We start from the raw sequence: 57,671 nt of genomic DNA, 5'->3' as shown, positions 1-57,671 counted from the left end.
CCAAGCTGGATGAGCAGCTGGCTGCAGGCAAGATCACTCAGACGGAATACGACAAGCTTAAAACAAACTTGAGCGACAAAGTGACTAAGGAAGTGAACAACTCGCCTGCCGTATGGGGCAAGGGAGATGGAAAGGGCGAGAATGGCGGAGACTGGGGAGCCAAGAAGGCTCCGGAAGCATCTTCCCAGAAGACAAAGAAATAGGCGGTGTTCCAGGTGAACCACACCGGGTGAACCATCCAGAACCTATAGATAAGGAAAGTAACATCTCCGACTATGCTGTTTGATGATTAGACGCCGTTAGGCGTCTTTTTGCATATACATATAAAATGAACTTTAGAATTAACCGGTTTCAGCGGAGAGGATGAGTGATTCTTCTGAAGAAGCGGAGCGTCCGCCTTTGTCTCCGAAATGCCCCTACCCGCCCGAAAAGGTAACCTTCATAAGTTTATTCTATATAGATAATCTGACCGCTTCTGTAAGTAACGGTTGTATTTATATGAATACGACTGTATAATAATACACATCTTCTAATCGGATATGCATAAACAATATAAACTGGAAATCAGCAGAAAGCGGGGATATAGGTGAGTGGAGAACTAGTAAGAACAGCCATTGTCGGTTCCACCGGATATGGAGGGGTGGAGCTGATTCGTTTTTTATTGGACCATCCCAAGGTGAAAATTACGTCGGTTATCTCGGCTTCCAGCGCAGGGGTGCCAATCACGGACGGGTTCCCGCATTTGACGGATATTCTAGTGCAGGACCTGGACGGTGTGGATGTACAGGAGATCGCCTCCAAGGCGGATGTCGTGTTCACAGCGACACCATCGGGGGTCAGCGCCAAGCTGGTTCCGCAGTTTGTCGAGGCCGGACTCAAGGTCATTGACTTATCCGGAGATTTCAGGCTGAAGGACGGCCAGTCGTATGAACAATGGTATAAGCACGACGCACCGGCAAGCGAGCTGCTCGATCTTGCAGCATACGGTCTGAGCGAGATTTACGGAGACAAGGTGAAAGGACAGCAGCTGATATCCAATCCCGGCTGTTATCCTACAGCTACGCTGCTCGGACTGATTCCTGCCGTGAAGGCAGGCTGGATTGATCCATCCACCATCATTATTGACGCGAAGTCGGGGGTATCGGGAGCAGGCAGAGGCTTGAGCCTGATGACACACTACTCGGAAATTAACGAGAATCTTAAAGCTTACAAAGTCAACAAGCACCAGCATATTCCGGAGATTGAGCAGGTACTTACCGATGTGGCAGGAGAAAAGGTTACGGTTACCTTCACTACCCATCAGGTACCCATGACACGTGGTATTATGAGCACGATGTACGCATCGCTGAACGGATCTCATACCAACGAAGAGCTGGTTGAACTATACAAGCAGTATTATGAAGGAAGGAAATTTATCCGTATTCGTCCAGAAGGCCAGTATCCGGCTACCAAGGAAGTATGCGGATCGAACTATTGTGATATTGGGTTTGTGGTGGACAACCGGACGAACCGGGTGACGATCATTTCCGTCATCGACAATGTGGTGAAGGGGGCTGCCGGGCAGGCGGTCCAGAATTTGAACTTAATGATGGGCTGGGATGAGACGCTTGGGCTGAACTTCACCCCAATATACCCATAGAACGGAGGACATCATGGGAGTTGCAAGCTTGTTTAAGGTGGTAGAGGGCGGTTCGGTCACCGCACCTAAGGGGTTCAAGGCCGGAGGGTTGCATTGTGGCTTGAAAAAAACAACCCGCAATGACCTCGCCGCCATCGTCTGCGAGGTCCCAGCAGTATCAGCCGCGGTGTATACGACAAATGTGTTCCAGGCGGCGCCCATCCGGGTGACCCAGGACAGCCTGGCCCAGAGCTGCATGCTGCGCGCAGCCATTGTGAACAGCGGCAATGCAAATGCCTGCACAGGCAAACAGGGGGAAGCAGATGCCTACACGATGCGGGCAGAGGCGGCCAAGGCGCTTGGCGTGGATGAACAGGATGTGGCTGTCGCCTCGACCGGCGTGATTGGTGAACTGCTCAAGATGGACTGTGTCAGCCGCGGCATTGCGCAGCTTCCGGCTGTATTATCCGCTGAGGAGAATGGGGCGGAGCAGTTCTCGCAAGCGATTCTTACAACGGATCTAGTTAAGAAAGAAGTCTGTGTATCTCTAATCATTGATGACCGTGAAGTGACCATTGCAGGTGCTGCGAAGGGGTCGGGCATGATTCATCCGAACATGGCTACCATGCTTGGATTCGTTACGACAGATGCCAAGATTCACCCGGATGCGCTTCAATCGTTAATCAGGGAGACCACCAATGTGACCTTTAACATGATTACCGTGGACGGGGACACCAGCACGAACGATATGCTGCTGGCTATGGCAAGCGGGCTGGCCGGCAATCAGGAGCTGACAGAGAAACACCCGGATTGGGACAGCTTTGCGGTGGCGTTCCGGCATGTATGCCAGGCTCTGGCCCAGGCGATTGCCCGTGATGGGGAAGGGGCCACCCGGCTGGTTGAGGTTGAAGTGACAGGAGCAGTGAGCGATCTGTCCGCCCGGGTGATTGCGAAGACGATCGTTGGCTCAAGCCTCGTGAAGTCCGCCGTATTCGGGGCGGATGCGAACTGGGGACGGATCATTGCCGCGCTGGGACGTGCGGGTGAACCGGTGAATCCCGAGACGGTGGACATTAAGCTTGGAGACATTGCGGTACTAACTGGCTCGAAGCCTGTGGCCTTTGATGAGGATGAGGCGCTGACTTATCTCAAGGGCGATACGGTCCGAATTATAGTAGACCTTAAGAACGGCGAAGGCACAGCAACCGCATGGGGCTGCGACCTGACCTACGATTATGTCCGCATTAATGCGGCTTATCGGACATAAGGCTTCGGCGACTGGTGGCAACTTAAAAATTACCAATAGGCAAGAGTGTGAAATGATTCTGGAGAAGCGAAGCGTGTGCCTTTGTGACCGGACTTCTACCTTATAAATTTAATTCAAGAAGTCTGAGAGCAACAGCAATCGGAAGAACATTTCATACGGCTGTCTTACTTGTAAATCAATAAGAACGAACCTGAGAAGGGAGACCGGAGTCATGAAATCGGTATTACAAGGGGAACCGCAAGGGATTTCCGGCGTTTCACAGACCCAATCTTTTGTGATGAAATGCGGGGGCAGCACACTTAATGAGCTGCCGGATTCTTTTTTTGATGATCTGATTGAACTGCAGACAAGAGGTATACAACCGGTCATTGTTCACGGGGGCGGCCCTGCGATTTCGGATAATCTGGCGAAGCTTGGAATTGAGACCAAGTTTGTCGGCGGGCTTAGATATACTTCGGAAGAAGTGCTTGATGTCGTTGAAATGGTGTTGTCGGGAACCATTAACAAGCAGATTGTCCGCCGTATTCAGACGTCAGGCGGTCAGGCCATCGGTTTATCCGGGGTGGATGGCTTTCTGATTCAGGCGAAACCGGTCGCCGCCAGCAGTGAGGTTGGCTTGGTCGGTGATGTCACGGACGTCAAGGCTTCAATCATCGAAGGAGTGGCGAAGCTGGGCTATATGCCAGTTATTGCTCCGGTCGGCGTCGGTGCAGACGGACAGCGTTATAATATTAATGCGGATACAGCGGCAGGGGCCGTTGCTTCCAAGCTGGGTGTACAGCAGATGATCGTGGTCACGGATGTTCCGGGAATTATGAGTAGTGCAGGCGGCGAGAAGAAGGTTCTTCCTACAGTCACGGTGCAGCAGATTGAGGACATGATTCTGACCGGTGAAATTTACGGAGGAATGATCCCTAAGGTACGCGCGGCAGTAGCCTGCATTCATGGACAGGTGAAGGAAGTCGTGATTGTCAATGGCAGTGAGCCGAAGGTGCTTAGCCGGGTACTGGCCGGTGAGCAGATCGGAACCAAAATTGTACGGATGCAAAGGAGTGAACGGTAATCATGGCGAATTCAAATGTTCAGGCGCAAGGCCAATTGCAAAAAGAGGGCAAGGAGCAGGGGGGCAGTGTTTCCAGTCGCACAGCAAGTGCGCTGTTCCCTACATATGGACGTTTTCCTATTTCCCTTGTAAAAGGCGAAGGAAGCTGGGCATGGGATGACCAAGGCAACCGCTATCTGGATTTCTATAGCGGGATTGCGGTGAATAACCTCGGTCACGCTCCTGAGAAAGTGAAGAACAGAATCAAGGAGCAGCTGGATCAGATCTGGCATGTGTCCAATCTGTTTGAAATTCCGCAGCAGGAGCAGGCGGCGCAGCTGCTTGCCAGCCTTGGATGCGGGGATGCCGTATTCTTCGGAAACAGCGGTGCTGAGGCAAATGAGGCCGCGATCAAGCTGGCCCGCCGCTACCATCAGAAGATCAAGGGTGAACAGCGCTATGAGATCATCACGTTCAAGCAGTCCTTCCACGGCCGGACTCTTGCTACATTGACGGCAACGGGCCAGGACAAAGTGAAGGAAGGCTTCCTCCCGCTGCCGGAAGGCTTCGTGACGGTGGAAATGCATGATATCGAGGCGCTCAAGGCCGCCATCGGACCTAAGACAGCCGCAATTATGCTGGAGATGGTTCGCGCCGAGGGCGGCATTCATCTCGTCGATCCTGCTTTTCTGCAGGAAATCGAGACCCTTCGCAAGGAGCATGGAATTCTGCTTATCGTGGATGAGGTTCAGACAGGCATGGGCCGTACGGGGAAATGGTTCGCGCATCAGCATTACGGCATTGAGCCGGATATTTTTACCCTGGCCAAAGGGATTGGCAGCGGAATTCCGGCGGGAGCGATGCTGGCCAAGGAGTACCTCCGCGAGGCGTTCTCCGCAGGCAGCCACGCCTCCACCTTCGGCGGCAACCCAATCGCTTCCACGGCGATTATTGCAACGATCGAAGCGATGCAGGAGGATCATCTGCCGGAGCGGGCGGCCGAGATGGGAGATTACCTGATCAACCGTCTGCAGGAGAAGCTGGGCGGGCATCCTTTTGTGCGTGAGGTTCGCGGCAAAGGCTTGATCGTTGGCATTGAGTGTGACGGGCCAGTTGCCGATCTGGTGACAGAAGGACAGAAGAATCGTCTGCTGTTCATTACAGCCGGACCGAATGTAATCCGTCTTTTGCCAAATCTGTATGTGACCCAAGATGAGATAGATCAGGCCGTGGATATTTTAAGCCAGATTATAGCACGCCACGAGCAGACTAAGGAGGAATAAGCGAAGATGAGTCTTACGGGGGCAAATACCGCAGCAGGCCTGAAAGGCCGCGACTGTGTTGAACTAACCGATTTCTCCACCGAGGAGATTCAATATTTGCTTGACCTCGCTATCGAGATCAAGCGCAAGCAGAAGAACGGGGAAGAATTTCAGCCGCTAAAGGGCAAGACCATGGGGCTGATCTTTGAGAAATCTTCAACCCGGACCCGCGTCTCCTTCGAGGTGGGTACATATCAGCTGGGTGGACACGCGCTGTTCCTGAGCAAGAATGATATCCAGCTGGGACGCGGGGAGACCATCAGCGATACCGCCAAGGTTATGTCGCGTTACCTGGACGGCATTATGATCCGCACGTTTGGCCATAACAATGTGGTGGAACTGGCTGAGCATGCTTCGATTCCCGTCATTAACGGTCTCAGCGATATGGCCCATCCGTGCCAGGTGCTGGCGGACTTCCAGACGGTTCTGGAGCACAAAGGCACCCTGAAGGGTCTGAAGCTGGCTTATATCGGAGACGGCAACAATATGGCGCATTCCTTGATGATCGGCGGTGCCAAGCTTGGCGTTCATGTCTCGGTTGCGAGTCCGGAAGGTTATGAGCCGGATGCCGGAGTGCTGGCTGAGAGCCGGAAGATTGCTGAAACTACCGGAGCGAAGATCGAAGTGGTCAGAAGTCCGGAGGAAGCAGTCAAGAATGCTGATGTCATTTATACCGATGTATGGGCAAGCATGGGATTTGAAGAAGAGCAGATGGCCCGTGAGAAAGCGTTTGAGAACTACCAGGTGAACACTGAACTTGTGAAACATGCCAAGCCGGACTATTTGTTCCTGCACTGTCTGCCTGCCCACCGTGGGGAGGAAGTCAGCGCGGAAGTTATCGACGGTCCGAATTCGATTATATTTGATCAGGCGGAGAACCGGCTGCATGCGCAGAAGGCGCTGATGGCGGCCTTAATCGGTTAAGATATTAATTATATAAAATGAACTTTAAAAATTAACCGATCTCAGCGGAGAGGCCGAGGGATTCTGAAGAAGTGGAGCGTCCGCCTTTGTTTCCGAAATGCCCCATTGGATAGTTAATTTAAGGATTTCGGGACAACCGTGGTCGTAAGAACGCTCGGCATCGCAGCGCCCCAAAAGGGTAACCTTCATAAGTTCAAGAAAGTGCAGAGCATGACCGGCGGCGGGACATCTTGTCCCGCTTAAGCAGGGCAATTAAGGGGAGGACAAGGAATCATGGCAAAAGATAAAATTGTGCTGGCCTATTCAGGCGGCTTGGATACGTCCGTTATTTTGAAATGGTTGAAGGAGACTTATGACGCGGAGATCATCGCGTTCACGGCGGATATTGGGCAGAAGGAGGAACTCGACGGACTCGAAGCCAAAGCGCTGGCCACCGGGGCCTCCAAGGTCTACATCGATGACCTGCAGGATGAATTCGCCAAGGATTTCATCTATCCGATGTTTCAGGCCGGCGCCCAATATGAAGGGCAGTATCTGCTCGGCACCAGCATCGCCCGCCCGCTGATTGCCAAGCGGATGGTGGAGATTGCGCGTGCGGAAGGAGCTATTGCGATTGCCCACGGTGCTACAGGCAAGGGGAATGACCAGGTGCGTTTTGAGCTGGCTGCGGCAGCTTTGGCGCCGGAGATCGGCGTAATCGCGCCTTGGCGCTTGACCGAGTTCCGCGAGCGCTTCCCGGGGCGGGCTGAAATGATCGCTTATGCTGAAGAGCACGGTATCCCGGTAACCGCATCGGCGGCCAAGCCCTATTCCACAGACCGCAATCTGCTGCATATCAGCTATGAGAGCGGTGTGCTGGAAGATCCTTGGTTCGACGCAAGCGCGGAAGACAGCAAGGACATGTATCTGCTGAGTGTGTCCCCGGAGGATGCGCCGGATGAGGCGGAATACGTGGAGCTTGAGTTCGCTGCCGGGAACGTGGTGGCAGTGAACGGGGAGACGCTGAGTCCGCTCGGCGTAATGGAGAAGCTCAACGAACTCGGCGGCAAGCACGGCATTGGCCGTGTGGATATGGTGGAGAACCGCTTTGTGGGCATGAAGAGCCGCGGGGTGTATGAGACACCGGGCGGTACCATCTTGTTCACGGCCCATCGCAAGATGGAATCCCTGACCATGGACCGTGAGGTTATGAGCCTGCGCGACAGCCTCATTACACGTTACAGCACGCTAGTGTATAATGGTTTCTGGTTCGCACCGGAGCGTCTGGCACTGCAGGCGCTGGTTACGGAGAGCCAGAAGAACGTGTCTGGCACTGTGCGCCTGAAGCTGTACAAAGGCAACATCATTGCCGCTGGAGTGAAGAGTCCGGTGAGCCTGTACAATCCGGATATCGCCACTATGGAGGCGGACCCAACCCAGGCTTACGATCAGGGTGATGCGGCAGGCTTCATCCGCCTGAACGCGCTGCGTCTGAAAGTGGGCTCCGGTGTGGAGCAGAGCAAGTAAGCAGCGTATGGCAACAGAGATGTGGCCTTAGCCACCTTCGTAATTACCGCTGGCAGGTAGGACGGATATTGTAACGAGGCAGGCGATTGCCCGCCAGCGCAGTTGCAGACAGGGCCGTATAGGCTTACGATAAGATGAACGAAGGCCGGCGGAAGTTCCGGTAATGATATAACGTAGGATTGCAGGGCCGTTCTCTTAATACCGGGAGCGGCCTGCGGTCTGCATTCAGAAGAAGGAGTGGATCAGGTGAGCAAGCTGTGGGGAGGACGTTTTACGAAGCAGACAAACCGGTTGGTTGAGGAATATACCGCCTCCATCGGTTTTGACAAGGCATTGGCGGAAGAGGATATTCAAGGAAGTCTGGCGCATGTGAGCATGCTTGGCAAGTGCGGCATCCTGCCGGCCGAAGATGTGGAGCGCATCAAAGATGGGCTTCATCTGGTGCTCAACAAGATTCGCCGTGGAGAGATTGAGTTCTCAGTCGGGGATGAGGATATCCATATGAATATCGAGAAGAACCTGATTGAGGAGATTGGCCCGGTTGGCGGGAAGCTGCACACCGGCCGCAGCCGCAATGATCAGGTGGCTACCGATATGCATTTGTATCTGCGCAAGCGGGTCGTAGAGATCACCGGGCTGCTGTATACGGTCCAGGAAGCGCTCATCGGGCAGGCCGAGGCGAACCTGGATACCATTGTGCCAGGATACACCCACCTGCAGCGGGCACAGCCTATCCTGTTCGCCCATCACCTGATGGCGTATGTCTCGATGTTCCAGCGTGATATTGAACGGTTCCAGGACAGCTACAAGCGGGTAAATGTGCTGCCGCTGGGCGCGGGAGCATTAGCGGGTACCACATTCCCCATTGACCGGCATTATGTGGCCGAGCAGCTGCATTTCGACGGGGTATATGAGAACAGTCTGGATGCCGTGAGTGACCGGGATTTTATCCTGGAATTCCTGTCGAACTCATCGATTCTCATGGTTCACCTCTCCCGTCTGTGCGAAGAGCTGGTCCTCTGGAGCAGCACAGAATTCCGCTTCGTTGAGCTGGATGATGCGTATTGTACGGGCAGCAGCATCATGCCTCAGAAGAAGAATCCGGACGTGGCCGAGCTTGTCCGCGGGAAGACCGGCCGTGTGTACGGCAATCTGATGGGGCTGCTTACGGTGCTGAAGTCCCTGCCTCTGGCCTACAACAAGGATATGCAGGAGGATAAGGAAGGCATGTTCGATACCGTAGCGACGCTGGAAGGCGCACTTCAGCTGTTCGCCGGCATGATCGCAACGATGAAGGTCAACAAGCAGCGGATGCGTGAAGCCGTTAATCAGGATTTCTCCAACGCAACAGACATTGCTGACTTTCTTGTGGGCAAAGGCCTGCCTTTCCGCCAAGCGCATGAGGTGATTGGCAAGACAGTGCTCTATTGCATCCAGAACAACAAGTACTTGCTGGACCTGACGCTGGACGAGTTCAAGACCTTCTCCCCGCTGTTCGATGACCGGATTTATGCGGTTCTTCAGCCGGAAGCGGTAGTTGATGCCCGCAATGTGTATGGAGGGACGGCTACCAAGCAGGTGGCTGAGGCCATCTCAAGGGCTCAGGAGAAGCTGAAGACAACAGAGCAGTGGGTAAGCGAGTATGTGGAGAAGAGCAGATAAGCAGGCATTCTGATAATTTAAAAATATAGCTCAAACCGAAAGTTCCCTTGGCAATAAACCGCCGAGGGGACTTTTTAATTTGGCTATGTTAAACTACATTGTTGATATTTGCGAACAAATGTTCTATAATAGGATATTATCATAGTTCGGAGATGATTTGCCCATGGCTATAAACGTATTGAAGAAGCTTGCTGATTCTTTGGCCGATAGCAGTAAACAAGAACGAGGCAATTGGCGGTTGTTTATCTAACTCAAATGTGTTTTGCACCGATTCGTGGAGAGCATTCAGTTCCTATGCGAATTCAAAAAGCTTGGCTCATTACCGTTTCAAGTCCGATGGGAAACAGCGTGTAAAAGGCTTGTACTCTATTCAAAACGTCAACAGTTATCACAGCGGAGGGGCCGAGTGATTCTGAAGAAGCGGAGCGTCCGCCTTTGTCTCCGAAATGCCCTATTGAATAGTTATTTCAAGGATTTCGGAGACAATAGTGGCCGTAAGAACACTCGGAATCGCAGCACCCTAGAAGGGTGACCTTCATTAGTTCATTTTATATAACAAGGGGTGAATACGTTGATAAAGTTATTTAATTATAATTGGATGGTAAGAGATGAATGGTTTGAACTATGCAAGCAAGTCCCGAATGAAGAATTGGTTCGTAATCGAATTGGTGGAGCAGGCTGCATTCTTTATACATTTTTTCATGTTTCAGATGTAGAATATAGCTGGATTCGTGGAATACAAGGTAAACCAGATATCCAAGTCCAATATGAGAACTATAAGACACTGGAACAAGTAAAAGAACTTTCCGATTCTTGGATGCAAGAGACAAAGGAGTTCCTTGATACTTGGTCAAATGATTTCGAAAACGAAATTGTGACTGTTCCATGGACTGAAGAGCGTTATACCAAAGGTGAAATATTACGCCATGTAATTGCTCACGAAATTCATCACATGGGTCAGCTATCCATATGGGCAAGAGAGATTGGGATTCAACCAATATCAGCAAATGTAATTGGTAGAGGGTTGTTTACAAGGTGAGTCAACGGTAAACAGTTAGTTCAATTAACCGCTTTTTTAGTGAGCGGTTTTATTTTTGGGCAAAAGAAAACAGGGCGTGCTATTCCGGAATATGGGGTTCCGGGGCAGCGCCTTTTTTAACGTAAGCTTTATTTAGTATTGCATAACGTAACAATGTTATGTTACACTTAGTTTCGCAAGGAGGAGGAATTCCACATGAATGATGATCTGATCTCTAAGAAGGAACTGTTGGATATTACGGGAATCTCCTATGGACAGCTGTATCGGTGGAAACGTAAGAACTTGATCCCCGAGGACTGGTTTATCCGAAAGTCTTCTTATACGGGGCAGGAGACGTTTTTTCCGCGGGAGAAGGTTCTGGCCCGTATTGATAAAATCGTGAATATGAAGGAAGGCCTGTCTTTAGATGAGCTGGCAGATGTGTTTTCGCCAAGCTTAAAGGAAATTTCCCTTACAGGAGATATTTTGCTGAAACGTAACATTGTTACTAACATTGCGTTGGAAATCTATTTGAAAACCGTGCCTCATACAGGTCCGTTCGAGTTTGAGCAGATTCTGGCTTTGTACGTACTGGAGAAACTTCTGCAAAGCGGGAATATTTCACTGGATGAAGGCCGGCTCCTAATTGAGACGCTGGCGGAGCACTATCCGGCTTTTGCTGGAAAGGACTGTGAATTGATGCTTACCCGAAAGATGGGAGTGGCCGCATTTATTCTGCTGTCCATGAACAGTGAGATTTATTTTGACCGCGGAGTTAAAGAAGTTGTTCGCATGTCATTGGCGCAGGCAACCGAAGAATTGAAATTGAAGATCGGGGAAGGCGGGGAATGAGGATGAATCAGCCAAACAGGAATTTGAGACTAAATGGGGTCGGCAAAGCCACAGGCGGAAGCTACGATAATGTATTCATTGATGGAATGGGCACGATTAACGGAGATGTTACCTGTGGGGATATGAGCTGCAACGGAACTATAAAGGTCCACGGCCAGATTAAGGCACAGAGCTTAACGATCAATGGAACAGGCTCGCTAAACGGAGCGCTGGAGTGCGATACGCTTCGGGCTGACGGTATGCTGAGCGTTGCTGGAGAGATCCGGCTTGACAGTCTGACTATGAACGGAATCGCCAAGACGGAAGCAAGTCTTAACGGGGAGACGGTGGAAATCAATGGCTCGCTGAAGACCAAAGGAGATCTTCAATGTGAGAGTCTGGATGTGCGTGGCAATCTCCAGGTCGGAGGGCTGCTGAATGCAGGCACAATTTTTATCGAGCTGTTTGGGGGTTGTCGTGCACGCGAGATTGGGGGAGAGCGGATTATTGTTCGCCGTCGGCCTGAAGGGAAAAGTCTGCTTCAGCTCTTCTCGATTGTCCCTGCCACCAAACTGACGGTGGATGTGGTTGAGGGGGACGATATTGAGCTGGAGAATACGAAGGCGAAGATTGTGCGGGGAAGTAGAGTGCGTATCGGGCCAGGGTGTGAGATCGATAGGGTCGAATATACCGAAACCTATGATGCCGATCTCAAGTCGGATATTTCTTACGCGGTGAAGATGTAAGCCCGAGTCTCAAACGGAACATACCAATAGGAAGGGGATGCGAGTATGCAAGAGAACGGAACGCCTCAGCGCCACGACATCAAGATTATGGGGAACGGTGGATCGGCTGGCGGCCTCGTAGGACGGTTGAGTATAACAGGGGATGGGGAGATCCACGGTGATGTGGATGCAATCAGCTTTAAATGCACAGGCAATGCAACCGTGAACGGCAGCCTAAAGGCAGAGACACTTAAGCTGACGGGTGATCTGATTCTACGTGGCTCGCTGGAGGGCAAAGTGTTCTCCACAATGGGCAAGCTGCAGATTCAGGAGCATGTAACCGCACGCAAAATCAAGTTTAGCGGAGACACCCATGTTGGCGGTCAAATAACAAGTGAACAGATCGAATTGTCCGGTTATAATACGGTTGAAGGTGGATGCCAGGCAGAGGAATTCAAGGCGAGGGGTGCAGTCCGGATAGGCGGCATGCTCAACTCGGAGAATGTGGAGATCAAGCTGCTGGGGGAGAGCCGGATTAAGGAAATCGGCGGCGGACTCATTCGGGTCATGCCCTCGCGGGGGCTGTGGGCATTGGTCGACATGTTTAATCCTGAAGGACCTCCGAGACTGGTTGCGACCTCTATTGAGGGGGATACGATCAATCTGGAGAATACCGAGGCAGAATATGTCCGCGGGAACAAAGTAACAATCGGTCCGGGCTGCAGGATTGGCCTGGTTGAATATATAGAAGCTTTTCACCAGGACAGAAGTTCATCGGTGGAACAGCTCAGCCAGGTCAGTCATTTGAACTGAACTGGAGATATAAATATACGAACATAAAAGGAGAAGAAGAAACCTGTGCAAAAGAAAAAGAATAATTTAGGGATTGTCCTGGCGGGTCTGCTGCTCGGCATCCTTATGGCTTCGATGGATAATACGATCGTGGCCACGGCGATGGGCGACATCGTCGGCAAGCTGGGCGGACTGGATAAGTTCGTCTGGGTTACTTCAGCTTATATGGTAGCGGAGATGGCGGGTATGCCGATCTTCGGAAAGCTGTCGGATATGTATGGAAGGAAGAGATTCTTCATCTTTGGTATCCTCGTATTCATGCTGGGCTCCATTCTGTGTGGTACTGCCACCTCCATTGTTGAGCTGAGCATTTACCGGGCGATTCAGGGTATCGGGGGCGGGGCCCTGGTTCCGATCGCTTTTACGATCATGTTTGATGCGGTGCCTGTGGAATCCAGAGGCAAGCTCGGCGGCCTGTTCGGTGCTGTGTTCGGCATGTCGAGTATTTTTGGACCGCTGCTCGGGGCATATCTGACCGAGTATGCAAGATGGGAATGGATTTTCTATATCAATCTTCCGCTTGGACTGATTGCCTTCGTATTCATCGCGTTCTTCTACCATGAATCCCGTGAGCATTCCAAACAGCAGATTGACTGGGCAGGTGCAATTACGCTTATTGGGGGAGTTGTCTGCCTGATGTTTGCCCTTGAGCTGGGCGGTAAGAAGTATGCCTGGGATTCCTGGCAGATTCTCGGCCTGTTTGCCGGATTCGCAGTTCTTGCAATAGTGTTCCTGATTGCGGAGAGCAAGGCGAAGGAGCCGATTATTTCATTCAAAATGTTTAAAAGCCGGATTTACTGGTCCAGCAATGTTATCGGGATTCTGAGCAGTGCGGCCTTCATTACGGCTTCTGTGTATATTCCTATCTTCATTCAGGGAGTGCTTGGCGGCAAGCCAACCAACTCCGGTCTGGTTCTGCTGCCGATGATGCTGGGCTCCGTTGTTACCGCGACCATGGGCGGTTTCCTGATGAACAAGCTGAAGTACCGTACGATTATGATTCCTACACTGGCCTTGCTGATCGTGGGCATGGGCCTGCTTACCACCCTTAATGAGAATAGCACCTTGTGGACGCTGCGGTTCTTTATGATTCTGGTAGGCCTAGGGATTGGCGCCTCATTCTCCGTGCTTAGCAACGCGGCGATCCATTCAGTTAAACCGCAGGATCGCGGTTCCGCCAGCTCTACGTTGAATTTCCTGCGCTCCCTTGGAATGACACTGGGAATTACCGTCTTCGGGATTATCCAGAGCCATCTGTTCACGAATAAAATGGCGGCTTCCCTGGGCGGCGCCCAGCTGCCGAAGGAGCTGGATCTGAAGGACCCGCATGCGCTGCTGTCTCCTGAGCTGAGGCAGCACATTCCGCAGCAAATCCTGGAGACCATTTCCTCAGCGATGTCCTCCTCGATTGTACAGACCTTTATCTGGGCGATCCTTCCTGCGGCATTGGCGCTGGTTGCAGCCTTCTTCATGGGCCGTGACAAGCTGGACCCGCATGCGCATATGGAAGGCGAGTATCAAGCTGGACACTAGCATTTAAAAAATATTTAAAGCCAGGCCCGGATGGAAGCTCATCCGGGCCTGGCTTTTTTCGGGCTTGGAATTTTACTGGTCTCAATTTCTAGTAGTCATGCCTTGCCTGCCTCGCATTCCTTAGTCACTGAGATCGTAGTTAACCTGGATACATGGAGCATGCTCGAACCTATCTGGACGATTCGGAATCATTGGATGAAGACATACGCGTTAGCAATCCCAGCTCGTAGCCTTTGGCCACAGCCCCGATTCTCGATTTCACACCGAGCTTTTGTGTGATGGAGGTCAGATGGTACTCGACCGTCCTCTGGCTTATGGCAAGCACCTGGGCAATCTCCTTGTTTGTCCTCTCCTGGGCGACCTGCTTAAGCACTTCCCGCTCCATCGGGGTTAGCTGCTCCTGCTTCGCGGCGTTTAGCGCATGTTCAGGGATCAGCACATGTCCCAGCATACTCTGCTTAACCGCATTAATAATCTGCGAGTACGTCGATTGCTTGGATAAGTAGGCGTGTACACCCAAATCAAAAGCCTTATGTACGAACTCGTCGTACATATAACCTGACAGCATTATGATTTTGATGGACTGCCCGAACTGCTTCTTGAGACGGCCAGCCACCTCAAACCCGTCCATCTGGGGCAGGGAAATGTCTAAGATGATCACATCGGCTCGCAGCTTCCCGATCTCATCCAACAGAGACTGAGGATGTGCGTAAGTTCGGAGCACGTGAATTCCGGGCTCCTGCTCCAGCCGGTTCTTCAGGCCTTCCATCACCAGGGGGTGATCATCCAGCAGAACAACGCGAATACTGGCGCTCTGCTCCTGAATTGTCGAAGGGTCTGTCCGGTTGTCCCGGCTATCACCACGCTGGCCAATATTGATGCCCTCGTCCCTCATAAAGTTGCCCTCCTTCTACTGTTACATATCTGTAGACTGTTACATGCCTGTAGCGGCTGCTGTCCCGGAAGCCTGCGGAGAAGCCCAGGCTTCTCCCTCGTTCGCAAGCGGGATTCGCAATTGGATCGTTGTCCCCAGAGCCACAGCCGAGTCGATCTCCATGCTACCTCCAAGCCGGCGGACTTGACTGTCTACGGAGATGAGGCCGAATCCGCTGCGTTCTTCCCGGGATTCGGCAGAGTAGATGGAGTCTGCCTGGAAGCCTATGCCATCATCCTTCACGGTAATGTGAATAGCCCTTTCGGCTGTCCAAAGGTGAAGATGCAGAGAGGAGGCCTCCGCATGTTTGACCACATTATTCGTAAGCTCACGGATAATACGGAAGATATTTGATTTGATCAGCGGCGGAAGCGGCCCTGCTGGTTCAAGCTCATATTGCAGCGTAATATCCAAGCCGCTGAAGTCCTTGCGGGTACGAATCAGCCACTGAACGGCTTCCTTAAGCCCTGCCTTGTCCACGACATGCGGGTACAGGTCGTCACAGAGCATGCGGATCTGCTGCTGGGTATCGTAAACACACTTCAACCAGGATGAGACCTGGCTGCTGCTGCCGCCACCCTGGTCATACAGCTCCTCCAGATCGCGGGACAGGAAGATCAGGTTCTGGAGCACGGTATCGTGCAGGAAGTAGGAGGTGCGAATCCGCTCAGACTCTTGGGCTTCCAGCAGCGCGTGATTGAACTGGTCGATATTCTGCACCCTCCGCTCATTTGTTTTGCTCTCCAGGAGGGTACGCTGCTGCTCCTGCTGCAGCTCGGCCAGCAGTCTGGCATTGATGAACAGCTGCGCTGCTTCTGTATGAATCCGTTCAATGATCTGCTTCTCATCAGAAGAATACAGCGTCTTATTGATCTTGTGGCCCAGAATGATATAACCGAAGGGCTGATCTTCCCCGGTCCCCTGAATAGGGAGCACATGTGCGGCATCAAGCCGCTGCGTCAGCTGGGCTTCATCAAGATGATCCGCAGCCAGATGAACCAGCTGCATCCCTTGGATGTCCGCATACTGACCAGTGCCGTGAGCTACCCGTTCCTCCCCTTGCTGCCACAGGATGCATACGCCGCTCACTTCCAGCATCCGGTGGGTTAACTCCACCAGCATTCGTACAATGTCCCGGATGTTCTTCTTCTCAGCCAGCTGGAGGGAGAGCTGCAGCTTCTGCCGCTCCAGGACCCTTCCGCGCTCCTCGGCATGTCTTCGCGTCCGGGTCAGAGCTAGCTGATGCAGCGCCGTTAGCCCGGCAAACAAAACAAACAGGCCCGCGATGGACGACGGCCTGTTCCATTTTGCTGCGAGCAGGAACAACACGAATGCAGCGGTGAGATACAAGCTGTGGATCACAAGTTTTGGCATATACAGGAGCATGTCAATCATACGGCGTTTAACCAGGATATACATAATCGTAGCAGATAGCGGCACGAGTCCAACCATGGCGTATTCCGGTGCGATGATATAGTCCTTCCAGAGCAGATCAGGCAACGCGTATAGAAACAGATAGGGCAGCAGGCTGAAAATAATACCGGTCACCAGAATGAGCAGCTGGTTCTTCTCCATCTGCTCCAGTGTCCTGCCATAGAGCCAGGCTAAAACTAGAATGAAGAGCAGCGCGCCGATGAAGACCAGGTTCACCATTTCGCGTATCCAGCCGGGGATGCTGTCCAGCCACACTGTATACAGCGTGTAAGCGGAGAAGACAAAGAGCAGAATCCGTAAGGCCGCAAATGCTCTCGCCAGCCAAGGGCGGGTGACATGGAATACAAGCAGGATGAAGAAGGAGAGCAGCGCATACGGAAGCCAAATGGCACTGATGGATAGAATCGCATTGGATACAGCCAGTTCTGTCGAGTACAGGGTTAGGATAATCAGGGCCATTAGCAGATTTAATCCATAAAAGCGCCGGATCAGGTGGGATTCGGGCCGTTTTCGGTAGGAGAACCAGCCGATACCCAGAAGCAGGCCTTCCATAACGATGGAGAAACCATAAGCGAATAGGTCTTTCCCGGTAATCTGCACCTGTACCTGGCTCCTGCTGCCGTCGGGATGCTGGGTCTCAAGCGTTTTCGCATGCTTAAGTGACCGTTCTCCCGAATGGAAGAAATTCTGTGCCGGCTTTCCGTCAACGGACAGAATCCGGTCGCCTTGGCGGATTTTGAGGGCATACGCTTTGCCTGCTGGATCGACCTGTTCCACCTTCCACTCCGCACCCTCCGCACGTACAGTCATCCCGATATAGGGCTGCCCGAACGACAGAATATGCACGTAGAGAGCGATGCAGAGAAATACAGGAAGGGACAGGGTGATCAACCAGTGCCGATAAGATAGGATTGCGGACATACAAGCTCCTCCTGGAGTGTACCGGGGATATGGGAATAGACCCTGGAGCACGGACCTCACGGCCCGGCTCAGCTTACACACCGACCAGTGCCCGCGTGATTTCTCCCCAGAACACATTGACAAAAATATGGAACACGATGGCCCCGTAAATGCTTTTTCGCAGTCTTACTATAATCTCGCACGGGATAACCACCGCCAGCAGCAGGAACGACCAGTTAACCGGCGCTTGCCACATATGGTAGAGCTGGAAACAGACGCTTACAATCAGCCAGTCGTATTTCAACTTGCCCAGCTTGCGCAGGAGGTAGCCCCGAAAGTAGATTTCCTCACCGACAAAATTGCCAAAGATACCGATCAGCAGCAGGAACCAGGGAAAGTCATAATAACCCTGATTATAAATGTGCCAGCCCTCCATGCGCAGCATAGGAATCCCGTTCAGAAAATCATGCAGCGGTGGATAGATGTATTTCATATAAGGCAGGGAGACCGCCGTAAACAGCAGCGTGATGATAGGAACAATGAGGATGAGCCCTCTGAGATCAAGCCGGGTGAAGCCGAGATAGTGCAAGGATTGTTTGAACGTCAGCTTATCTTTCCATCTTAGCATGAAGAAAGGGAAGAAGGTATGCCAGCCGCTTGCCATCAAGGCCAGAATGACAAACTGGGTGTAATGGTCCGACCATCCGGTCAGACGGGAGATCGGCTCACGCATATGAAACACCAGGAAATAGGCAATGAATCCGGGAACTACTGCCAGCATCAGGTAAAAAGCAATTTGCTTTACATCAGCAGCCTCATGTTTCTTCAAAAATGCGGTGTACTTCGGGTCACGCAAGTTAAAGAAACGTTCCAATCTCCGGTATATTCCGGCTCCGCTTTGGGCTCTGCTTAATTCTTGCTGCATTTCAATCACTCCTTTCTGGATATGTGGTTAGTCCGAGCGTAACATAACCGGATGGAAGTGAAATCCGTAGTCTGATGCGGTTTCCCGTAGCTGCCGCGCATACTTTTTGCGCGATCACGCAGGTGGAGGGCGGCAGGCAGATTCTTGCCGGAAATAATAATACGCGTGCCGTTCAGGGCACGCGTGGGAGTCGCTTCATCCATTAGTTACTGGCTGAGCTTTCAGTAAGCCTGAATTGAGCATTACCAAATTCGGAGGCTTTGGTTAGCAGTTCACTGGGGGAGAATAGCGCAGATGCTCCCTTAACGGCAATCTTCATCTTCAACCAAAGCACCTCCGGCTACAGCTGCATATGTGTAGCCTGTTCGAGCAGAGCTGCGGCTTCCTGGCGGGTCATGATACGCTTGGCTCCGTAATCGGCGGCACCGTCAGCGGACAGCTTGACCTCCGGTCCGTACAGCCGGTAAGCGACCACCGCTTCAACCGCCTGCTTCGCCCAGGCCGCCGGCTCCTCATTCACCTTGGCAGGTTTCGGCGGGATTCCCATGGCGGTCAGCATCCGCCAGACTATAGACGCCGCCTCCTGCCGGGTGATAGGCTGATCCGGCTTGAACAGGCCGCCTCCCGCGCCTTGGACAAAGCCCATGTCCAGGGCGCTCTGGATTAGCTCGGCTCCAGGCTTGCCAGCCAGGTCCGTGAATACAACGGGCTTGCGGGAGGCTGGCACGCCGAGCCACTGATTAGCCGCGGTAATGAACTCATACCGCGTCATCGGCTCCTGCGGGCCAAAGGTTCCATCCGGCTTGCCCGCGGTAAGGCCGAGCTGCTTCATTCCATGAATGTAGGCCGCATAGGGATGGTCCTTGGCGATGTCACGGAATGGCTCCGCATCAGGAAGCTTAGCCGCGTAAGCCGCGGAGTTCAGCTTGGAGAACATATAACCGATGGTCCCGTCCTCATTCTCCTGGAAGGCCACCTCCTGACCCATCTTATCCAGGAACAGAAGCGGCCCTAGAGGTGTCAGCTCTTGCGTTCCTGTCAAATCCTTCAGAATGAGCTGTCCCTTGTCATTCAATTGGATCCGTGTCAGCACATAATTTACACCTGCGCTCCGGTAGACGCCTTCCAGCCGGCGCAGCTGCTGAGGGGTCAGGGACACTTTACCGGTTTCACCGTCGGGCTTCCCGGTTCCGGCGTTCGCTGGTTTCGGATAATAGTGATTCATGAATTCCCGGAACAGCATCTCCCGAAGCGGGCCGCTCTTGTTCGTCACAATGAATCCGCCAACACGCTGCTTAGGCATCAGCCACAGCCAGGAGCTGAATCCGGGGGCGACTCCCCCTTTGCCAACAACGTCTTGACCATTGTAGGCATCCCGATAAGAATATTCAAAGCCATAGGTCATGTTGGGCACCTTAGGATGAATGGCAAGCTGCGGGGTGTGCATGGCAGCTATAGACTCCTTCGTTAGAATCGGTGCCTGCCCTGGCCTGCCTGCCTCCAAATGGGCGATCATAAAGCGGGCCATATCGCTTCCTGTGGTTAGCAGACCGCCCTGTGGCAAGTCGGTTGGCACCAGGTTGTATGGAGCCATAGCTGCATTCAGGTCATCATAGCCAACAGCAAGCTTGTCTTGAATCTCAGGGGAAATGTGGGAATATGTGCGGTTCATGTCCAGCGGTCTGAGAATATGCTCCTGAATATACTTGGAGTATGGCACTCCTGAGACCTCTTGTACGATATATCCCTGCAGCATGGAGGCAAAGTTATCGTACCGGTATACCTTGCCGGGAGGAGATACAACTGTAGGCATGTGCTCCTTGATGTAGTCCCGGAGACTGACGACCTTGGACAAGTCGGTAGTCATGGACTCTGTAATAGGGATGTCCACTACGTCAAATCCGGTGGTGTGGGTAAGCAGGTGTTTTACTTTCAGCGGCAGTCCGGTGTTGTTTCGAATTTTCAGCCCGCCCAGATACTTCTCCACCTCGTCCTCCAGATTGATCTTTCCCTGTTGGGCCAGCTGCATCAAAGCGGTGGCGGTCACGACCTTGGTAACGGACGCGATTCTGAACACGGTGGTCTCCGGGGAGACCGGGGTTTTCTTCTCCCGGTCGGCATAACCGTAGCCTTTCTGGAACAGAATGCGGCCGTCTTTAACGACAACGAACACGGCCCCCGGCACCTGCAGTTTCTTCACATCTTCCCGTGCGAAGAACTTGTCTGCGAACGCCTCCAGCTCCTTCGGATCGGTTGGTCCGGCAGGCTGCCCTGATACCTGTGAGACAGCCCCCGTATTCTGGCCAGCGGGAGCAGCCGGTGTTCCGGCTGCTGGTGCCGCCATCCCAGGTGCGGCCACCGATGCACTTAACGTCAGAGCGGTGATGGCAGGCAGCCATAATCGGGCAGCCTTTTTACTTGAAAATCTTGATCTTTTCAATACAGTTCACTCCTCGAAATATATGAGTATAGTCTGGTTTATTTAGACCTCAGGCCGATATCATTCATCAAAATCGTACCTTTCTTCGACTGGTCGAACTTGAAGCGGATTTCCTTTAGCCCAGCCGGATCAAAGTCACGGTTCGCCTGCTTGAAGTCGTCCAGCGCCAATCCGTAGTTCTGGAATACCGGCTCTTTCACCGGTGACATCAAATCGAAGGGGGCCTTCAGAAACCGGCCTTCAACCATCGGTACGACCGGAGACCACTCACTCAGCAGCAGGCTGGCTTCATGACCTGAACGGTCGGTCACCTGAACGGTCAAATTGACGGGATGATCTTCCAGATTTGCAATCGAGAACACGAGGGAAGAGCCTTCCTGCGGCTTTACGCCCTCGTTCGGAAGACGAAGTGAGTAGACGGGAAGCTTGCCTCCTGAAGCAGCCTGATCCCAGCCGATCCGGACAGCCCTGTATTCACTTGAGGCGAACTTCAGCTGCACGGTCTCTTCCTTCCATTCTTTCAGGTGTTCTCCGAGCAGTTCGCCGCCTGCAAGGGTGGCGGTTGATGGATCGGTGTCTTCGTTATAACCGGCCAACAGGCGGGTGCGCGCGTCCATATAATTGCTGATATATAGATTGTCCGGCAGCCAGCTCTTGGCATAACCAAGATCCTGGAACACCTGGCGGTAGGTGGTGTTCTCTTTCAGAGTCGCCTCCAGGAAAGCCGAGATGAAGCCCTTCGCAGTTCTCTGCTGCATGTCTTCAGAGATGAGCTGTTTCGTGTTAAACAGTCTGTTGGCGAGGCCGGCCCCATCCGTGCGGCCCCAGACGCTGTTGAACTGACCGTGGTTGGCTCCGTAAATATAAACAGACGACTTCATCCAGGCAGTTCCGGGATCAAAGGTGATCCGCTTGTATTGGTTTGTCGTATCATAGGAGCTGACATCCATATCGTGTACACCTTGAAGGGTGAGGTAGTTGATATTGTGCAGATTCACGGTTGTCCCCGAAGGCTTGAACTGGCCGTCGGTTCCTCCGATTGCGATAAGGGACCGGATGCCAAAGTTATAGTTGAACTTGATTAAGGCGTTCTCGGAGTATGCCTTCTGTCCATTGAACAGAGCCGCAAGGGTGATCGCTTCCCCGCCCCGTGAATGTCCGATCAGAGCGACATTGTTCAGGTCGGCCCGGCCGTAGAACGGGTTGCTCCGGTCTTCGTTCCACTGCTTCCAGACCTTCAGATGCTCCAGCATCAGCCAGGCTCTGGCAGGATTCTCCTTCACGGGCACCTGGAATATGAACATATCGTCATAGGGAGAGGTGTTGAGAAAGTTCTCATCAATCGAGATGAAAATATACCCGCGGCTGGCCAGCAGCTTGCCCAGGTATTCATAACCCGGGTCAGAGTAATCGGTCATCGTATGGTTGCCGTGCACCGCCATAACCACAGGGAAGGGGCCCTGCCCTTCGGGGTACCAGACGAGTCCGTTCAGCGGCATTTTCTCAGGACCGAAACCAAGCGTCCCGGTCCGGATCGAAGACCAGCCGCTCACGAAGGCGGAGCCGTCCACGGGCTGGGTTGTCAGTGAACCGCTCTGCCGGAACACCTCGCGATAGTTGTCAGGGCTGCCGTACGTCAAGGTTTTAACCGCATAAGCTCCGGGCTTGGACGGGTCGGGAAGCTGGGTACTGTACCGGGGAGCCTTCTTCATCTCGTTCAGCCGGTAAGCTGGAGACAATGGGTCTGATCCGCTGCCTAAGTACCAGAAGGTTCCGGAGATCAGTGTCACGGTGAGGAGTCCAGCCCAGAGCACCCGGAAGATGATCCCCCGGCGGGCCATGCCCAGGTACTCCTTTTTCCGCCACTTCCATAACATCGAGCCAAGCAGGGACACTATGGTGATGGTTGCGGCAATCATGATCAGAGACACGGTCGGAACGATGAAGCAAAATAACATCATTCCGGCTGAAGCAACAACCGCCCATATGTAGAGAGTCGGAAGTTTCTTCAGCAGATGCAGCCCCAGGGCTACGACCCCGGCCGCGAGCACAAAAAATACAATCGCCACAACTGAACCAATTACATACCTCAGAGGGCCCTGCCCGCCGATCATGTAATAGGACTGAAACAAGATGAGCAGGAGTGCACATGCAAAGACTGCGGTGATCGCACCCTTCCAGCCGCTGCTGAGCGGTTTGGGCCGGGGGAGAGGGAGCAGCTTGCTCCGCACCCGGTTAACTCTGTTATTGGGGTCAAGCTTCATTTCAATTCCTCCAATGCGGGCATGTGTTATCGATAAGATACTGCCCCAGTATAGGAGGCGAATCTTTCTCCACTCTGGCTGGCACCTTACAATAAACTTACATGGAAGGAGTCTGGATGAACGGGAGCGAACTTCTTGTGTAACCAGGAGGGATATACAGATGCGCAAAACTATACTAATCGCTGACGATGAACCGGAGATTGTGGATCTCCTGCGGCTCTATTTGCAGCGTGAACAAGTAGATATTATTGAGGCCAATGATGGAAGGGAGGCGTGGGAACGCCTTTCACAGACGCCTGTGGACTTAGTGATTCTGGATATCATGATGCCGCAGCTGGACGGCTATCAACTGCTTAAGCTGATCAGGAAGCGGTATAAGCTGCCGGTTATTATCCTCTCAGCCAAGAATCAGGATATGGACAAGATCACCGGACTTGGCCTGGGGGCGGATGATTTTATCGGCAAGCCGTTTAATCCGTTAGAGGTTGTTGCCCGTGTTCAGGCCCAGCTTCGGCGCTCCTATGAGTTCAACGAGCCGTCTCCCGTCCCGGTCCGTCCCCGGACAAAGGTTGGCCGTCTGGAGCTGGATCATGAATCCTGCCAGCTGTATAACGAGGGGCGGCAAATGGCTTTAAGCGCTCTGGAATACAAGCTATTGGCCTTGCTTATGGAGCATCCCGGGCGAATCTTCACAAAACGGCAAATTTTTGAGAACGTGTGGTCAAGCCCCTATTTTGAAGATGATAATACCATCATGGTGCAGATTAGCAGACTGCGTGACAAGATGGGGGATGATCCCAAAGCCCCACGCTATCTGAGGACGATCCGCGGGCTCGGATACCGGTTCTCCAAAGAGGAAGAGCTGAATGGCCAAGCCTAAGAAAATCCAGAAGACCCTCATTCAGAATTTCGTGTTCTTCTCGCTGACGGTAACTCTGCTTGCTGTGATGGTTATGTTTTATTTCAATCACCGGATCACCACCCAATTGATCACCGGCATGAGCAGCCACTTGACGGCGGGGGATATCGTCCGAACGGATTACAAGAAGATGGATACCGAAGCAATAGAGTCGCTGGAAGGCTGGGTGGAGATTCTCGATGATAAGCTGAATGTCGTCTACACGCATGGAGCTAAACGAGACGGCACCTTCCGGTACACAGACAAGGATATTTATGGCATGTTTTATGATCATGGGGAGAGGGAATATTCTGTATCCCTGGCGCCATTTAAGACCCGGGAAGGGCGGACTTATCACTGCCTGGTGAAAATACCGAAGAAACATGTGGAATCCTCATTGACCATTACGGACCAAGCGAAGGATCAGACGGCCGCCTTCTGGCGGCTGCTGCTGGAGGCGGCTCTGCTGTTCGTGTTCTTGTTCGCCATCATCGTCTATATATACAGCCGCTGGACAGCAAGGAGTATCACCAATCCGCTTCGTTATATTGCAGAGGGGATTTGGAGTGTGGCCAGGGGGAAATACGGGAAAAGGCTCAATTTCGAGGCGAACTTGGAGCTTATTCAGATTCAGGAACGTTTTAATGCCATGGCGGATAAGCTGGAGCGTACTGAGCGGGAGAAGAAGCAGCTGGAGATGAGCAAGCAGCGGATGCTCGTGGATATTTCCCATGACCTGAAAACCCCGATCACAATGATCCGAGGATATGCGCAGGCCATGCAGCTGGGGCTGATAGAGGAGGAACGAAAGGAAAGGACCATCCGTCTGATCCATGATAAATCACAGCTTGTAGCGGAGCTGATTGACGATGTGTTCGAGCTGTCCAAGCTGGAAAGCCCCGATTATCCTGTAGAGATGGCCAACGCAGATTTGGCTGAATTTGTGCGTAAGCTGGCTGTCGACTATTATGATGCGTTCATAGATAAGGACTTCGTGGTGGAGATCGATATTCCGTCAGCACCGGTTGCTGCGGAGTTCAACGCCCGGCTTCTCTATCGCGCAGTTTCCAATCTGTTTGAGAATGCGGTCAAATACAATCCGCCCGGGACCAAGGTGGTCCTGGTGTTGAAGGAGGAGCCAGATACGGTGCAGATTGAAGTGAGCGACAACGGGACTGGCATCCCCTCCAGCCAGCGGGAACATGTATTTGAGGCGTTTGTGCGGGGCGATCCGTCCAGGAAAAGCGATGGCGGGACAGGGCTGGGCCTTACCATAGCCCGGCAGATTATACAGAAGCACGGCGGAACGATTACACTGGAGCCGGTCAAGGGCTGGACCATGTTCCGAATCGTGCTTCCGAAGCGGCAGGCGGATGGGACCTAACCTACAGGCCCATCCGCTTTATTTTTATGGAAAACTGGGTCCCTGAACCCCGTCCTCTACCGGTGAATTCTTGGGGATCTTGTTCTCTGTGGACGGTCGCTTCTGTGCAGGCATGTTAATAGCGATAATCGAATTTTGCGGGGGATAGGTGTCCCTCGATATTTTCCGCCGTTCCACAGCAGTACCGTTCACATATTTAACCCGGTAGGTTTCCACGATGTAGCCTTCCTTGCCTTCCTGTACAACCTCTTGAATACCCAAGGCAAGCGTGTTGTTGCGCACATATTTTGGCTGGGCCGGCAGCACCTTTATTGTCCGAGATTCAAGTTCATACCGGGTCCCGGTGGGAATGTCCCCGAACAGCTTGACCGTCAGGTTCCTCTGGATAAGTCCGGCTTTAATCAGAATGTGGTGGCTGGTTGTGTTCTTGAACCGGAAGTTAATATAACCTTTGGCAAAAGTCGCATCCTGTCCCTTGGGCAGGTAGCTGACCGGAAGCGAGTGATTGCGGCGCTCCACAATATCCAGTCCGGCCCGGACTGCCGCATTGTACAGCGTGCTGGACACTTGGCAGATTCCCCCGCCGATGCCGGGGACAAACTTGCCCTGTATAATGACGGGAGCGGGCTTAAATCCGTATTTGGCTTCAGCGGTGTCGATGACTTTCCCATAGTCGAAAATATCACCCGGTGCCAGCAGCATGCCGTCAATCACCTGAGCCGCCGCATTGATATTGTGGGCTCTGCCGCTTGAGCTTGTGGCGAGCCCGGTTGTGAATTCAGTGATTTTCCGCTGGATTCCCTGGCTGCGGAGTGTGTCCAACGTCACAGCCGGCTTGGCCGATTTCAGAGGAATCTGAATCAAGACGGGACTCTGCCGCTGGGGAGACTCCGATGCGGAGAGCGGGATGCGGCTCTTGAAGGCCTGGGCGAACGCTTGCCAGTCAATCCGTGTGACGGGGACTTCAGGTACATAACGAATACTGTCATCGTGCCCGATGATACGCTGTGCGTTAACACCCTCTCCGAACTGCTTGGCCTCCCATGCTGGATTGAACGTCTTGTGCAGTGCGGTCTTATCCCAATGTACAGTCAGCTGCCACTGCTTGGACAGCTGAAGCCGGGCCCGGGCCCGGCTCCAGATAGAGCCCTCCCGCAGTTCCCTCACCGCCACTTCCCAGTTGTCCGCTGTATAATGAACTCCTGCCCGCCTCCATGAGGATTGGACCTTAATACCGGGATGCCCCGGGACCTCGGGAATATGAAAGTAAATCTCCTCATTCTCCGCCCGGTCGAACTCCTGCTCCAGCCGGGCTTGCCCCTCTTCATAAGTAAGTCCCCCAATATCCACGCCGCCGACGGTTACACCGGCAGGAATCTTATTTCTGGCCGCATACAGGTGGAGAATTCCATACGTTACCGCAGTGAACAGCAGCAGGGAAGCTGCGATGATGAGAAGAATATGCAGTTTTTTCATTTGCATCCCCCTTTAATTTGATATGGAAACGGAAGGATATAGACGGCGATGCTCCATGCTTCATAGGCAGGTAGGTTCTATATAAAACGAACTTTAAAAACTAACCTTTCTCAGCTTCGATCCCGAGTGATTCTGAAGAAGCGGAGCGTCCGCCTTGTCTCCGGAATGCCCCATTGGATATCTAGTTCAGGCATTTCGGAGACAACAGCGGCCTTAAAGAACACTCGGCATCGCAGTGCCCCATAAGGGTAACTTTCATAAGTTCTTTTTTATAGATCTGACTCCCTGTAATGCCAGCTTGCTGGGCACCATTACATTCCTGTGAACATGGGTATGAAACATGTATATGTCAAAAGAATGGGAAACTTTCGGGTACTCAAAGGGTAACAAATTTGTTACAATGATAAACGGACTGATGAAATTGCTCATCTTTTAAAGGATTTGGCTGGAAGGTGTCGAAGTCCTATTAGTCTTGTATGTAGTGGATAATGACAGGTAGTTACTAATTCCGAATTGATAGATAGAAGTAGATAGAGATATAAATTTTAGGAAGTGATGCTGTGATAGAAATGCAGGATGTCTGGAAGACTTATCCGAATGGAGCACACGCCCTGCAAGGGGTTTCGGTAAAGATTGACCGGAATGAATTCGTATACTTAGTTGGTCCCTCTGGTGCAGGGAAGTCCACATTTATGAAGCTGATCTACAGGGAAGAAGTGCCCACCAAGGGGCAGATTTCGGTAAACGGGTTTAACATAGGAAAGCTTAAGCCGCGCAAAATTCCTTACGTCCGCCGTAATATCGGCGTTATTTTCCAGGATTTCAGGCTGCTTCCCAAGCTGACGGCCTATGAGAACGTAGCTTTTGCGCTTGAGGTCATTGAGGCCCCGAAGAAAATTATCAAGAAGCGCACCCTTGAGGTGCTTGATCTAGTGGGTCTGAAGAGCAAGGCGAACCGTGAACCGTCCCAGCTGTCCGGTGGGGAACAGCAGCGTGTTGCGATTGCCCGTGCCATCGTGAACAATCCTTCTGTTATCATTGCGGACGAGCCTACCGGGAACCTTGACCCGGAGACGTCCTGGGGGATTATGCAGCTGCTGGATGAGATTAATTTCAGAGGCACCACAATTGTGATGGCCACCCATAACAAAGATATCGTGAACACCATGCGCAAGCGCGTTATTGCCATCGAGCAGGGCAACATTGTCCGTGACCAGATGAGAGGAGAATACGGATATGACTTTTAGAACCTTCTTGCGGCATTTACGGGAAGGTACGAAGAACGTATTCCGTAACGGTTGGATGTCTGTCGCATCAATTACTTCCATTATCGTTTCTTTGTTCATTCTAGGTGTGTTTATTCTGTTGGTGCTGAATGTGAATTCGTTCGCTGATGAGGCTGACAGCCAGGTTCAGATCAGCGCTTTTCTGAATACGAAGGTTGACCAGAAGTCCATCCAGGACATTCAGACCGAGATCGGCAATATGCCGGAGGTCAGCCGGGTTACGTTCGTGCCCAAATCGCAGGGCCTCAAAGATTTCAAGCAGAAGCTCGGCGATAGCGGCAAAGACCTCCTTGAAGGATATACCGAGGCGACCAATCCGATTCCCGATACTCTGAAAGTTGAGGTTGTTGAGCCTTCGACGGTTCCTTTTGTAGCGACCAAGATCAGCGCTCTCAACGAGAAATACAAGAACTCGCCTATCTACAAGGTCAATTATGGCAAGGGCACGATTGAGAAGCTGTTCAAAGTCACCCGGGCGATTCGTAATATCGGATTTGTATTTGTAATCGGGCTTGGTGTTATGGCCATGTTCCTGATCTCCAACACGATTCGGGTTACGATTCTAGCCCGGCGCAGGGAGATCGGCATTATGAAGCTTGTAGGCGCGACCAATTACTTCATCAGATGGCCCTTCTTTGTGGAGGGCGGACTGATCGGGCTGATCGGCTCGGTTGTTACAGTGGTTGTCTTGTACGTAGGCTACCATCAGCTGGTCCAATCCGTCAGCCAGGATATTACGATTCCGATTCATTTGGTTTCGCTTCAGTCGATCGGGCTCCCGCTGGCAGGACTGCTTATCGGGCTTGGCCTGCTAATCGGCATTTGGGGAAGCACCGTGTCCATCCGCAAATTCCTGAAAGTGTAATTCATAGATATCTTAAGAAGGACGGGGAATATAGAATTGAAAAAATCGTTATCTGTCGTCGTCGCTGTTGCTCTGGCCGCATGTCTCTTTCAGCCAACTGAAGGGTACGCCAAGAAAAGAACGATCGATCAGATCGATCATGAATTAAAGGTGCTGCAGCAGCAGGCTCAGACAGCCAAGCATGAGCAGCAAAAGGCGGAAGAAGCCAAACAGGAAGCCCAGCATTACAAGGACAAAGCTACGAATTTCCTCCAAGTGGTGATGGATCAGATCGATCAGGTCAGCAGCGAGCTGGCCAACATCTCCGGTGAGATCGACAAGACTGAAGAAAGCTTGCGTGTTACGGCAGAGAAGATTGATCAGACCCAGAAGCGGATTGACGAGCGGGAGAAGCTGCTCGATTCCCGGGTCCGGTTAATGTATACAGATGGTGCGGTATCTTATCTGGATGTGCTGCTTGCCTCCACCAGCTTCTCGGATTTCCTGGACCGGGCCGATTCGATTCAAGCCATCGCCGAACAGGATCAGACAATTCTGGATGACCATAAGAAGGACAAGGCTATGCTTGTCCAGGAACAGGCGAACCTGAAGACAGCTTATGCCAAAGTCAAGGATCTGTACACGCAGGCGGCTGCCCGCAAAGGAATTCTTGACGCCAAGGAGAAGGAGAAGCAAAGACTGATCGCGAACTATCAATCGGATATCGAAGAATCTGATGATATCAGCGGCAAGCAGGATCAGCTGTTGGTGCAGATTGCAACCAAACGTGCTCAGCTTGCCAAGGAGAAGAACAAACTTAAGGCAGCCCAGATCTATGCTTACAATCAGAAAAAGAAGAGCAAGACGGTCAAAGTCTCCAGCAGCTCTTCAGGCTCATCCTCCTCAAGCGGCGGCTTTACGGGTAATGGCGGTTCCATGTCCCTGCCTGTCTCGGGTGCGCGTATTTCTTCGCCGTATGGATACCGGATTCATCCGATTACCGGCGTAAGAAAGCTGCATACCGGTACCGACTTCGCCGTTCCTCAGGGTACGGATGTGCACGCTGCGGACAGCGGAAGTGTGATCGTAGCTGAGTGGTGGAACGGATACGGGAACTGTGTCATCATTGACCACGGGAATAATACCTGGACCTTATATGGCCATCTCAAAGAAATCAAGGTCAGCAAGGGAGATAATGTGAAGCGCGGCGAAGTGATCGCCGAGTCCGGGAATACCGGCAACTCCACAGGACCTCACCTTCACTTTGAAGTACGTATTAACGGTACTCCGGTTGATCCGATGCCATATTTGTAGACAAGTTTTAACATTGTGGAAACGGACCCCTTGCTCTTTGGTGGGCATGGGTCCGTTTTCCCTTTTTTTACGGCAAGAGCCAAGACTGTTCAAAATTTAGGATCTAATTTATAGATAAATATTCCGTACAAGCTAAACATATACTATGATGAATATTAAAGGCCTGCATCAAGTCAGCCGGAATAGGAAAGGGCGGTGAATGGACCTATGTATAAAGGACGTACAGTGGCTTTGTTCGTGGTGGTTGCCGTGCTCGTCAGCAGCGCGCTTACCATGACGCTTACGGGAAATTGGAGTCTAGTATCCAGCAGCGGTTCACCTGTTAGCGGGATTTTTGCCTCTATGGGAGGAGAGTCTGCGAGCAAAGATGATTTGAATAAGATTGAGACCGCACTGAACCTGGTCAAGAAAAATTATGTTCAGGATGTGGATCAGAGCAAGCTTGTAGACGGGGCGATTAACGGGATTATGAGCGCGCTGGATGATCCGTTCTCTTCTTATATGGGCAAGAAAACAGCGGAGGAATTTACGGAACAGATTCAGGGTTCCTTCTCAGGAATCGGGGCGGAGGTCTCGATGGAGAACGGCAGTGTGGTAGTTGTCTCTCCTATTAAGGGCTCGCCTGCCGAGAAAGCGGGAATTCACGCCAAGGATATCCTCCTGTCTGTTAACGGGGAATCTTTTGAAGGACTCAGCCTGAATGAAGCCGTAAGCAAAATCCGCGGGCCTAAAGGCTCCGTAGCCAAGGTGAAGGTGAAACGTTCGGGAACCGCTTCAGCCTTGGAATTTGAGATCAAACGGGACGATATCGCGATGGAGACAGTCAACGCACGCATGGAGAAAGGCGGCGTAGGCTACATCGAGATCACGGAATTCTCCATGAATACGGGTCAACGCTTCAAGAAGGAGCTGGAATCCCTGGAGAGCAAAGGCATGAAGGGACTTGTCATTGACGTCCGCAACAATCCCGGAGGAGTCTTGTCCGTGGTGATCGACATGGCTCAGCGCCTCATCGGCAAGGACAAGGTCATTGTTCAGGTGGAGAATAAGATGAAGCAGCGGGATCAGACCGTATCTAAAGGCACGGCGAAGCCGTATCCGATTGTAGTGCTTACCAATAAAGGAAGCGCGAGCGCATCCGAAATTCTGGCAGGAGCGCTCAAGGAGTCTGCGAATGCCAAGCTGATCGGGGACACGACCTATGGCAAAGGAACGGTTCAGACCTCCTTTGACAAGGAGCTTGGCGACGGAAGCCTGCTGAAAATCACGATTGCGAAGTGGCTGACCCCTAACGGGGAGTGGATTCACAAGAAAGGCATTAAGCCGGATATCGCCGTATCCCAGCCGGCCTACTTCTCTGTTGCTCCAATTAACAAAGAGAAGACGCTGAAATATGATATGAACAATGAGGATGTCAAGAGTGCTCAAGTCATGCTGAACGGGCTAGGATTTGCACCGGGACGTACGGATGGCTATTTTGACACCAAAACCGTGGCTGCCGTTAAGAACTTCCAAAAGAGCAGCAAGCTGACGGTTACCGGCAATATCGATGCGAAGACGGCGGAGGCACTGGAGAAAAGCTTGATCGCCCACATCCGTGATCCTAAGAACGATGTGCAGTTGAACAGAGCGTTCACGGAGATCCGGAAGGAAATCGCTTCTCCTGCGTCGAATAAATAAAGAAGGCTGAATTCAGCCTTCTTTTTTTCTGAATGTTGAGGCGGTACCCGCCTATATAAGTTGAACTTAAGAATTTCGAATAGGCAAGAGCGTGAATTGATTCTGGAGAAGCGAAGCAATCGCCTTGTGACGGACTTATACCTTATAAATTTATTTCAAGAAATCTGGGAGCAACAGTTGGGGTACCGGTTGGTATGCATTTTGGGAGGCGCTTCCAGACTTTGGATACTTCCATCATCCGTAATTTTGGTCTACGCTGAAAGAAGAGTTTTATTGCTGTATTGGATACAGGGGAGAGTGAAGAGGACTTGGAAATTGTGCTTGAATGGTTATGGAAGCTGTCGGATGCCTTGGTCTATTTTCTAGCGCAGCCGTTCTATTATATTTCGATAATACTGGTCATGCTGCAATACCGCAGACAAGTTCAGCTTGAGCGCAGGCTGTTCCATGTCCGTCTTCACAGTTGGGGACGGCAGACCTGGATCACCGTATTAAGCGGATTTGCCGCCGGGATTGCGATATCCGTCGTGTCCTCCTTTCTCGGGACCACACTTACCTTGGACGGAATTATTCTGATATGGTCTGTTTCTATCCTTCTGTTGTTATTCCGCGTGCGGTATTTGTGTTTTGCTTATTCGGTGGGGCTCTTGGGCGTCATTCAATTCATATTAAGCTGGTTTCCGGGGTTCACGCTGGAGGGCTTTGCGGGCGGGGTGCTGAAGACAGTCCAGGATCTGAATATCCCGTCTCTGCTTGCCTTGGTGGCTCTGCTGCACTTGGCCGAAGCGCTGCTGATCAGATGGCAAGGGGCTTTATTTGCCGGACCTCTGTTCTATGAAGGCAAGCGGGGGAAAGTGGTCGGCGGTTATCAGATGAAAAGCTTCTGGCCTATTCCGCTGTTCCTGCTCATTCCGGCCCAGAATGCTGGCAGCCTGCTGCCTTGGACGCCGTTCTTCGGCGGGGAGGCCTGGCATAGCGGCTTCAGCTTTATCGCACTGCCTGCGCTGATCGGCTTCACGGAAATGACGGTCAGCACGCTGCCTGGTCAAAAAGCACGGCTGACCTCCAGCCGGCTGCTTCTGTATAGTGTGGTGCTGCTGGGCCTGGCCCTGCTCGCCGGCTGGTGGAGCCCGCTTACTGTCGTTGCGGCCCTTGCCGCATTTCTGCTTCATGAGCTGCTGGTATGGTACAGCAGTGTGGAAGAGACGAACCGGAGTCCTTACTTCGTTCACCCTTCCCGCGGCCTCAAGGTACTTGCCGTCCTGCCCGGCAGTCCTGCGGAGGAGCTCGGCATCGAGGCCGGCGAGGTGATCTTCAAAGTGAACGGGACTCCGGTGAACACGAAGGAGCAGCTTCACAGCGGGCTGCGCATGAATCCGGCCTTCTGCAAGCTGGAGGTGCTCAACCGCCAGGGAGAGAGCAAGTTCCTCCAGCGGGCAATCTATGCCGGGGAGCATCACCAGCTTGGCGTCATTCTGGCGCCGGATGATGATGCGCCTGTAGCGCTTAGAATGAAGCCGCTGTCGCTGCTTGAGCTCTTATCGCCCCGACGGGGTGCGGAAGGGCGGAAGAGTGCCCGGGTACCGGAGAAGGTTCCTGGTGAGGCACTGGACCGGTAAGGTGGTTGGTGGGCGTGGCTGGTTTTGGCTTGCTGCTGTTCTGTGAAAATAAAATTGTAGACTGGCAGCCGGCATTAGCCAACGGGCAGGATAACGGTACCATTAGATGAACTTATGGTTCTCATATGATACAAACTATATCCCAGAAATATCTTCGCGGATTAATGAAAAGCAGCGGTGATGAACTAATAGGAGACGGCTGGCACTTCGCGCCGAATGGAACTTGGTACTAAAAGGAGGGGCAGGGCACATGCGAGAAGAACAGGAAATATTCGCCAGCGAGGGATATAACAGGTCGTACGCAATGGCTACGGGTATGCCGATTTTGAATCTTAAGGGTAGCATACCGCGTGAAAGTAACGGCCAACTACCGTTTCCATGGGTGACAACGGGCATCAGGATTGATAAAGAACAGATGTTGGAAACCGTTATGAAGCAGAAAACACTCGAGTATTTGTTTAATATGCAATTCAGTAAGGAGGAGATGATCGACCGCAATTTGGTTGTAGGCTGTTATGAATACAGGAATCCGAATGACAAGGAACAAATATTGCTATATGCGCTGGTTTCGTTGAAGGAATTTCTCGCGAGATACGGCGATGAACGGGCATCGGAGATTCTGATGCGAGTTGGCTGTACATACGAGAAGATTATGGAGGAATGTGATGAAGCCATTAAAGAACACTTTGCAGTGCTGCGCCAGTCACTTCATTTGAAGAATTTAAGGGACAAATATGATGTCGTTTACGCGTGGAGTGAAGAGGAAGGGGTAAAGACGTACATAATCAGATACACCAAATCGAGTTATACGAAGATTGAAGCTAAATCGTTCGAAGAATTGACCAAACTCTATGATGAGCAGCGGAAGAAGGATGGAAAGAAGACGTTCGCGATTCTGGAGCCGTTAGAAGCATTCATGCAAGCATAAGAAAACCGCCCCTTTACGAGGCGATTTTTCAACATTTCATCGAACGAAGCTTCGAGGAATATCCAGCGATAGAGAGGATTCTCGGCAGTCACATCTAAATCCTTATTTTCATCGGACAGTTGCAATGACTGTAGAAACCACCGGGCGTGGTTAGAAATTTAAAGGCTGTTCCAGAACATCTTTAAGATGTAGGGACAGCCTTTTGTATTATTAGGTCAACCTGAGACTCTTGGTTGGCCAATTCTTATGAATGTTCTTCGATGGAGGTCGGCGGGAGAATATAACAGCGCACGAAGCAGCGGAGAGAACAAGCAACTCAGGAAAAGCGGCAGCGGTCGCCTAAGAGCTTTTCGAAGAAAAGCTAACTTCGGAAGTATATGCTTTGTCCCCGATATATCTTCCTTTAAGAAGAGTTCAGGATATTCGGGGGCAACAGCGATTGGAGGAATGTTTCGATCCGCAGCGTCTTTAGAGCAGACAAAGGGGCCTCCCTGGGTCAAATGACTTTTGGGACAGCCCCTTTCCTGTAAATGTTTATTTCTGCAATTGTCTCAGCACCGTGATTTCTACCCGCCGGTTCTTCTGCCTGCCTTGGTCCGTTGTATTATCAGCAGCGGGACGTGTATCCGCATATCCGGCGTATTGGAACTCGTCCGGCTTCAGCTTGGCCGTATCAATGAAATACCGGAGGACGGAGAGGGCACGTGCCCCGGACAGCTCCCAATTGTCTTTATAACGGGCCCCCGCGCTAACCGGTTGGTTGTCCGTGTGGCCCTCAATGCTGATGACGGTGTCCAGCTTGCTGAACAGGCTGGCCAGCTTGTTCAGAGCTTCAGCTGAGCCGGGCTTGAGATCAGCCTTTCCGACATCGAACAGGAAGCGGTCGCTAAGCGTAATCGAAATGCCCTTGGCCAGATCGGCCACATGGATCTGATCCTCGAGATGGTTGCTCTTAATATACTCCTGAATCATTTTCATCAGATTCTGCAGCTGCTCCTCCTGCTTCCGGAAAGCCTGCTCCCGATCAGTCAAGGGTTTGGTGCTGCCGGAATTGCCCTGCTTATCGCTATTCCCCTTCTCGGCCCCCTGCTGGGAAGGGGGGGTCTTTGAGGTGTTCTTGCCGGCTGTGCCAGTAATCCCTGATCCCAAATCGAGGACTGAATCCCCGTTCTTGAAAGTCATCTGCAGCGATTCCGTTACAATCTGGTACTTCTCCACGTCCAGTCTGCTCATCGCGTACATAATGATAAAGAAAATAAGCAGCAGCGTAATCAAATCCGCATAAGTGATCATCCAGCGGTCCTTGGATTCGCCGCTCTCCTGCTGACGTCTCCGGCTCAGGCGCTGTCTCATTCCACAGCCTCCCCGGCCTGCAGGGGCGCACGGTCCGGTTTCTTGGAAGCGAAGGATTCGAGTTTTTTGCGGACAAGCAGATGATGATCGCCGTTCTGAACGGACAGAATTCCATGCAGAAGCATTTCTAGCCGGATGATTTCATCTTCGCCCCGGGTTTTGATTTTGGTAGCAATGGGAAGAAAAATAAGGTTGGCGCTTGCAACCCCGTACAGGGTGGCGGTAAAAGCCATCGCAATCGACGGACCGAGCATGGTCGGCTCGGTCAGACTCCCGAGCACGTGGATCAGACCCATCACCGTGCCGATAATTCCCATGGTCGGGGCATATCCGCCGGCCGTCTCGAATATTTTGGCATATCCGTTGTACCGGTTCTCGGCAGCATCAATCTCCAGCTCCATGATCTGTTTGATTAGATGCTGATCTGTACCGTCAACCACGAGCTGGATTCCCTCCTGCAGGAACGGATCCTCATGCTGGGCGGCCTGCCTTTCAAGAGCGAGAACCCCGGAACGTCGTGCAGTCATGGCCATCGAGACCATGTCTTCTATAATCTCATCGTGATTCTGATTCCGGCTTTTGAAAGCAATGGCCAGAGCTTGAGGAATGGACTTCAGCTTGGAGGCAGGGAAGCTGATCATTACTGCTGCCAGGGTTCCCCCCAGTACGATCAAGGCTGCTGTGATCTGCATCAGCCCTGTAAACTCGCCGCCTTCCCAAATAAAGCCGCCTACGATAGCGATAAGTCCAACTATAATACCAACAACTGTAGTAATATCCACCAGTTCGCTCACTCCTAGTTCGGTCTATCCGTTGCAACCATATCATGAACAAGGTATAATATCATGGGAACAGATATTCTTATTCATGGAATAGTAAGGATTTCCGTTATTTATTAGACATCAAGGATACGGGTTATATAAATGATGAGGCGAGTAGCGCCTCTTTTCTATAAAAGTCATGGGAATCATGTTCGCTCTAGGCTTTTAGAAACTCATTGTTATCTAAGTTGAACTTAAAGAATTGCGAACAGGCGAGAGTAGAACATTTTCACATAGGTGCCTTGCGTGTAAATCAATAATAGTTCAACTTAGATAGAGACTTATATAGTAACTTTAGCACAAGGCTTGGAAGTATAAATGTGTACAGAATACTATTTTAGACGATAAGGGTGATGTTGGACAATGAGTGATATTGTCGTAAGTAATCAGAAATTTGAACTTATTTCCGATTTCAAGCCCCAGGGCGATCAGCCAGCCGCAATTGAACAGCTGGTAGAGGGCGTCAGACAAGGCAAGAAGCATCAGACGCTGCTCGGGGCCACGGGAACCGGGAAGACATTCACAATCGCCCATACGATTGCGAAGCTCGGCCGTCCGACGCTAGTAATTGCCCACAATAAGACGCTTGCGGCCCAGCTGGCCAGCGAGTTCAAAGAGTTTTTCCCCAACAATTCCGTAGATTATTTTGTCAGCTACTATGACTACTACCAGCCGGAGGCGTACATCCCTTCTTCCGATACCTACATTGAGAAAGACTCCAGTATTAATGAGGAAATTGATAAACTGCGGCACTCGGCGACAAGTTCCTTGTTCGAGCGTCGGGATGTGATCATTGTGGCCAGTGTATCCTGTATCTACGGCCTCGGTTCCCCGATGGAATACCGGAATTTGCTGCTGTCACTGCGCGTGGGCATGGAGAAGCCGAGAAACCAGATCTTAGCCAGACTGGTCGATATCCAGTATCAGCGCAATGACATTAACTTTGTCCGGGGGACGTTCCGCGTCCGCGGGGATGTAATAGAGATTTTCCCGGCTTCCAAGGGGGAGCAGGCGATACGGGTTGAGTTTTTTGGTGACGAAATTGAGCGGATTACCGAAATTGATGTCCTGACCGGGGAATTGATTGGGGAACGCGAGCACGTTGCCATTTTCCCGGCCTCTCACTTTGTTACCCAAGAAGAGACGATGCGCATCGCCCTGAAGAATATTGAGCGCGAGCTGGAAGAGCAGCTGGAGAAGTTCCGCTCAGAAGGGAAGCTGCTGGAGGCGCAAAGGCTGGAACAGCGTACCCGCTATGATATCGAGATGATGAAGGAAGTGGGCTTCTGTTCGGGCATTGAGAATTATTCAGGACCGCTGACGTTCCGGGAGCGCGGAGCAACCCCGTATACCCTGCTGGATTACTTTCCGGATGATATGTTGATTGTGATCGACGAGTCCCACGTGACACTGCCGCAGATCCGCGCGATGTATAACGGGGACCAAGCCCGCAAAAACGTGCTGGTGGATCACGGCTTCCGTCTTCCTTCAGCGCTGGATAACCGGCCGCTGCGGTTTGAGGAGTTCGAAGAGAAGATCAAAGAGATTATCTATGTATCTGCGACGCCCGGACCTTATGAAATTGAACATACGGACACAATGGTACAGCAGATTATCCGGCCGACCGGACTTCTTGATCCTGTAATCGAGGTCCGCCCAACCAAGGGGCAGATTGATGATCTGATCGGGGAGATCCGTGACCGGATTGCCAAGGATGAGCGTGTTCTGGTGACTACGCTGACGAAGAAGATGTCGGAAGATTTGACCGACTACCTGAAGGAGATTGGCATCAAGGTAAGGTATCTGCATTCGGATATCAAGACGCTTGAGCGTATGCAGATTCTCAGAGATCTGCGTCTCGGGACCTTCCATGTGCTGATTGGGATCAACCTGCTCCGCGAAGGGCTTGATCTGCCCGAGGTATCACTTGTCGCTATTCTTGATGCGGATAAAGAAGGGTTCCTGCGTTCCGAGCGTTCGTTAATCCAGACGATTGGCCGTGCGGCCCGGAACTCGGAAGGCCGTGTTCTGATGTACGGGGATAACATTACGGAATCCATGGATAAGGCGATTAAGGAAACCGAGCGCCGCCGGGCCATCCAGATTGCTTATAACGAGAAGCATGGGATTACTCCGCAGACGATCAAGAAGAAGATTCGCGAGATTATTGAAGCGACCAAGGTTGCCGAAAGCAAGGCGGATTATTTGACCGACGGGGCACAGAAGATGTCGAAGAAGGACCGCCAGGCTTATATTGGCCGTCTGGAGGCCGAGATGAAGGAAGCGGCCAAGAATTTGCAGTTCGAGCGTGCGGCAGAGCTGCGTGATGCGATACTGGAGCTGAAGGCGGAGTAAGTTGAGAAAGTTGGGCTCCGCCCGGCTTGTAGGGTGAATTCAGGGTAAGCAGCCGCCGATGGAGCGGAGCTTTAAGGAGATGAAACGATGGCTATAGAGAATATTGTCATAAAGGGTGCCCGTGCGCACAATTTGAAGAATATAGATATTACGATCCCGCGTGACCGCTTTGTTGTTCTTACCGGACTTAGCGGTTCCGGGAAATCCTCGCTTGCCTTTGATACGATCTATGCTGAGGGCCAACGGCGCTATGTGGAATCCTTATCCGCCTATGCGCGCCAGTTCCTGGGCCAGATGGAGAAGCCGGATGTCGATTCGATTGAAGGGTTATCACCCGCAATCTCCATTGATCAGAAGACGACCAGCCGCAACCCGCGTTCTACCGTAGGTACGGTGACCGAGATTTATGATTACCTGCGCCTGCTGTTTGCCCGGATCGGCCATCCTCACTGCCCGGAGCACGGGATTGAGATTACATCCCAGACAGTGGAACAAATGGTGGACCGTATTATGCAGTATCCGGAGAAGACGCGCCTGCAGATTCTTGCTCCGGTGATTTCCGGAAGAAAAGGGGAGCACAAGAGCTTGTTTGCTGAGATCAGCAAGCAGGGCTTTGTCCGTGTCCGGGTGAACGGGGAACTGCGTGATTTGTCGGAAAATATTGAGCTGGAAAAGAACAAGAAACACACGATTGAGGTTGTGGTGGACCGGATCGTGGTGAAGGAGGACGTTCAATCCCGCCTTGCTGATTCAATCGAGACTGCGCTCAAGATGTCCGGAGGGCAGATTCTTGTCGATATTATCGGCCAGGAGGAGCTGCGCTTCAGTTCCAACTTTGCCTGCCCGATCTGCGGCTTCAGCATTGAGGAGCTTGCGCCGCGCATGTTCTCGTTCAACAGCCCGTTCGGGGCTTGCCCGGAATGTGACGGTCTGGGTGCCAAGATGGTCATTGACCCGGATCTGCTTGTTCCCGATCCCCGCAAGAGCATTGAAGATGGGGCGTTCGAGGCCTGGGCAGGAAGTACTTCTAACTACTATCCGCAATATCTAAGATCGGTTGCCGAGCACTATCATATTCCGCAGGATGTGCCGGTATCGGAGCTGACCAAGGAGCAGATGGACAAGCTCCTCTACGGTACGGGCTCACAGAAGATACGCTTCCGGTATCAGAACGATTTCGGTCAGAGCAAGGAAGCCTACGTTACATTCGAGGGTATTGTTCCGAATCTGGAGCGGAGATACCGGGAAACTGCATCGGACGGCATCCGTGAATTTATTGAAGGCTTCATGGCTGCGAAGCCGTGCGGCACCTGCAAAGGGCAGCGGCTCAAGAAAGAAAGCCTGGCTGTGACTGTAGCTGGGCAGAATATGGCCTATGTAACGTCGCTCTCCATCGGAGAGGCCATGAACTTCTTCAATGAGTTGAAGCTCAGTGAGAAGGAACAGACGATCGCTCATATGATTCTCAAAGAGATTAACAGCCGTCTCGGCTTTCTCGTGAATGTCGGCCTTGATTATCTGACGATGAGCCGGGCAGCAGGAACGTTGTCAGGGGGCGAAGCTCAGCGTATTCGTCTGGCTACCCAGATCGGTTCCAGTCTGATGGGCGTTCTGTATATTCTGGATGAGCCAAGTATCGGCCTCCATCAACGGGATAACGACCGGTTGATCGAAACGCTGAAGCACATGCGTGACCTTGGAAATACGCTCATCGTTGTTGAGCATGATGAGGACACCATGCTGGCCTGCGATTACATTATCGATATTGGTCCAGGAGCAGGGATTCATGGCGGGCAGGTGGTTTCCCAAGGGACACCTGCTGAAGTCATGGAAGACGAGGCGTCTCTAACAGGCCAGTACCTTAGCGGCCGGAAGTTCATTCCGGTGAGTGCGGAACGCAGGAAGCCTGATGGGCGCTGGATCGAGATCAAAGGGGCGAAGGAGAACAACCTCAAGAACCTGAATGTGAAGATTCCGATTGGTGTGTTCTCGGCGGTCACTGGGGTATCCGGTTCAGGCAAGTCTACGCTGGTTAACGAGATCCTGTATAAGACTCTGGCCCGGGATTTGAACCGGGCGAAGGTCCGCCCGGGGCAGTACCGCGAGATGAAGGGGCTGGAGCATATTGAGAAGGTGGTCGATATCGACCAGTCGCCAATCGGCCGCACACCTCGTTCCAATCCGGCTACGTATACCGGAGTATTCGATGACATTCGCGATCTGTTCTCCCAGACAAATGAAGCGAAGATTCGGGGTTATAAGAAAGGCCGCTTCAGCTTCAACATCAAGGGCGGACGCTGTGAGGCATGCCGTGGAGACGGGATTATCAAGATAGAGATGCACTTCCTTCCCGATGTATATGTTCCTTGTGAGATTTGTAAGGGCAAGCGCTATAACCGGGAGACACTGGAAGTTAAATATAAAGACAAGAGTATCGCCGATGTGCTGGAGATGACGGTGGAGGATGCCACAGAGTTCTTCCAGAACATTCCGAAGATTCACCGCAAGCTTCAGACGATTCTCGACGTAGGTCTTGGTTATGTCACCATGGGTCAGCCTGCTACAACCCTCTCCGGAGGAGAGGCTCAGCGGGTGAAGTTGGCGTCTGAGCTGTACCGCCGCAGCACCGGCAAGACAATGTACATTCTGGATGAGCCGACGACCGGGCTGCATGTTGATGATATTGACCGGCTGCTCAAGGTGCTGCACCGCCTGGTAGACTCCGGGGAGACCGTGCTTGTAATTGAGCACAATCTTGATGTCATCAAGACCGCGGACTATCTGATTGACCTGGGTCCAGAAGGAGGAAGCGGCGGCGGAACGATCATTGCTACGGGGACACCGGAAGAGCTGGTTAAGGTGGAAGAGTCTTACACGGGAAGATATCTTAAACCTATCCTTGAGCGGGATACCAAGCGGAGCCAGGAGCTTAGAGAGCGAGAAGCCTCCACTGTGTAAGGATAGTACAGGTGTTTTTGGGATTACAGGGGCTTCAAAATTACTTGTTGAGGTTCCGAGTTCGTTCTGTATATGAGGAACTTTAATATAAGATTCAGGTGGAGATAGCTTGAGCGATCTTTTCGAAGCGGCAGGAGTGGCATTTGCAGCTGGATTGAGAAATTGTATCGCCATCCGAAAGACATTAGCACACAACAACACGAAAGGCCCTTTTCTGGAAGCAGAAAGGGCCTTTTTGCCCATAATCGGACGCGAGAAAGTCTTATTGGATATATTAAGCAAAAATGGCTCCAAAAAAAAGTTTTATATTTCGCTTGCATCTGCTTCTGGGTGAAGATAACATATAAGGAGATGTGTAAATTTTGTGAATTCAGAGGAGGTCTCCAGCATGAGGTTGCTTGCGATAGAACCGGGAGAAACAACAACTACCTTTAACATGTTTGATATTTTTATGCTGCTGTTTACTATTCTGATTGTTATCGGGGTTTTCCGCCTGATCAAAGCCCGTGACAAAAACTTCTTTGCAATCGGTTTCGGAATTATCAGCCTGCTCGTGTTCCTGGCAACCGACTTTGCGATGATCAAGGCCTGGTTCAGCTAAGAACCAAGTCAACTTCTGAATAATCAACATGGTTAGAAACACTTCGTCTGCTGTTGCGGGCGGGGTGTTTTTTCGTTTAAGGATATCCGCAAAAAATCCCTCCTCCGGTCAATTGTGAAGGGGCTGGAACTGTGCTACAGTATTTCTACCAAAACGTTCCAAAATGATAGATTCCATAAGATGAACTAAAGAAAAGGACATCAATATGGCCGTAATACGCCTCCGTAGATATGACAGAGGCTGCCTTGGAGAGTAATTCTATCTGTTATCGTTATCGATAATAAGAATCTATGAAGAACAGCGAATCCTAGGAATATTGTTCGTACTATATGAAATAAGCTTAAGAAACGAGGTTCGATTAGGTGCCCTGTGTACTGTATAAAAAATGAACTTTAGAATTACCGATCTTGGCGGAGAGGACGAGGGATTCTGAAGAAACGGAGCGTCCGCCTTTGTCTCCCAAATGCCCCACTGGGTATCTATATAAGTTGAACTTAAGAATTGCTAATAGGCAATAGTGTGAAATGATTCTGGAGAAGCGAAGCGTTCGCCTTTGTGACCGGACTTCTACCTTAATAAATTTAATCAAGAAATCTGGGCACAACAGCGATCGGAAGAACATTTCACACGGCTGCCCTACCTGTAAATTCATAGTTCAACTTATATAGTTCAAGCATTTCGGATATAACCGTGGTCGTAAGAACACTCGGCATCGCAGCGCCCAAAAGGCAATCTTCTTAAGTTCATTTTATATAGCCTATTTTCTCTATTTCAATTGTTCACTTATAGGTAAGATAGGGAGTCAGTTTGATTCATTTAGGCGTTATAGAAAGAGAGGGGCGGACAAGCATATGGAATTGAAAGGTAAAGTAGCGGCAGGGCTGCTGTTTGGGGTGGTATTGGGGTTAGGCAGCGGGATTGCAGTACCTGCGGGAGCATCCTCCAGCCCTTTAACAAGCAAGGGAGTATCCAGTAAGGTGAAGGCCGATTCTATTCAGACAGTGAAGGTAAAATCAAACCCAAGTTCAAAATCAAACTCAAGTGCAAACTCAAAAGCAAGCTCAAATTCTGCCCGAGCTACAGTAACCACACAAGTGGACCCAGTTCCTCAAATTATACAGAAGGTTTCCCCTTCTGTAGTAGGGATCATTGGAAAAGCGAGCGAACAGGCAAATAAGAGTCAAGGGGACAGCCGCTATGATCTTGCCCATGGAACCGGTGTGATTATCCGCTCAGACGGTTGGATTGTAACAAATACACATGTGGTACAGGGACTTGCGAATGCGCTTGTAGTAACGGCGGACGGCAAGTCTTACAGCATTGCGGAATCTTATGTAGATGAAGTCAGCGATATTGCCCTAATCAAAATAAACGCAAAGTCACTGCACCCGGCCAAGTTCGCTCCGGCTTCGCGAAGTACCGTTGTCGGAGAGAAGGTTATCGCGCTTGGAACCCCGATCTCTTTCTCCCTGCGGAACTCGGCAACACAAGGAATTGTCAGTGGAGTTAACCGTGCAGTGAATGCGGCTTATCGGTTAATCCAGACGGATACGGCGATCAATCCGGGAAACAGCGGGGGACCGCTGCTGAATATGAAGGGTGAGGTCATCGGAATAAATTCCATGAAATTTGAAGCCATCGGGGTTGAAAACATGGGCTTTTCCATTCCGGTGAATACGGTGCAGTATGTGGTTGATCAACTGTTCGAGTATGGGACGGTCAACCGTCCTTCCCTTGGCGTAGAACTTGAAGAGAGTTGGTCGGCTGTTGTTGGATTGCCTGGGGATGAGCCAATGACAGTGAAGAATGTCCACTCTGCGGAGGCCCAAAAAGCCGGGCTTCAGAAAGGGGATGTTCTCTACAGGCTGGATGGCAGGAAGGTCTCATCCGTTGTGGATTTGAACGAGCTTCTCAAGTCTTACAGCCCTGGTCAGACGGTCACGCTGTGGCTGGAATCGGGGGGCGATATTGTCACCCGGAAGCTGGTTCTGTCCAAAGACTCCGGTTCACTTAGCGGTGCCAGTACATCTGAGGAGGGTGAGGACCAGTCTATAGACGATCAGGAATGATTAAACACTAGTAGAAGGCTAGGAAACAAGTGGTTCAAGGTAAAGTATAAAACGAACTTTAAAAATTAACCTCTCTCAGCTTCGATCCCGAGTGGTTCTGAAGAAGCGGAGCGTCCTCCTTTTCTCCAAAATGCCCCATTGGGTATTTAGTCCAAGCATTTCGGAGACAGCAGCGGTCGTAAGAACACTCGGAATCGCAGCGCCGAAAGGGGTAACTTCATAAGTTCATTTTATATAGCTCATTTTATTAAGTATTCATGGGAAGAGGTTGATTCTTCAATTATGAAAATTCTACAAAAAACGGGCGCGGTTTCTCTTATACTTGCCCTTCTGCTAGGAATGTCAGGTCTATCCTTGACGGCCTATGCCGGAAAGTCCCTGGAACTGCAAATCACTGTAGGAAGCAAGAATGCGCAGATCAATGGCTCCGCCCAGTCCATTGTGCAGCCTTACCAAATTCATGGGGTAACGATGGTTCCACTGGGGGTATTTAAGAAGGCGTTTGGAGCCGATATCAAAATGCGGGACGGGAACGAGGTCACGCTGCAGCAGAACGGCCACAAAGTCACGTTGGCAGTAGGCAGCCCGATTATATGGATAGACGGTCGGAAATATAGATCTGAAGCTGCTCCCGCGATGCTGCAAAATACCCTGATGGCGCCCCTTCGTCTGATTGCGAACGGGATAGGAGCAAAGGTTACAACCAGCGGGAAGGGTCAAATTACGGTAAGCCTTCAAGATGGCGAACAAGCTGATTCCGGCGATGAAGGAAATATCAACACAGATTCGGGCAAGACCCGAGTTGGCAGCAGTTATTACGGATGGAGTCTCGATTATCCGCAAGATCTAATCCTGGGCAGCAGCACGGATGAGAGTGTGACGACCTTTTCGGATAGCGGAGATGCATACTATGTAGAGGTCCATGCCGGGGATCTTTTGGCAAAGGAGGCCGATACGGATACACTTATGGATGTGCTGCTTACGAGTTCCCGGAATAGTGGGGAGACGGTGCTTGATCAGAGCACTTTTCCGGCAGCCCCGGTCCCTTATGCCCGCATCATTTCGTCGGATAAAGACGGTTCGCTGTGGGAAGGACGAGCTTACTACGGAAATAAGCGCATTTACACCTTGTATCTGCTATCCCAGACAGCCAAATCCTACAAAGACCTCAAGGACTATGATGCCTTTCTGGATTCATTCCGGCCCGGCTTCGATCCTTCGGATACAACCATTAAGGATGTTTCCAACGTCAAGAATGGAATGATTGAAGCCGTGAATGAGGAATATGGAATATCGCTGCTGATTCCGGCGGGTTGGAGCGCAGACTCCAGTCAAATGACCTATACCGGAAAGAATGGGGAATCCCTGGCAGTCTATATCTCATCGGCACCCAAGGGTTTAACATTGGAGAGCTGGGCAGATCAGCTGACCGGACAGGACAAACAGAAGTTTATCCCGGAAGCTTATCAATTCAAGAGTAAATCTTCTACTGAGGCGGCCGGGGAGAAAGGACTGCTTCAGGAAGCGGAATATAACTACGGTGATGGCTGGAGGCAGTTGAAGCGGGCATTGCTGATTAACGGGGGGTACAGGTATCTGCTGGAGTATACGGCTCCGATACCACAGGAGGGCGGACAAGATACTTTCAAATCTATTCTCTCCTCCCTGGATATTGATTTTGAGGGGAACACCAATTATTTCGGCAATCTGGAGAACCGGCGCTTCCAATCTGACCTGGCTAAGAGTGTCATGAAAGCTTCGGGCAGCTACCACTATTCGGTATCCATTCCTTTGTATTGGCGAAGCCTTAGTGAGCGTTATGAGCAATCCGGGGCAGAATACCAGTTCACCGGCGGGAGCTTCAAGATTGAAACTGAGCCGGCTAGCGACCCGGACCTGAGGGTTTCCCAGCTGCGGAGCTATTATAATGAAGCTGCCCAGAGCAATAAGGACTTTGTTCTGGAAGGTGTGGATAAAGTGACTTTTGTTGGTGTTCCGGCAACGGTGTTCCGCATCCATCAGACTGAAGGGGGCGTACCCAAATCGAAGCAGCTGATTCTATTCAGCCGGGATGGCACAGCCTACCGGATCACTTCCGTAATAAATGATTCGAACCGGACGGCGGAGCAGAAAGCGGCGCTGCAGAAGACGGTTGAATCTTTTGGATGGACGAAGTAATAGGTGCTAAGCAAAAAGCTCTGCATGAGAGTGAAATCTCTGTAGAGCTTTCTTTTTTGCCAAGGCCTAAGACAGCATCCTTGAAAATGAAAATAATGATGCCAATTTCTTTCTTTTCGCTAGAGCATTGCTCTAAATTCTGATAAACTATACTAGTTAAAGCGGCTTTGAATTAAGATTCAGGATAGAGGGTTACACTTAAAATATATCTGATCGGTCTCATCCGATCCGGGAGGACATAAATGAGCAGTACAGCAATAACAAGACAAGACGTGGAGCTTCTGGCTCCTGCCGGCGATTGGGACTGTATGCGTGCGGCCGTGGCCAACGGGGCCGATGCGATCTTTTTCGGGGTGGAGAAGTTTAATGCCCGGGCGCGGGCCAACAATTTCCGCATGGCGGAGCTGCCCGAGATCATGGGATATCTGCACAGCTATGGGGTTAAAGGGTTCCTGACCTTCAACATCCTTGTTTTTGAGGATGAGTTAGCGGATGCCAAGGAATTGATTGAAGCCTGTATTGATGCGGGTGTGGATGCAGTTATCGTGCAGGATTTGGGTCTGGTCAAAATGATCCGCGAAATCTCCCCGGACTTCCCGATTCACGGATCAACACAAATGACGATCACCTCGCCGGAAGCGGTCGAATTCACCAAGCCGTTCAATATGGAGCGGGTTGTGCTTGGGCGTGAGAACAATCTCAAGCAAATTCAGAAGATCGGTGAGCAGGCGAAGCTTCCGATGGAAGTGTTTGTCCACGGGGCACTCTGTGTGTCTTACTCTGGGCAGTGTCTTACCTCTGAAATGTGGGGCGGACGCTCGGCGAATCGTGGGGAATGCGCTCAGGCCTGCCGCCTGCCTTATGATCTGATGGTGGACGGCGAGCAGAAGCCGATGGGGGATGTGGCTTATCTGCTGTCCCCTAAGGACTTGGCTGCCGTTGATATTATGCCTGAGCTGATAGAAGCGGGCGTAACCTCGTTCAAAATCGAAGGGCGTATGAAGAGTCCGGAATATGTGGCTAACGTGGTGAGCAAATACCGCAAGGCCATTGATCTGTATTTCGAAGGGAACAAGGAGCGCATCTCCAAGGAGGAGATTCGTGAGCTTCAGCAGAGCTTCTCGCGTGGATTCACCCACGGCTTCCTGGAAGGTACGAACAACAAGAAGCTGGTGGAAGGGACTTTTCCAAAGAGCCGCGGGGTATATCTCGGCCGGGTCGAGCAGATCTTGAGAGACGGCGTGGTATGCCGTCTGGATGCGCCGCTGAAACGCGGCGACGGAATTGTATTTGACGCCGGAGACCCTACGAAGAAGGAAGAGGGCGGGCGCGTCTACGATCTGCGCCGCAAGGGCGTTAAGATCGAAGGAGAAGCCGGTGAAGGCTGGATTATTGACATTGTACCCGGCCGCAATGATGTGGATCTGCGCAAGCTGCACGTCGGGGACCGCATCTGGAAGACGAGTGACCCGGCATTGGACAAGCGGATGCGTCAGACTTTTGAGACGGAGAAGCCGTATCGGGTGTTCCCGGTCCGTGTCCGGGCCATCGGGCATGCGGGTCAGCCGCTCGTCACGTTCTGGACGGACGTGCAGAAAGGCACTACCGTCCGGGTGGACTCGGAGCTGGAGCTGGAAGTCGCTCAGAAGCGCCCGATGGACCACGAGCTGCTGGAAGAGCAGCTCGGCCGCCTCGGCGGCACGGTGTTCCAGCTCGAAGAGCTGGATACGGAGCTGCATGGCGACGTGATCGTGCCCATCCGCGAGCTGAACAGCATCCGCCGCCGCGCGGTGGAGCTGCTCGCAGGCGAGCGTCCGAAGCCGCCCGTGTATGTGAAACGGGCGGTAGAGATTTACGGCGACGCGGCGAAGCCTGCGCAGCCGGTTGCCCGCGGTCAGGCGAAGCTGACCGCGCTGTGCCGCAGCCTGGAGCAGGTGCAGGCTGCCCTGAAGACCGGCGTGGATATGATTTACGCCGACTTCGAGTTCATCAAGCAGTTCCCGGCAGCGGTGGAAGCCGCCCGCAAGGCAGGCAAGCCGATTGCGCTGGCTACGCCGCGCATTCATATGCCTGGCGAGAACGGCTACCATAACAACATCCTGCGTCTTCAGCCCGACGCGGTGCTGGTGCGCAACACCGGTGCGCTTTATTATTACCTGCGCCACCGGCTGGAGAACCCGGATGCGCCTCAGCCGATGCTGATCGGCGACTTCTCCTTGAACATTGCGAATCATAAAGCGGTTGAATTGTTCCTTGAAGCAGGCGTTGACCGGGTCACTCCATCTTACGACCTGAACATTCAGCAGATGGTTGATCTTCTCGGCAAGAGCCGGACGGCGGAGATGGAAATTGTCATTCATCAGCATCTGCCGATGTTCCATACCGAGCACTGCGTATACTGCACGTTCCTCAGCGAAGGTACGGATTATACGAACTGTGGGCGTCCATGTGAAGAGCACCGGGCATCGCTTCAGGACCGGATCGGCATGTCCCACCCGGTGCGGGTGGACGAGGGCTGCCGCAATACGGTATACAATGCGATCGAGCAGTCAGGGGCTGAGTATCTGAACCACTTCATGGAAGCCGGGGTACCGAGCTACCGCGTGGAGTTCCTGGAAGAGACGCCAGAGCAGGTGTTGGAAGTCATTGATCTGTACACTCGCGCACTGCGCGGCGAGATCAGCGGCACCCAGGTATGGAAGCAGCTGAAGGCAACCAACCAGCTGGGGGTTACCCGTGGACAGCTGGTGAAGTAACAGAGGGAATACCGGACAGCGGCATTGGCCTTGTCCTGGTGCATACGGTGCGTGATCTGCGCGGTTCGATGCCTGGCCCGCCCTTATGGCGCGGGTTGTCGGTTATCTGTTGGATCTTGGACAATAATCGTCTGGATTGAGAAATAGGTTAGGGAAGGTTGGCTTATCCTTTCCTTGGTTCATAATTAAATATAACCATGAGAGAATATGGTTAGAAGCCGCCCTGGTTGAGGGCGGCTTCTTATTGTTTAGGTCAGCCTGAAATTTCTGGGGGCCGTTTTTGCCATCTCCAATGCCTTTTATACAACTTGTGGTGAAATGATCCATCATCAGAATTTTAGTATAATTATCGAATCGAGCAAGGATATACCTACTCGGCAATCGCTTCTAGAGCTTTTGCGGCAATAGTCTTGGATACCTCGTTACCTGGTGCTGAGCTCTCCGCAATGGTCTGCAGCGCATTCTTGGCGACCTCCATCTGTGCGGTCAGTCGGTCAACCATTTTAGCAAGATCAACGGTAAAGTCGTCTGTTAACTCGCCATTGCCTATTAAGACGACCGCAGTAAATTCGAATTTATTTTTCACCTTTACTCCTCTCCTTTTAATAAATATTTTCCTCATATAACGTCTCTGCACTCTTCATCCATTATATTACTATTCATACTATAAACAGGTTTATTATACAGCCCAGCTCCTATCCCGGCAGCTCTGGGGCCTGGGGCTGAACTATATCTATAGACAGACTGCCTTTAAGTACAGGACCTGGTTGTTGGAACCAGGCTCTTGATTTGATCTAATATAAGTCACCCCTGCATCCGCCCGGTCATATATTAAATGCAAAATCAATGCAAGGGGAATCCGCCTATGAATACAAGCTATAGTCCCTTACCTGGACTCAGGCCTGTCGGCTCAGATCAGGTGCTGGACCAGAAGATCGGGGATGTTACCGGGGACGGTGTCCCGGATACTGTGATTTTAACTGGGAGGGTCACTGCGGACAGCCCGTATGTCACCGGAATTACGCTTGTGGTGCACAGCTGGGGAGACCGCCGCACATTTCGGGTACAACCCGAAAATAACGCTGGGTATCAGCCTACTTTGCTTCTAGGTGATTTTACGGGAGATAAAGTAGATGACATTCTTATAAGGATAGACTCAGGAGGGTCGGGGGCGACAACATTTGACTACCTCTATACCTTCGCAGGTGGACAGATGAATTTGATTTTTGATTCGGAAAAGTATAATCAGATGTGGAACTATACCGTAGATTATTTAGACAACTATCTGCTGCGTGTCAGCAGCCCTGGGGCGGATAAAACCTACACCGTAGATATTGCCTCGCGGGGTGAGGAGTATTTAAATCAAATCTACAATCCGAACGGTACCTTGAAAAAGCCGGTTCAGGGCTTCGCCGATCCGCTCAGCGGCTTGTATCCGATTGACCTGGACCGGGACGGCACCTATGAGCTGATGGCCCTTCAGGGGGTTAGTGGACTGTATCATGCAGATAGATTTGGGTATATGACCAATCTGCTGAAATGGAACAAAGGGGCGTGGGAGCTGGTGCAGCAGTGGTTTGCGTTTTTGGGGTGATAGGTTTCACATTCGGACTTACGGTAAAAAACGCCATCAGCAGATGGCTTTTTTGTTAGGCCTGATATGGATCGAGGGTTCGTTTAGGCATTCTCGACTCGGTGACCTTTTTACCGTATACTGGATTTGATAAAATCATCTTCAAAACCCTTCGTGACGGCTTCATTAATAAGAATGCATATTAATAAGTTTGTTACCACTACAACCGCTCATCATCCAAGTTGGGCGGTTTAAATATATATAGCCGAACTCACAGCCCTTACAGCTTGTGCCAGAGAGTTGATCTTAGCTAAGGAGAAGAAAAATATGAAGATTCGTAAAGCGATTATTCCGGCTGCTGGACTGGGAACCCGGTTTTTGCCCGCAACTAAAGCGATGCCCAAAGAAATGCTGCCCATCGTGAACAAACCAACCATTCAATATATTATTGAAGAAGCAGTGGCTTCTGGAATAGAAGATATCATCATTGTTACAGGAAAAGGGAAGAGGGCAATCGAAGATCACTTTGATAACTCTTTTGAGCTTGAGAATAGATTATCCAGCCAAGGTAAATGGGATCTCCTGGAGGAGGTCAGAAGGCCTTCGGATATGGCGGATATCCATTACATCCGGCAGAAAGAGCCAAGAGGACTTGGACACGCCATTTGGTGCGCACGGAAATTTATCGGAGACGAGCCTTTTGCTGTACTGCTTGGGGATGACATTGTGCAATCGGAAGTGCCGTGTCTTAAACAAATGATTCAGGTGTATGAGAAGTACGGGAGTCCCGTAGTTGGGGTCCAGCCTGTTCCCGAAGATCAGGTATCCAAATATGGGATCGTTGACCCCCTTGAGTTGGAGAACCGCATCTTCCGGGCCCTTCGCCTTGTGGAGAAGCCGGCCCCCGAGCAGGCGCCTTCCAGGCTGGCTGTAATGGGCAGATATATTCTTACGCCTAATATATTTGAGGAGTTGGAGAAGCAGCATGTGGGAATCAATGGTGAAATTCAATTAACCGATGCGATATCCCGTCTTGGGGAAACGGAGCGTGTTTTGGCATATCAATTTGAAGGGCTCCGTCATGATGTGGGGGATAAGCTGGGCTTTATCGAATCCACGATTCATTATGCGCTTCAGCAGGAGGATTTGAGGGAGCCTCTGCTGCGTTACATTAAACAGATTGCCGCCCTGAATGAAGGGGAAACGCGCTAAGACCCAGCTAAACAGCTGCAATAAAATTTGCGTCAAAACGAGCAACTATTCACTGTTCTTGTAGACTTTTACTTCCTGTTTTAATGAAAGATGCAGTTCCATCTTACCGGAATTTGCATCTTTTTCTGTTCCCCTAAAATACGAACATTGACACTGTCCCGTGGGTATCATAGACTGGAATCAGGCGTTAAAATACGTTGCACAATGGAGCCGCGGGTTCCATTTTCCTATACTCATATCCGGCGGAGCGGTCACAGTCTGAAGCTCCGTTTTTTGAGGTGGAAATCACATATTGCGGTGCTTTTTGGAGGAGTTCGTTTGAATCGAATGATAGACCAGTGGAGACATGTTTTCAAGCTTGATCCGGACAAAATGATCTCGGATGCCGATTTGGACGCCGTGTGCTTGTCAGGCACGGATGCCGTTATGATTGGCGGATCGAGCGGGGTGACTTATGAGAATACGGTGGATCTCCTATCCCGTGTCCGGCAGTACGAATTACCTTGTGTGCTGGAAATTTCCGAGCTCGAAGCGGTGGTCCCTGGATTTGACTTGTACATGATTCCTATGGTGCTCAATACGCGCAGTGTGGAGTGGTTAATCGGCCATCATCGGCGGGCAGTAGAACGTTATGGCTATATCATCCCTTGGGATCTTGTTATTCCAGAGGGATATATTATTCTCAATTCCGAATGCACGGCAGCCAAGCTGACTGAGGCGGAATGTGGATTGTCGGCATCCGAGAGCACAGCTTTTGCCCAGACTGCGGACAAGCTGTTATCCCTTCCGGTGGTCTATCTTGAGTACAGTGGGATGTTCGGGGATATGGGGCTCGTCTCGACGGTACACCGCTCCCTGTCTAATTCTCGCCTTTTCTATGGCGGAGGAATCTGTGACACAGAGACTGCTCGACAGGCTGCGGAAGCCGCCGACACGATCATCGTCGGCAATATTATATATACAGACCTCGCGGCGGCACTTGCAACAGTTAAAGCAGTTAAAGATTAAAGCTATTAAGAAACGGTTACCCATGATCCTGCACCACCGTAAAGCGAATCCCGCAGGGAGAGTGCTCCAAGCACGAGGCAGCACCAACCAAGCGGGAAGTCATTCCCACATGCCCTGCACAACCGTAAGCGAATCCCACAGGGAGAGCGCAGCAAGCACGCAGTGGCACCAGAGAAGCACGCAGTCACTCTCACGTGCTCTGCACCATGGTAAAGCGTGTCCCGAAGGGACGAAAAGCGGCTCCTTAATCCAAGCAATCTCACTTTATATACAGTACCTAATCACACCAATCCATCTTTTCAGTATCTAAACAACACCACAGTCAAGCGGGTCCCATAGGGACGGCAAGCGATCAATTCCGCAACCGCCCCTAAGTACCTATCAGCCCATATCCTTCGCCCCTTCAGGGTGTCCAGAGGGCAGAGCCCTTGGGGCCCTCCCTTCTAGGGAGGGTTTGGGAGGGTAAGATCCAACGAAAGGATGTTCACTATGATTGACATACAACAAGCAATTAACAAACTAAATCCCCAGCAGAAGGAAGCCGCGTTGACTACCGATGGTCCGCTTCTGATCATGGCCGGCGCAGGCAGTGGCAAGACCCGGGTGCTTACACACCGGATTGCCTACCTGATTGCTACCCGTAAGGCTCCACCTTGGAGCATTCTGGCCATTACGTTCACTAACAAGGCCGCCAGAGAGATGCAGGATAGGGTATCTAAGCTGGTCGGACCCGAAGGAAGGGACATTTGGGTATCCACCTTCCACTCCATGTGTGTCCGCATTCTTCGTAAGGATATCGAGCGCATTGGTTATACTTCGAATTTCTCAATATTGGATTCTACGGATCAACTGTCGGTGATCCGCAACTGCATGAAGGAGCTGAACGTAGATCCGAAGAAGTTTGAGCCTAAAGCGGTTCAGGCCATGATCAGCAATGCCAAGAATGAACTTGTCAGCCCTCAAATGTACGAGCAGAAGATTGGCGATTATTTTGAAGGCATTGTGGCCAAAGTGTATACCATGTACCAGAAACGTCTTAGAAGCAACAACTCCTTGGATTTCGATGACTTGATCATGAAGACCATCGATCTGTTCAAGGAAGTTCCCGAGGTGCTCGACTTCTATCAGCGTAAGTTCCAATATATTCACGTGGACGAGTACCAGGATACGAACCGGGCCCAATATATGCTCTGCAAAATGCTTGCGGACAGCCATCACCGCATCTGCGTGGTCGGAGACAGTGACCAGTCGATTTACCGCTGGCGCGGAGCGGATATCAGCAATATCCTTAACTTTGAGGAAGACTATCCGGAGGCGAAAACGATCCTGCTGGAGCAGAACTACCGCTCAACCTCCAATATCCTGAATGCGGCGAACGAAGTGATTGGGCTCAATACCGGCCGCAAGCCCAAGAAGCTGTGGACGGACAAGGAAGGCGGAGCCAAGATCAAGGTATACCGCGGGGATTCGGAGCATGACGAAGGTTATTTTGTCGCATCGGAAATTCACAAGAATATTAAGCAGAATAAAAGCTATGGGCATCATGCCATTCTGTACCGGACAAATGCCCAATCCCGGGTCATCGAGGAAATTCTGATCAAGTCGGATATCCCCTACCAGATTGTCGGGGGGATCAAGTTCTACGATCGTAAAGAGATCAAGGACATTTTGGCTTATCTGCGCCTGCTGTCCAACCCGGACGATGATATTAGCTTGACTCGGGTAATCAATGTACCGAAGCGTGGAATCGGGGATACGACCGTAGCCAAGCTGGCCGCTGCTGCTGCGGAGCGGGGCACGTCCATTTACCGGGTGCTGGAGTACGTCGATGATCTAGGTTTTGCAGGGCGCACGCGGAATAATTTGGTCGACTTTTTTGATATGATCGCCAATCTTCACCGTATGGTTGAATATCTCTCCGTTACCGAACTAACAGAGAAGCTGCTGGAAATGACGCAGTACCGCCTTGAGCTGCAGAATGAGAATACGATTGAATCGCGTTCCCGGTTGGAGAATATTGAAGAGTTTCTGTCTGTAACGATGGAATTTGAGAAAAATAACGACGATAAGTCCCTCGTCTCCTTCCTCACCGATCTGGCGCTCATCGCGGATATCGACACGATGAATGACAAGGAGGAAGAGCAGAGCGATGCGGTTGTGCTTATGACCATGCACAGTGCCAAGGGATTGGAGTTCCCGGTTGTCTTCATCATCGGCATGGAAGAAGGGGTGTTCCCGCACAGCCGGGCTTTCTTGGATGAGGAAGAGCTGGAGGAAGAACGCCGCCTGGCTTATGTGGGGATCACCCGGGCCGAGGAGCAGTTGTTCCTTAGCTGTGCACAGATGCGGACCTTGTTCGGACGGACGACAGCGAATCCGCCATCCCGCTTCCTGAATGAGATTCCGGATGAATACAAGGAAGATACCGACATTGCGCGTGACCGCTACCGTCGCGGCGCCAATAACGGCGGAGCTTACGGAGGACGGGGCTTTGGAAGCAGCAGCGGCGGCAGCAATTTCGGCCGCAGACAGGAAGGCAGCACAGCCAAGGCTGCTCCTTCGGCGACCCGGGTGACCGTGACAACCGGTGTTCCGGGAACAGCTCAGCCTAAGCCAGCTGGCTCAGGCTCCACTGACTTCAAGGCCGGGGACAAAGTTGCCCATGGCAAATGGGGCACCGGAACGATCGTGGCCGTCAAGGGTACTGGCAATGACATGGAACTGCAGATTGCCTTTCCGGCTCCAGTTGGCTTGAAGCGTCTGCTTGCTGGTTTTGCCCCGATTACTAAAGTAGAAGCTTAAGGCGCGCATACTACTGAATAACTTTGAAGGCCAGAAGGTTAAATGAACAGGTATCTGTCCTCACTTCACTGCACGAGCACAGGTGAACAGCGCATTGGCGCTGGTATTAATGCTATTATTATGATCTTAAACGGAGGGTTGCCCTGCATGGATCCGATGCAATCGATGGAGCAGCTGGTAGAGGAGCTTAACAAGTATAACTATCATTACTACACGCTGGATAAGCCGCTCGTCAGCGACAAAGAGTATGACGTCCTGTATGACAAGCTGGTCGCACTTGAAGCTGAGACAGGGATTACACTGCCTGACTCGCCAACACAGCGTGTAGGTGGAGAGCTGCTTAAAGGCTTTAAGCCTCACCGTCATTTAACCCCCCTATGGAGCCTGGACAAAGCTCAGAATGAAGAACAGCTGCAGAATTGGAATAACCGGGTGCTTCGGCTGGTAGCTGATTATAATACCAAGAATCCGGAATCTCCACTTCCCGCACCGAGCTACGTGGTTGAGCTTAAGTTTGACGGGCTGACTCTCAACCTGACTTATACGGACGGCAAGCTCGTTCAAGCCTCTACACGGGGGAATGGGGTTGTGGGCGAAGGGATTCTGGCTCAGGTCAAAACGATCAAATCCGTACCGCTAAAAATTCCTTACACGGGGGGCACCATCGAGGTTCAAGGGGAAGGGATTATGAATCTTTCCGTGCTGGCGGCTCACAATGAATCCGGTGCTGATCCGCTTAAGAATGCCCGCAATGCCGCCGCAGGCGCGCTGCGGAACTTGAACCCGAAAGTCACCGCGGAGCGCAAGCTCAGTGCGTTTTTCTATAACGTGGGTTATGCGGAAGGCATCCGTTTTGACAACCATAAAGAAATGATGGACTTCCTCAAAAACAATTTTTTCAAAGTAAATCCGTTCGTTTCCTACTTCGACAGCTTTGATCTGGTTATGGAGGAGCTTCAGCGGATTCAGGAGCGCCGCAGCTCCCTGGATTATCTGATTGACGGAGCTGTGGTCAAAATCACCGATATGCGCACACGCGAGGTGCTCGGGTATACCGATAAGTTCCCGCGCTGGGCGGTTGCCTTCAAGTTTGAAGCGGAAGAGACAACAACGATTCTGGAGTCTGTGGTGTGGAATGTAGGGCGTACGGGCAAAATAACACCGCTGGCCAAAGTAGAGCCGGTTGAGCTGGCTGGAGTTACTGTACAGAACTGTACGCTGAACAATGTCGGGGACATTGAGCGGAAGAACTTGAAGTTCGCCATCGGAACACGGGTATTCATCCGCCGATCGAACGACGTCATCCCCGAAATTCTCGGCAAGGTTACGGAAGAGAGTGATGGTCAGGAGATCGTGTAT

The 57,671-nt window shown here is 51.6% G+C and carries 42 protein-coding genes and 1 pseudogene (2 of these 43 running past the window's edge); 34 read left to right on the top strand and 9 right to left on the bottom strand.

From position 1 onward, the window contains the following. The 14 genes and pseudogenes from BN6628_RS21955 to BN6628_RS21895 all read left to right on the top strand — a co-directional run. Positions 1 to 203 carry the 3' portion of an SHOCT domain-containing protein gene (locus BN6628_RS21955; protein WP_068620555.1) on the top strand. The gene continues 913 nt to the left of window position 1, outside the view, so the window shows 203 of its 1,116 coding nt (coding positions 914-1,116); the start codon falls outside the window, past its left edge; it ends in the stop codon at positions 201 to 203. Between the two features lie 383 nt (positions 204 to 586). Further along, positions 587 to 1,639, top strand: coding sequence for an N-acetyl-gamma-glutamyl-phosphate reductase (argC, locus tag BN6628_RS21950; protein WP_068620554.1), 1,053 nt, complete (start codon positions 587 to 589; stop codon positions 1,637 to 1,639). A 13-nt stretch (positions 1,640 to 1,652) separates the two neighbouring features. Further along, a complete protein-coding gene (gene argJ, locus BN6628_RS21945; RefSeq protein ID WP_068620552.1) occupies positions 1,653 to 2,885 on the top strand; it encodes a bifunctional ornithine acetyltransferase/N-acetylglutamate synthase in 1,233 nt (410 codons plus the stop codon). A 211-nt stretch (positions 2,886 to 3,096) separates the two neighbouring features. Next, a complete protein-coding gene (gene argB / locus BN6628_RS21940; RefSeq protein WP_068620551.1) occupies positions 3,097 to 3,948 on the top strand; it encodes an acetylglutamate kinase in 852 nt (283 codons plus the stop codon). A 2-nt stretch (positions 3,949 to 3,950) separates the two neighbouring features. Beyond that, positions 3,951 to 5,210 (top strand): acetylornithine transaminase, encoded by a 1,260-nt coding sequence (locus BN6628_RS21935; protein ID WP_068620549.1) that lies wholly within the window; start codon positions 3,951 to 3,953, stop codon positions 5,208 to 5,210. A 6-nt stretch (positions 5,211 to 5,216) separates the two neighbouring features. Then, complete coding sequence (argF, locus tag BN6628_RS21930; protein WP_068620547.1) at positions 5,217 to 6,173, top strand: ornithine carbamoyltransferase; 957 nt, start codon at positions 5,217 to 5,219, stop codon at positions 6,171 to 6,173. Between the two features lie 273 nt (positions 6,174 to 6,446). Then, positions 6,447 to 7,679, top strand: coding sequence for an argininosuccinate synthase (locus BN6628_RS21925; RefSeq protein WP_068620544.1), 1,233 nt, complete (start codon positions 6,447 to 6,449; stop codon positions 7,677 to 7,679). 246 nt (positions 7,680 to 7,925) lie between these two features. After that, positions 7,926 to 9,341: an argininosuccinate lyase gene (gene argH / locus BN6628_RS21920; protein WP_068620542.1), complete on the top strand. Its 1,416-nt coding sequence runs from the start codon at positions 7,926 to 7,928 to the stop codon at positions 9,339 to 9,341. Between the two features lie 221 nt (positions 9,342 to 9,562). Further along, positions 9,563 to 9,733 (top strand): annotated as a pseudogene (locus BN6628_RS25770) (IS1595 family transposase); the annotation flags it as partial. A gap of 179 nt (positions 9,734 to 9,912) precedes the next feature. Beyond that, complete coding sequence (locus BN6628_RS21915; RefSeq protein ID WP_068620540.1) at positions 9,913 to 10,380, top strand: DinB family protein; 468 nt, start codon at positions 9,913 to 9,915, stop codon at positions 10,378 to 10,380. Between the two features lie 195 nt (positions 10,381 to 10,575). Next, positions 10,576 to 11,211, top strand: coding sequence for a YhbD family protein (locus BN6628_RS21910; protein ID WP_068620539.1), 636 nt, complete (start codon positions 10,576 to 10,578; stop codon positions 11,209 to 11,211). A 2-nt stretch (positions 11,212 to 11,213) separates the two neighbouring features. Then, complete coding sequence (locus BN6628_RS21905; protein ID WP_068620537.1) at positions 11,214 to 11,936, top strand: polymer-forming cytoskeletal protein; 723 nt, start codon at positions 11,214 to 11,216, stop codon at positions 11,934 to 11,936. A gap of 45 nt (positions 11,937 to 11,981) precedes the next feature. Further along, a complete protein-coding gene (locus BN6628_RS21900) occupies positions 11,982 to 12,728 on the top strand; it encodes a hypothetical protein (protein WP_068620535.1) in 747 nt (248 codons plus the stop codon). Positions 12,729 to 12,773: 45 nt separating this feature from the next. Continuing rightward, on the top strand, positions 12,774 to 14,300 hold the full coding sequence (locus BN6628_RS21895) for an MDR family MFS transporter (RefSeq protein WP_082927012.1): 1,527 nt from the start codon (positions 12,774 to 12,776) through the stop codon (positions 14,298 to 14,300). A gap of 169 nt (positions 14,301 to 14,469) precedes the next feature. Here BN6628_RS21895 and BN6628_RS21890 read toward each other — a convergent pair whose 3' ends face one another. The 5 genes from BN6628_RS21890 to BN6628_RS21870 all read right to left on the bottom strand — a co-directional run bounded on the left by BN6628_RS21890 (position 14,470) and on the right by BN6628_RS21870 (position 23,197). Beyond that, the gene (locus tag BN6628_RS21890) at positions 14,470 to 15,195 is read right to left on the bottom strand and encodes a response regulator transcription factor (protein ID WP_082927011.1); all 726 of its coding nucleotides are present in this window, start codon (positions 15,193 to 15,195) and stop codon (positions 14,470 to 14,472) included. A gap of 39 nt (positions 15,196 to 15,234) precedes the next feature. Further along, positions 15,235 to 17,589 carry an ATP-binding protein gene (locus BN6628_RS21885; RefSeq protein WP_068620533.1) on the bottom strand — a complete coding sequence of 785 codons (2,355 nt, stop codon included), beginning with the start codon at positions 17,587 to 17,589 and terminating at the stop codon, positions 15,235 to 15,237. Positions 17,590 to 17,662: 73 nt separating this feature from the next. After that, the gene (locus BN6628_RS21880; protein ID WP_068620531.1) at positions 17,663 to 18,493 is read right to left on the bottom strand and encodes a CPBP family intramembrane glutamic endopeptidase; all 831 of its coding nucleotides are present in this window, start codon (positions 18,491 to 18,493) and stop codon (positions 17,663 to 17,665) included. Between the two features lie 340 nt (positions 18,494 to 18,833). Continuing rightward, positions 18,834 to 20,933 (bottom strand): serine hydrolase domain-containing protein, encoded by a 2,100-nt coding sequence (locus BN6628_RS21875; RefSeq protein WP_068620529.1) that lies wholly within the window; start codon positions 20,931 to 20,933, stop codon positions 18,834 to 18,836. A 38-nt stretch (positions 20,934 to 20,971) separates the two neighbouring features. Further along, entirely contained in the window at positions 20,972 to 23,197 is a 2,226-nt protein-coding gene (locus BN6628_RS21870; protein WP_082927009.1) for a poly(ethylene terephthalate) hydrolase family protein, read from the bottom strand. A 160-nt stretch (positions 23,198 to 23,357) separates the two neighbouring features. Between BN6628_RS21870 and BN6628_RS21865 the strand changes: the two genes are divergently transcribed. Continuing rightward, positions 23,358 to 24,077: a response regulator transcription factor gene (locus tag BN6628_RS21865; RefSeq protein ID WP_068620528.1), complete on the top strand. Its 720-nt coding sequence runs from the start codon at positions 23,358 to 23,360 to the stop codon at positions 24,075 to 24,077. Next, positions 24,064 to 25,479, top strand: coding sequence for a HAMP domain-containing sensor histidine kinase (locus BN6628_RS21860; protein WP_068620526.1), 1,416 nt, complete (start codon positions 24,064 to 24,066; stop codon positions 25,477 to 25,479). The genes BN6628_RS21865 and BN6628_RS21860 overlap by 14 nt, the downstream gene beginning before the upstream one ends. 24 nt (positions 25,480 to 25,503) lie before the next feature. Here the strand turns inward: BN6628_RS21860 and BN6628_RS21855 are convergent, their stop codons facing one another. After that, positions 25,504 to 26,955, bottom strand: a complete 1,452-nt coding sequence (locus tag BN6628_RS21855; protein ID WP_068620524.1) for a VanW family protein — start codon at positions 26,953 to 26,955, stop codon at positions 25,504 to 25,506. Between the two features lie 560 nt (positions 26,956 to 27,515). Here BN6628_RS21855 and ftsE point away from each other — a divergent pair. From ftsE to BN6628_RS21825, 6 genes are all read left to right on the top strand, one after another. After that, positions 27,516 to 28,202, top strand: a complete 687-nt coding sequence (gene ftsE, locus BN6628_RS21850; protein WP_068620523.1) for a cell division ATP-binding protein FtsE — start codon at positions 27,516 to 27,518, stop codon at positions 28,200 to 28,202. Continuing rightward, positions 28,192 to 29,106 (top strand): permease-like cell division protein FtsX, encoded by a 915-nt coding sequence (ftsX, locus tag BN6628_RS21845; RefSeq protein WP_068620521.1) that lies wholly within the window; start codon positions 28,192 to 28,194, stop codon positions 29,104 to 29,106. Before ftsE ends, ftsX begins: the two co-directional genes overlap by 11 nt. Positions 29,107 to 29,142: 36 nt before the next feature. Continuing rightward, positions 29,143 to 30,399, top strand: a complete 1,257-nt coding sequence (locus BN6628_RS21840) for a murein hydrolase activator EnvC family protein (RefSeq protein ID WP_068620519.1) — start codon at positions 29,143 to 29,145, stop codon at positions 30,397 to 30,399. Between the two features lie 207 nt (positions 30,400 to 30,606). Further along, on the top strand, positions 30,607 to 32,079 hold the full coding sequence (locus tag BN6628_RS21835; protein WP_068620517.1) for a S41 family peptidase: 1,473 nt from the start codon (positions 30,607 to 30,609) through the stop codon (positions 32,077 to 32,079). A gap of 308 nt (positions 32,080 to 32,387) precedes the next feature. Next, a complete protein-coding gene (locus BN6628_RS21830) occupies positions 32,388 to 33,698 on the top strand; it encodes a PDZ domain-containing protein (RefSeq protein WP_068622534.1) in 1,311 nt (436 codons plus the stop codon). 250 nt (positions 33,699 to 33,948) lie between these two features. Then, on the top strand, positions 33,949 to 34,626 hold the full coding sequence (locus tag BN6628_RS21825) for a hypothetical protein (RefSeq protein WP_235847681.1): 678 nt from the start codon (positions 33,949 to 33,951) through the stop codon (positions 34,624 to 34,626). A gap of 534 nt (positions 34,627 to 35,160) precedes the next feature. Here the strand turns inward: BN6628_RS21825 and BN6628_RS21820 are convergent. Beyond that, positions 35,161 to 35,979, bottom strand: a complete 819-nt coding sequence (locus tag BN6628_RS21820; RefSeq protein ID WP_068620515.1) for a flagellar motor protein MotB — start codon at positions 35,977 to 35,979, stop codon at positions 35,161 to 35,163. Beyond that, positions 35,976 to 36,761 (bottom strand): flagellar motor protein, encoded by a 786-nt coding sequence (locus BN6628_RS21815; protein WP_068620513.1) that lies wholly within the window; start codon positions 36,759 to 36,761, stop codon positions 35,976 to 35,978. The genes BN6628_RS21820 and BN6628_RS21815 overlap by 4 nt, the downstream gene beginning before the upstream one ends. 402 nt (positions 36,762 to 37,163) lie before the next feature. Here BN6628_RS21815 and uvrB point away from each other — a divergent pair, with 402 nt between their 5' ends. The 7 genes from uvrB (at position 37,164) to BN6628_RS21780 (ending at position 49,717) form a co-directional block, all read left to right on the top strand. Continuing rightward, entirely contained in the window at positions 37,164 to 39,155 is a 1,992-nt protein-coding gene (gene uvrB / locus BN6628_RS21810) for an excinuclease ABC subunit UvrB (protein ID WP_068620511.1), read from the top strand. A gap of 87 nt (positions 39,156 to 39,242) precedes the next feature. Then, entirely contained in the window at positions 39,243 to 42,113 is a 2,871-nt protein-coding gene (gene uvrA, locus BN6628_RS21805; protein ID WP_068620509.1) for an excinuclease ABC subunit UvrA, read from the top strand. 109 nt (positions 42,114 to 42,222) lie between these two features. Further along, entirely contained in the window at positions 42,223 to 42,447 is a 225-nt protein-coding gene (locus BN6628_RS21800) for a hypothetical protein (RefSeq protein WP_068620505.1), read from the top strand. Between the two features lie 54 nt (positions 42,448 to 42,501). Then, entirely contained in the window at positions 42,502 to 42,714 is a 213-nt protein-coding gene (locus tag BN6628_RS21795; RefSeq protein WP_068620503.1) for a DUF2759 family protein, read from the top strand. Positions 42,715 to 43,565: 851 nt separating this feature from the next. Beyond that, positions 43,566 to 44,783, top strand: coding sequence for a S1C family serine protease (locus tag BN6628_RS21790; protein WP_068620501.1), 1,218 nt, complete (start codon positions 43,566 to 43,568; stop codon positions 44,781 to 44,783). 282 nt (positions 44,784 to 45,065) lie between these two features. After that, positions 45,066 to 46,961 (top strand): copper amine oxidase N-terminal domain-containing protein, encoded by a 1,896-nt coding sequence (locus BN6628_RS21785; RefSeq protein WP_068620500.1) that lies wholly within the window; start codon positions 45,066 to 45,068, stop codon positions 46,959 to 46,961. Between the two features lie 242 nt (positions 46,962 to 47,203). Further along, positions 47,204 to 49,717 (top strand): U32 family peptidase, encoded by a 2,514-nt coding sequence (locus tag BN6628_RS21780; protein ID WP_068620499.1) that lies wholly within the window; start codon positions 47,204 to 47,206, stop codon positions 49,715 to 49,717. Positions 49,718 to 50,087: 370 nt separating this feature from the next. On the opposite strand, the gene BN6628_RS21775 is transcribed toward BN6628_RS21780, so the two are convergent. Beyond that, positions 50,088 to 50,303, bottom strand: coding sequence for a hypothetical protein (locus BN6628_RS21775; protein WP_068620496.1), 216 nt, complete (start codon positions 50,301 to 50,303; stop codon positions 50,088 to 50,090). A 279-nt stretch (positions 50,304 to 50,582) separates the two neighbouring features. Between BN6628_RS21775 and BN6628_RS21770 the strand changes: the two genes are divergently transcribed. The 5 genes from BN6628_RS21770 to ligA form a co-directional block, all read left to right on the top strand. Next, positions 50,583 to 51,311 carry a hypothetical protein gene (locus BN6628_RS21770; RefSeq protein ID WP_068620494.1) on the top strand — a complete coding sequence of 243 codons (729 nt, stop codon included), beginning with the start codon at positions 50,583 to 50,585 and terminating at the stop codon, positions 51,309 to 51,311. Between the two features lie 306 nt (positions 51,312 to 51,617). After that, entirely contained in the window at positions 51,618 to 52,502 is an 885-nt protein-coding gene (galU, locus tag BN6628_RS21765; RefSeq protein WP_068620493.1) for a UTP--glucose-1-phosphate uridylyltransferase GalU, read from the top strand. A 327-nt stretch (positions 52,503 to 52,829) separates the two neighbouring features. Further along, the gene (gene pcrB / locus BN6628_RS21760; protein ID WP_068620490.1) at positions 52,830 to 53,510 is read left to right on the top strand and encodes a heptaprenylglyceryl phosphate synthase; all 681 of its coding nucleotides are present in this window, start codon (positions 52,830 to 52,832) and stop codon (positions 53,508 to 53,510) included. Positions 53,511 to 53,990: 480 nt separating this feature from the next. Then, positions 53,991 to 56,312, top strand: coding sequence for a DNA helicase PcrA (pcrA, locus tag BN6628_RS21755; protein WP_392397651.1), 2,322 nt, complete (start codon positions 53,991 to 53,993; stop codon positions 56,310 to 56,312). A gap of 147 nt (positions 56,313 to 56,459) precedes the next feature. Then, positions 56,460 to 57,671 carry the 5' portion of an NAD-dependent DNA ligase LigA gene (gene ligA / locus BN6628_RS21750; RefSeq protein WP_068620486.1) on the top strand. 801 nt of this gene lie beyond the right edge of the window, so only the first 1,212 of its 2,013 coding nucleotides appear in the window; its start codon is at positions 56,460 to 56,462; the stop codon falls past the right edge of the window.

It is taken from the genome of Paenibacillus tuaregi, assembly GCF_900086655.1.
Taxonomy (GTDB): domain Bacteria; phylum Bacillota; class Bacilli; order Paenibacillales; family Paenibacillaceae; genus Fontibacillus; species Fontibacillus tuaregi.
Note: the sequence above shows the minus strand (reverse complement) of the source record. Positions and strands in the feature narration are given on the sequence as shown.

Coding starts and splice junctions, on each gene's coding strand:
- BN6628_RS21865 (WP_068620528.1), top strand. CDS start 23,358: ATGCGCAAAACTATACTAATCGCTGACGATGAACCGGAGATTGTGGAT.
- BN6628_RS21880 (WP_068620531.1), bottom strand. CDS start 18,493: ATGCAGCAAGAATTAAGCAGAGCCCAAAGCGGAGCCGGAATATACCGG.
- uvrB (WP_068620511.1), top strand. CDS start 37,164: ATGAGTGATATTGTCGTAAGTAATCAGAAATTTGAACTTATTTCCGAT.
- BN6628_RS21835 (WP_068620517.1), top strand. CDS start 30,607: ATGTATAAAGGACGTACAGTGGCTTTGTTCGTGGTGGTTGCCGTGCTC.
- BN6628_RS21890 (WP_082927011.1), bottom strand. CDS start 15,195: ATGAGGGACGAGGGCATCAATATTGGCCAGCGTGGTGATAGCCGGGAC.
- BN6628_RS21855 (WP_068620524.1), bottom strand. CDS start 26,955: ATGAAAAAACTGCATATTCTTCTCATCATCGCAGCTTCCCTGCTGCTG.
- BN6628_RS21925 (WP_068620544.1), top strand. CDS start 6,447: ATGGCAAAAGATAAAATTGTGCTGGCCTATTCAGGCGGCTTGGATACG.
- BN6628_RS21790 (WP_068620501.1), top strand. CDS start 43,566: ATGGAATTGAAAGGTAAAGTAGCGGCAGGGCTGCTGTTTGGGGTGGTA.
- BN6628_RS21910 (WP_068620539.1), top strand. CDS start 10,576: ATGAATGATGATCTGATCTCTAAGAAGGAACTGTTGGATATTACGGGA.
- BN6628_RS21900 (WP_068620535.1), top strand. CDS start 11,982: ATGCAAGAGAACGGAACGCCTCAGCGCCACGACATCAAGATTATGGGG.
- BN6628_RS21870 (WP_082927009.1), bottom strand. CDS start 23,197: ATGAAGCTTGACCCCAATAACAGAGTTAACCGGGTGCGGAGCAAGCTG.
- BN6628_RS21905 (WP_068620537.1), top strand. CDS start 11,214: ATGAATCAGCCAAACAGGAATTTGAGACTAAATGGGGTCGGCAAAGCC.
- ftsX (WP_068620521.1), top strand. CDS start 28,192: ATGACTTTTAGAACCTTCTTGCGGCATTTACGGGAAGGTACGAAGAAC.
- BN6628_RS21825 (WP_235847681.1), top strand. CDS start 33,949: ATGCGAGAAGAACAGGAAATATTCGCCAGCGAGGGATATAACAGGTCG.
- BN6628_RS21785 (WP_068620500.1), top strand. CDS start 45,066: ATGAAAATTCTACAAAAAACGGGCGCGGTTTCTCTTATACTTGCCCTT.
- BN6628_RS21780 (WP_068620499.1), top strand. CDS start 47,204: ATGAGCAGTACAGCAATAACAAGACAAGACGTGGAGCTTCTGGCTCCT.
- argJ (WP_068620552.1), top strand. CDS start 1,653: ATGGGAGTTGCAAGCTTGTTTAAGGTGGTAGAGGGCGGTTCGGTCACC.
- BN6628_RS21770 (WP_068620494.1), top strand. CDS start 50,583: ATGAATACAAGCTATAGTCCCTTACCTGGACTCAGGCCTGTCGGCTCA.
- BN6628_RS21885 (WP_068620533.1), bottom strand. CDS start 17,589: ATGTCCGCAATCCTATCTTATCGGCACTGGTTGATCACCCTGTCCCTT.
- galU (WP_068620493.1), top strand. CDS start 51,618: ATGAAGATTCGTAAAGCGATTATTCCGGCTGCTGGACTGGGAACCCGG.
- BN6628_RS21860 (WP_068620526.1), top strand. CDS start 24,064: ATGGCCAAGCCTAAGAAAATCCAGAAGACCCTCATTCAGAATTTCGTG.
- BN6628_RS21795 (WP_068620503.1), top strand. CDS start 42,502: ATGAGGTTGCTTGCGATAGAACCGGGAGAAACAACAACTACCTTTAAC.
- uvrA (WP_068620509.1), top strand. CDS start 39,243: ATGGCTATAGAGAATATTGTCATAAAGGGTGCCCGTGCGCACAATTTG.
- pcrB (WP_068620490.1), top strand. CDS start 52,830: ATGATAGACCAGTGGAGACATGTTTTCAAGCTTGATCCGGACAAAATG.
- BN6628_RS21820 (WP_068620515.1), bottom strand. CDS start 35,979: ATGAGACAGCGCCTGAGCCGGAGACGTCAGCAGGAGAGCGGCGAATCC.
- pcrA (WP_392397651.1), top strand. CDS start 53,991: ATGTTCACTATGATTGACATACAACAAGCAATTAACAAACTAAATCCC.
- argF (WP_068620547.1), top strand. CDS start 5,217: ATGAGTCTTACGGGGGCAAATACCGCAGCAGGCCTGAAAGGCCGCGAC.
- argB (WP_068620551.1), top strand. CDS start 3,097: ATGAAATCGGTATTACAAGGGGAACCGCAAGGGATTTCCGGCGTTTCA.
- BN6628_RS21935 (WP_068620549.1), top strand. CDS start 3,951: ATGGCGAATTCAAATGTTCAGGCGCAAGGCCAATTGCAAAAAGAGGGC.